The sequence below is a fragment of the Streptomyces sp. B5E4 genome (genome assembly GCF_039871555.1).
Lineage (GTDB): Bacteria > Actinomycetota > Actinomycetes > Streptomycetales > Streptomycetaceae > Streptomyces.
Genome location: NZ_JBDPMI010000041.1, coordinates 1 through 56,865 on the forward strand (window position 1 = coordinate 1; position 56,865 = coordinate 56,865).

At 73.2% G+C, this 56,865-nt stretch carries 50 protein-coding genes and 2 pseudogenes (1 of these 52 only partly in view); 39 read left to right on the forward strand and 13 right to left on the reverse strand.

From position 1 onward, the window contains the following. Positions 1-137: 137 nt before the first annotated feature. On the reverse strand, positions 138-1,082 hold the full coding sequence (locus tag ABGA99_RS33405) for a carbohydrate kinase (protein WP_347584100.1): 945 nt from the start codon (positions 1,080-1,082) through the stop codon (positions 138-140). Positions 1,083-1,235: 153 nt separating this feature from the next. On the opposite strand from ABGA99_RS33405, the gene uvrC reads away from it, so the two are divergent. The 14 genes and pseudogenes from uvrC (at position 1,236) to ABGA99_RS33475 (ending at position 16,387) form a co-directional block, all read left to right on the forward strand. Further along, complete coding sequence (gene uvrC / locus ABGA99_RS33410; RefSeq protein ID WP_347575598.1) at positions 1,236-3,245, forward strand: excinuclease ABC subunit UvrC; 2,010 nt, start codon at positions 1,236-1,238, stop codon at positions 3,243-3,245. Between the two features lie 18 nt (positions 3,246-3,263). After that, entirely contained in the window at positions 3,264-4,220 is a 957-nt protein-coding gene (gene rapZ, locus ABGA99_RS33415; RefSeq protein WP_347575599.1) for an RNase adapter RapZ, read from the forward strand. After that, positions 4,217-5,251, forward strand: a complete 1,035-nt coding sequence (gene yvcK / locus ABGA99_RS33420) for a uridine diphosphate-N-acetylglucosamine-binding protein YvcK (RefSeq protein WP_347575600.1) — start codon at positions 4,217-4,219, stop codon at positions 5,249-5,251. Before rapZ ends, yvcK begins: the two co-directional genes overlap by 4 nt. Beyond that, positions 5,242-6,219, forward strand: a complete 978-nt coding sequence (gene whiA, locus ABGA99_RS33425) for a DNA-binding protein WhiA (protein ID WP_347575601.1) — start codon at positions 5,242-5,244, stop codon at positions 6,217-6,219. The genes yvcK and whiA overlap by 10 nt, the downstream gene beginning before the upstream one ends. Before the next feature lie 200 nt (positions 6,220-6,419). Continuing rightward, a pseudogene (locus tag ABGA99_RS33430) lies at positions 6,420-6,913 on the forward strand (transposase); the annotation flags it as partial. A gap of 76 nt (positions 6,914-6,989) precedes the next feature. Next, a pseudogene (locus ABGA99_RS33435) lies at positions 6,990-7,923 on the forward strand (zinc carboxypeptidase); the annotation flags it as partial. A gap of 201 nt (positions 7,924-8,124) precedes the next feature. Beyond that, positions 8,125-9,129 (forward strand): type I glyceraldehyde-3-phosphate dehydrogenase, encoded by a 1,005-nt coding sequence (gene gap, locus ABGA99_RS33440; RefSeq protein ID WP_347575603.1) that lies wholly within the window; start codon positions 8,125-8,127, stop codon positions 9,127-9,129. A gap of 189 nt (positions 9,130-9,318) precedes the next feature. Next, complete coding sequence (locus ABGA99_RS33445) at positions 9,319-10,539, forward strand: phosphoglycerate kinase (protein WP_347584101.1); 1,221 nt, start codon at positions 9,319-9,321, stop codon at positions 10,537-10,539. A gap of 9 nt (positions 10,540-10,548) precedes the next feature. Then, entirely contained in the window at positions 10,549-11,334 is a 786-nt protein-coding gene (gene tpiA, locus ABGA99_RS33450; protein ID WP_347575605.1) for a triose-phosphate isomerase, read from the forward strand. A gap of 152 nt (positions 11,335-11,486) precedes the next feature. Further along, positions 11,487-11,717 carry a preprotein translocase subunit SecG gene (secG, locus tag ABGA99_RS33455; protein ID WP_037720488.1) on the forward strand — a complete coding sequence of 77 codons (231 nt, stop codon included), beginning with the start codon at positions 11,487-11,489 and terminating at the stop codon, positions 11,715-11,717. Positions 11,718-11,809: 92 nt separating this feature from the next. Next, a complete protein-coding gene (locus ABGA99_RS33460) occupies positions 11,810-12,145 on the forward strand; it encodes an RNA polymerase-binding protein RbpA (RefSeq protein ID WP_347575606.1) in 336 nt (111 codons plus the stop codon). Between the two features lie 201 nt (positions 12,146-12,346). Then, a complete protein-coding gene (locus tag ABGA99_RS33465) occupies positions 12,347-13,573 on the forward strand; it encodes an MFS transporter (RefSeq protein ID WP_347575607.1) in 1,227 nt (408 codons plus the stop codon). Positions 13,574-13,583: 10 nt separating this feature from the next. After that, positions 13,584-15,236, forward strand: coding sequence for a glucose-6-phosphate isomerase (pgi, locus tag ABGA99_RS33470; RefSeq protein ID WP_347575608.1), 1,653 nt, complete (start codon positions 13,584-13,586; stop codon positions 15,234-15,236). A gap of 89 nt (positions 15,237-15,325) precedes the next feature. Further along, on the forward strand, positions 15,326-16,387 hold the full coding sequence (locus tag ABGA99_RS33475) for a PP2C family protein-serine/threonine phosphatase (RefSeq protein ID WP_347575609.1): 1,062 nt from the start codon (positions 15,326-15,328) through the stop codon (positions 16,385-16,387). Here the strand turns inward: ABGA99_RS33475 and ABGA99_RS33480 are convergent. Continuing rightward, a complete protein-coding gene (locus tag ABGA99_RS33480; RefSeq protein ID WP_347575610.1) occupies positions 16,357-17,118 on the reverse strand; it encodes an SIS domain-containing protein in 762 nt (253 codons plus the stop codon). The genes ABGA99_RS33475 and ABGA99_RS33480 overlap by 31 nt on opposite strands. A 110-nt stretch (positions 17,119-17,228) precedes the next feature. Between ABGA99_RS33480 and ABGA99_RS33485 the strand changes: the two genes are divergently transcribed. Continuing rightward, positions 17,229-18,287, forward strand: a complete 1,059-nt coding sequence (locus tag ABGA99_RS33485; RefSeq protein ID WP_347584102.1) for a BadF/BadG/BcrA/BcrD ATPase family protein — start codon at positions 17,229-17,231, stop codon at positions 18,285-18,287. An 82-nt stretch (positions 18,288-18,369) separates the two neighbouring features. Here ABGA99_RS33485 and pgl read toward each other — a convergent pair whose 3' ends face one another. From pgl to tkt, 5 genes are read right to left on the reverse strand one after another with little or no spacing between them, the layout of a single operon-like run. After that, positions 18,370-19,152: a 6-phosphogluconolactonase gene (gene pgl / locus ABGA99_RS33490; protein ID WP_347575612.1), complete on the reverse strand. Its 783-nt coding sequence runs from the start codon at positions 19,150-19,152 to the stop codon at positions 18,370-18,372. Between the two features lie 10 nt (positions 19,153-19,162). After that, a complete protein-coding gene (gene opcA, locus ABGA99_RS33495; RefSeq protein ID WP_347575613.1) occupies positions 19,163-20,212 on the reverse strand; it encodes a glucose-6-phosphate dehydrogenase assembly protein OpcA in 1,050 nt (349 codons plus the stop codon). Beyond that, positions 20,209-21,738, reverse strand: coding sequence for a glucose-6-phosphate dehydrogenase (gene zwf, locus ABGA99_RS33500; RefSeq protein WP_347575614.1), 1,530 nt, complete (start codon positions 21,736-21,738; stop codon positions 20,209-20,211). Before zwf ends, opcA begins: the two co-directional genes overlap by 4 nt. 6 nt (positions 21,739-21,744) lie before the next feature. Further along, positions 21,745-22,863, reverse strand: coding sequence for a transaldolase (tal, locus tag ABGA99_RS33505; RefSeq protein ID WP_347584103.1), 1,119 nt, complete (start codon positions 22,861-22,863; stop codon positions 21,745-21,747). 38 nt (positions 22,864-22,901) lie between these two features. Beyond that, on the reverse strand, positions 22,902-25,001 hold the full coding sequence (gene tkt, locus ABGA99_RS33510) for a transketolase (protein WP_347584104.1): 2,100 nt from the start codon (positions 24,999-25,001) through the stop codon (positions 22,902-22,904). Between the two features lie 253 nt (positions 25,002-25,254). On the opposite strand from tkt, the gene ABGA99_RS33515 reads away from it, so the two are divergent. Both ABGA99_RS33515 and ABGA99_RS33520 read left to right on the forward strand, forming a co-directional pair. Further along, on the forward strand, positions 25,255-26,196 hold the full coding sequence (locus ABGA99_RS33515; protein WP_347575617.1) for a heme o synthase: 942 nt from the start codon (positions 25,255-25,257) through the stop codon (positions 26,194-26,196). Between the two features lie 42 nt (positions 26,197-26,238). Beyond that, positions 26,239-26,754: a hypothetical protein gene (locus ABGA99_RS33520; protein WP_347584105.1), complete on the forward strand. Its 516-nt coding sequence runs from the start codon at positions 26,239-26,241 to the stop codon at positions 26,752-26,754. A gap of 43 nt (positions 26,755-26,797) precedes the next feature. Here the strand turns inward: ABGA99_RS33520 and ABGA99_RS33525 are convergent, their stop codons facing one another. The 3 genes from ABGA99_RS33525 to ABGA99_RS33535 form a co-directional block, all read right to left on the reverse strand. Then, positions 26,798-27,781: a COX15/CtaA family protein gene (locus tag ABGA99_RS33525; protein WP_347584106.1), complete on the reverse strand. Its 984-nt coding sequence runs from the start codon at positions 27,779-27,781 to the stop codon at positions 26,798-26,800. A 90-nt stretch (positions 27,782-27,871) separates the two neighbouring features. Next, positions 27,872-28,663, reverse strand: coding sequence for an ABC transporter permease (locus ABGA99_RS33530; protein ID WP_347575620.1), 792 nt, complete (start codon positions 28,661-28,663; stop codon positions 27,872-27,874). Next, the gene (locus tag ABGA99_RS33535; protein WP_347575621.1) at positions 28,660-29,595 is read right to left on the reverse strand and encodes an ABC transporter ATP-binding protein; all 936 of its coding nucleotides are present in this window, start codon (positions 29,593-29,595) and stop codon (positions 28,660-28,662) included. The genes ABGA99_RS33530 and ABGA99_RS33535 overlap by 4 nt, the downstream gene beginning before the upstream one ends. A 181-nt stretch (positions 29,596-29,776) precedes the next feature. On the opposite strand from ABGA99_RS33535, the gene ABGA99_RS33540 reads away from it, so the two are divergent. The 14 genes from ABGA99_RS33540 (at position 29,777) to ABGA99_RS33605 (ending at position 42,224) form a co-directional block, all read left to right on the forward strand. Next, the gene (locus ABGA99_RS33540) at positions 29,777-30,538 is read left to right on the forward strand and encodes a metalloregulator ArsR/SmtB family transcription factor (protein ID WP_347575739.1); all 762 of its coding nucleotides are present in this window, start codon (positions 29,777-29,779) and stop codon (positions 30,536-30,538) included. Continuing rightward, entirely contained in the window at positions 30,535-31,965 is a 1,431-nt protein-coding gene (gene sufB, locus ABGA99_RS33545; RefSeq protein WP_347575622.1) for a Fe-S cluster assembly protein SufB, read from the forward strand. Before ABGA99_RS33540 ends, sufB begins: the two co-directional genes overlap by 4 nt. 73 nt (positions 31,966-32,038) lie before the next feature. After that, entirely contained in the window at positions 32,039-33,220 is a 1,182-nt protein-coding gene (gene sufD, locus ABGA99_RS33550) for a Fe-S cluster assembly protein SufD (protein ID WP_347575623.1), read from the forward strand. Then, the gene (locus tag ABGA99_RS33555) at positions 33,217-33,552 is read left to right on the forward strand and encodes a non-heme iron oxygenase ferredoxin subunit (RefSeq protein ID WP_347584107.1); all 336 of its coding nucleotides are present in this window, start codon (positions 33,217-33,219) and stop codon (positions 33,550-33,552) included. Before sufD ends, ABGA99_RS33555 begins: the two co-directional genes overlap by 4 nt. A gap of 7 nt (positions 33,553-33,559) precedes the next feature. Beyond that, positions 33,560-34,324, forward strand: a complete 765-nt coding sequence (gene sufC, locus ABGA99_RS33560) for a Fe-S cluster assembly ATPase SufC (RefSeq protein ID WP_101425178.1) — start codon at positions 33,560-33,562, stop codon at positions 34,322-34,324. Beyond that, positions 34,321-35,577 (forward strand): cysteine desulfurase, encoded by a 1,257-nt coding sequence (locus ABGA99_RS33565; RefSeq protein WP_347584108.1) that lies wholly within the window; start codon positions 34,321-34,323, stop codon positions 35,575-35,577. Before sufC ends, ABGA99_RS33565 begins: the two co-directional genes overlap by 4 nt. Positions 35,578-35,593: 16 nt before the next feature. Beyond that, the gene (gene sufU, locus ABGA99_RS33570; RefSeq protein WP_347575626.1) at positions 35,594-36,046 is read left to right on the forward strand and encodes a Fe-S cluster assembly sulfur transfer protein SufU; all 453 of its coding nucleotides are present in this window, start codon (positions 35,594-35,596) and stop codon (positions 36,044-36,046) included. Further along, positions 36,043-36,417 carry a metal-sulfur cluster assembly factor gene (locus ABGA99_RS33575; RefSeq protein WP_347575627.1) on the forward strand — a complete coding sequence of 125 codons (375 nt, stop codon included), beginning with the start codon at positions 36,043-36,045 and terminating at the stop codon, positions 36,415-36,417. The genes sufU and ABGA99_RS33575 overlap by 4 nt, the downstream gene beginning before the upstream one ends. Positions 36,418-36,638: 221 nt before the next feature. After that, positions 36,639-37,250, forward strand: a complete 612-nt coding sequence (locus ABGA99_RS33580; RefSeq protein ID WP_347575628.1) for a sigma-70 family RNA polymerase sigma factor — start codon at positions 36,639-36,641, stop codon at positions 37,248-37,250. After that, positions 37,243-38,244 (forward strand): CU044_5270 family protein, encoded by a 1,002-nt coding sequence (locus ABGA99_RS33585; protein ID WP_347584109.1) that lies wholly within the window; start codon positions 37,243-37,245, stop codon positions 38,242-38,244. The genes ABGA99_RS33580 and ABGA99_RS33585 overlap by 8 nt, the downstream gene beginning before the upstream one ends. A gap of 163 nt (positions 38,245-38,407) precedes the next feature. After that, positions 38,408-39,403, forward strand: coding sequence for a 2,3,4,5-tetrahydropyridine-2,6-dicarboxylate N-succinyltransferase (gene dapD, locus ABGA99_RS33590; RefSeq protein ID WP_347584110.1), 996 nt, complete (start codon positions 38,408-38,410; stop codon positions 39,401-39,403). A gap of 173 nt (positions 39,404-39,576) precedes the next feature. Next, positions 39,577-40,146, forward strand: coding sequence for a SigE family RNA polymerase sigma factor (locus ABGA99_RS33595; protein ID WP_347575631.1), 570 nt, complete (start codon positions 39,577-39,579; stop codon positions 40,144-40,146). Then, complete coding sequence (locus ABGA99_RS33600; RefSeq protein WP_347584111.1) at positions 40,143-41,366, forward strand: hypothetical protein; 1,224 nt, start codon at positions 40,143-40,145, stop codon at positions 41,364-41,366. Before ABGA99_RS33595 ends, ABGA99_RS33600 begins: the two co-directional genes overlap by 4 nt. Positions 41,367-41,432: 66 nt before the next feature. Then, complete coding sequence (locus ABGA99_RS33605; RefSeq protein ID WP_347575633.1) at positions 41,433-42,224, forward strand: EI24 domain-containing protein; 792 nt, start codon at positions 41,433-41,435, stop codon at positions 42,222-42,224. On the opposite strand, the gene ABGA99_RS33610 is transcribed toward ABGA99_RS33605, so the two are convergent. Then, on the reverse strand, positions 42,214-44,046 hold the full coding sequence (locus ABGA99_RS33610) for an endonuclease/exonuclease/phosphatase family protein (RefSeq protein ID WP_347584112.1): 1,833 nt from the start codon (positions 44,044-44,046) through the stop codon (positions 42,214-42,216). The two genes, ABGA99_RS33605 and ABGA99_RS33610, sit on opposite strands and share 11 nt — an antisense overlap. Before the next feature lie 205 nt (positions 44,047-44,251). Between ABGA99_RS33610 and ABGA99_RS33615 the strand changes: the two genes are divergently transcribed. The 3 genes from ABGA99_RS33615 (at position 44,252) to ABGA99_RS33625 (ending at position 49,795) form a co-directional block, all read left to right on the forward strand. Continuing rightward, positions 44,252-45,733: a hypothetical protein gene (locus ABGA99_RS33615; RefSeq protein WP_347584113.1), complete on the forward strand. Its 1,482-nt coding sequence runs from the start codon at positions 44,252-44,254 to the stop codon at positions 45,731-45,733. Positions 45,734-46,096: 363 nt separating this feature from the next. Beyond that, on the forward strand, positions 46,097-48,466 hold the full coding sequence (locus ABGA99_RS33620; protein WP_347575740.1) for a PQQ-dependent sugar dehydrogenase: 2,370 nt from the start codon (positions 46,097-46,099) through the stop codon (positions 48,464-48,466). A gap of 276 nt (positions 48,467-48,742) precedes the next feature. Next, complete coding sequence (locus tag ABGA99_RS33625; RefSeq protein ID WP_347575636.1) at positions 48,743-49,795, forward strand: DUF1080 domain-containing protein; 1,053 nt, start codon at positions 48,743-48,745, stop codon at positions 49,793-49,795. Positions 49,796-49,873: 78 nt separating this feature from the next. On the opposite strand, the gene ABGA99_RS33630 is transcribed toward ABGA99_RS33625, so the two are convergent. Both ABGA99_RS33630 and ABGA99_RS33635 read right to left on the reverse strand, forming a co-directional pair. Next, entirely contained in the window at positions 49,874-51,253 is a 1,380-nt protein-coding gene (locus tag ABGA99_RS33630; protein WP_347575637.1) for a TerD family protein, read from the reverse strand. Positions 51,254-51,269: 16 nt separating this feature from the next. Then, positions 51,270-52,226, reverse strand: coding sequence for a DMT family transporter (locus tag ABGA99_RS33635; protein ID WP_347575638.1), 957 nt, complete (start codon positions 52,224-52,226; stop codon positions 51,270-51,272). A gap of 89 nt (positions 52,227-52,315) precedes the next feature. Between ABGA99_RS33635 and ABGA99_RS33640 the strand changes: the two genes are divergently transcribed. The 5 genes from ABGA99_RS33640 to ABGA99_RS33660 all read left to right on the forward strand — a co-directional run. Beyond that, entirely contained in the window at positions 52,316-52,918 is a 603-nt protein-coding gene (locus ABGA99_RS33640) for a helix-turn-helix domain-containing protein (protein WP_347575639.1), read from the forward strand. A gap of 195 nt (positions 52,919-53,113) precedes the next feature. Next, positions 53,114-53,746 carry a GntR family transcriptional regulator gene (locus tag ABGA99_RS33645; RefSeq protein ID WP_347575640.1) on the forward strand — a complete coding sequence of 211 codons (633 nt, stop codon included), beginning with the start codon at positions 53,114-53,116 and terminating at the stop codon, positions 53,744-53,746. Between the two features lie 38 nt (positions 53,747-53,784). Then, complete coding sequence (locus tag ABGA99_RS33650) at positions 53,785-54,681, forward strand: dihydrodipicolinate synthase family protein (protein ID WP_347575641.1); 897 nt, start codon at positions 53,785-53,787, stop codon at positions 54,679-54,681. Then, complete coding sequence (gene araD, locus ABGA99_RS33655; RefSeq protein WP_347575642.1) at positions 54,678-56,417, forward strand: L-arabinonate dehydratase; 1,740 nt, start codon at positions 54,678-54,680, stop codon at positions 56,415-56,417. Before ABGA99_RS33650 ends, araD begins: the two co-directional genes overlap by 4 nt. Before the next feature lie 101 nt (positions 56,418-56,518). Then, on the forward strand, positions 56,519-56,865 hold the beginning of the coding sequence (locus ABGA99_RS33660; protein WP_347575643.1) for a sugar ABC transporter permease. The gene runs 604 nt beyond the window's last position; the window shows 347 of its 951 coding nt (coding positions 1-347); the start codon lies at positions 56,519-56,521; its stop codon lies beyond the right edge, outside the window.

A 56,865-nucleotide genomic window follows, 5' to 3' on the forward strand; every position in this document is an offset into this window, starting at 1 on the left:
ATTGCGGAGCTGAAGCGGCAGTTGGAGGCGGCGGCGGCGGACCCGTCGGTGCGCTCGGTGACCGTGGTCCAGCACGTCCCGCCGCGCGACCCGACGGCGCAGCGCGCCAGCCAGCTCAGCGACCGCATCGCCGCGGTTCAGCCGTCCGCGAACTCCGCGAGCTCCGCCGCGTACGGCGGCTCGGCGCCCGCACGCGAGCAGGTGATCGCCGCCGCGCGGGCGGCGTGGCCGAGCGCGGCGCGCCAGCCGGCCGGGTCGAGACCGGCCAGGGCATCGGGGGAGAGGGCGTCGTGGGAGTCGAACCAGTGCAGCAGCGCCGCGTTGACGGTGTCGCCCGCGCCGATCGTGTCGACCACCTCGACCGGCGGCGCGGCCACGTCGTACCGCCCGGGACCCCGCGCGACCACCGCCGTCAGCCCCTCGCCGCCGCGCGTCAGCACCGCCGCCCGCGGCCCGGCCGCCAGCCACTCCGGCAGCGCCTCGGCCCACGGCCGCCCGCCGGCGAGCCACTGCGCGTCCTCCACCGACAGCTTCAGCAGCGCCACGTGCGGCAGCCAGGCGCGGAAGCGGGCGCGGTAGGCGTCGGCTTCCGCGATCAGCCCGGCGCGGATGTTCGGGTCCAGGAAGGTGAACAACCCGTCCGCGGCGGCGCGTTTCAGCAGGGTCTCGTACGCGGTCGCGCCCGGCTCCAGCACCAGCGAGCACGTCCCCACCGCCAGCGCCCGCGCTCCCGCAGGCAGCGTGTCCGGCGCCCGGAACAGCCGGTCGGCCGTGCCCTCGGCGTAGAAGCGGAAGCCCGCGGACCCGTCCGGGCTGACGTCGGCGACGGCCAGCGTCGTGGGCTCCTCGCCCCGCTGGACGAGGCCGGTCTCCACCCCCGCCGCATCGAGCCCCGCCATCAGCGCCGCCCCGAAGGCGTCCGTGGAGACCCGCGAGGCGAACGCGACGTCCGCGCCGAGCCGCCCCAGCGCCACCGCCGTGTTGTACGGCCCGCCGCCCCGCACCGGCTGCAGCGCGGGAAGCACACCCCCGCCCCCGGCCGGCACGAGATCGATCAGAGCCTCACCACCAACCACGATCATGTGCCCAGCGTACGGTCCGACCGCCGCCCGCAGGTCCCCGGAAGGCAACACGGGCACGCCCCGGCGACCATACGGTCACCGGAGTGTCGCGGGCTCGGTACACGGGTGTGGGCGGACGGGTCGGCGTCAGTGCGCGACAGTAGGGTGGGAACCATGGCCGATCCGTCCAGTTACCGTCCCAAGCCCGGGCAGATTCCCGACTCTCCGGGGGTCTACAAGTTCCGGGACGAGCACGGCCGGGTCATCTACGTCGGCAAGGCCAAGAGCCTGCGGCAGCGGCTCTCGTCGTACTTCCAGGACCTGGCCGGGCTGCACCAGCGCACCCGCACGATGGTCACGACCGCCGCCGCCGTGGAGTGGACGGTGGTGGCCACGGAGGTCGAGGCGCTCCAGCTCGAATACACCTGGATCAAGCAGTACGACCCCCGGTTCAACGTCAAGTACCGGGACGACAAGAGCTATCCGTCCCTCGCCGTGACGCTCAACGAGGAGTATCCGCGGGTGCAGGTCATGCGCGGCCCCAAACGCAAGGGCGTGCGCTACTTCGGGCCGTACGCGCACGCGTGGGCCATCCGCGAGACCGTCGATCTGATGCTGCGCGCCTTCCCGGTGCGGACCTGTTCCGCCGGGGTCTTCAAGCGCAGCGCGCAGATCGGCCGGCCCTGTCTGCTGGGGTACATCGGCAAGTGCTCCGCGCCCTGCGTCGGGCGGGTCACGGCCGCGGAGCACCGGGAGCTGGCCGAGGAGTTCTGCGACTTCATGGCGGGCCGTACGGGCGCGTATCTGAAGCGGCTGGAGCGGCAGATGCACGAAGCCGCCGAGGAGATGGAGTACGAGAAGGCCGCGCGGCTGCGCGACGACATAGGGGCGCTGAAGAGCGCCATGGAGAAGAACGCGGTCGTCCTCGCCGACGCCACCGACGCCGACCTGATCGCCCTGGCCGAGGACGAGCTGGAGGCGGCGGTGCAGATCTTCCACGTCCGCGGCGGCCGGGTGCGCGGCCAGCGGGGCTGGGTCACCGACCGGGTGGAGGCCGTCGACAGCGCCGGCCTCGTGGAGCACGCGCTCCAGCAGCTCTACGGGGACGAGCAGGCCGAGGCCATCCCGCGCGAGGTGCTGGTCCCGGCGCTGCCGCAGCCCGCCGGGCCCGTACGGGAGTGGCTGACCGAGCGCCGCGGGGCCCGGGTGGACCTGCGGGTACCGCAGCGCGGTGACAAGAAGGACCTGCTCGCCACGGTCGCGCGGAACGCGCAGCAGGCCCTCGTCCTGCACAAGACCAAGCGCGCCTCCGACCTGACCACCCGCTCCCGGGCGCTGGAGGAGATCGCCGAGGCGCTGGAGCTGGACTCCGCGCCGCTGCGCATCGAGTGCTACGACATCTCGCATCTGCAGGGCGACGACGTCGTCGGCTCCATGGTCGTCTTCGAGGACGGCCTCGCCCGCAAGAGCGAGTACCGCCGCTTCGAGATCAAGGGCTTCACCGGCCAGGACGACGTACGGGCGATGCACGAGGTGATCACCCGCAGGTTCCGGCGGTATGTGCAGGAGAAGCAGAAGACGGGGGAGTGGGGCGACCCGGAGGCCGAGGCGGCGGCCGAGCGCAGCAACGGCGAGGACCCGGCCGTGGACGGGCCCGCCGGACGGGATCCCGACACCGGGCGGCCCAGGAAGTTCGCCTACCCGCCCCAGCTCGTGGTCGTCGACGGCGGCCGGCCGCAGGTCACCGCCGCCAAGAGGGCCCTCGGCGAGCTGGGCGTGGACGACGTGGCCGTGGTCGGCCTGGCCAAGCGCCTCGAAGAGGTCTGGCTGCCGGACAGCGACGACCCCGTCATCCTGCCGCGCAGCAGCGAGGGCCTGTACATGCTGCAGCGCGTACGGGACGAGGCCCACCGCTTCGCCCTCGCCTATCAGCGCAAGAAACGGGCCCAGAGCATGAAGGCCGGGCCGCTGGACGACGTGCCGGGCCTGGGGGAGAGCCGCCGCCGGGCGCTGCTGAAGCATTTCGGCTCGGTGAAACGGCTCAGAGCTGCGACTATTGATCAGATCTGCGAGGTTCCCGGCATCGGCCGCAAGACGGCCGAAAACATCGCCGCGACCCTTGCGCAGGCGGCACCGGCCGCGCCGGCGGTGAACACCGCCACCGGAGAGATCATGGACGAGTGAGGACCGGGGGACAGAGCGATGAACGACAACGGGACAGACGAAACCGACGAGACCACCGTGACCACGGGTGGCGCGGCCACCGGGCCGGGCGAGACGGGTGACTCCGCGCAGGCGGGCATCCCCGAGCTGGTGATCATCTCCGGGATGTCGGGCGCCGGCCGGAGCACGGCCGCGAAGTGCCTGGAGGACCTCGGCTGGTTCGTCGTGGACAACCTGCCGCCCGCTCTCATCCCCACCATGGTGGAGCTGGGCGCCCGCTCGCAGGGGAACGTGGCGCGGATCGCGGTCGTCGTGGACGTCCGCGGCCGGCGCTTCTTCGACAATCTGAAGGAGTCCCTGGCCGACCTGAAGGAGAAGGGGGTCCCCCGGCGCATCGTCTTCCTGGAGGCGTCGGACAACTCGCTGGTGGCCCGCTTCGAGTCCGTACGCCGCCCGCACCCCCTGCAGGGCGACGGCACCATCCTCGACGGCATCACCGCCGAGCGCGACCTGCTGCGCGAGCTGCGCGGCGACGCCGACCTGGTCATCGACACCTCCAGCCTGAACGTGCACGAGCTGCGCGCGAAGATGGACGCCCAGTTCGCCGGGGGCGAGGAGCCGGAGCTGCGCGCCACGGTGATGTCCTTCGGCTACAAGTACGGCCTGCCGGTGGACGCCGACCTGGTGGTGGACTGCCGCTTCCTGCCGAACCCGCACTGGGTCCCCGAGCTGCGCCAGTTCACCGGGCTCAACGAGGACGTCGCGCAGTACGTCTTCAACCAGCCCGGCGCCAAGGAGTTCCTCAACGGCTACGCGGAGCTGATGCACCTGGTCACCGAGGGTTACCGGCGCGAGGGCAAGCGGTACGTGACCGTCGCCGTCGGCTGCACCGGCGGCAAGCACCGCTCCGTCGCGATGTCCGAGCGGCTGGCCCGCCGGCTCGCCTCGGACGGCATCGAGACCGTCGTCGTCCACCGGGACATGGGGCGCGAGTGAGCCGGATCGCCGGTGGCCGGAACCTCCGGCTGCGTCGCCGGGGCGCCCGCAGACCCGGTTCGCAGCCGAAGGTGGTCGCGCTCGGCGGGGGGATGGGCCTGTCGGCCTCCCTCGCCGCGCTGCGCCGGATCACCGGCGATCTCACCGCCGTCGTCACGGTCGCCGACGACGGCGGCTCGTCCGGCCGGCTCCGCGCCGAGCTGGGCGTGCTGCCGCCGGGCGACCTGCGCAAGGCGCTGGCGGCGCTCTGCGGCGACGACGACTGGGGCCAGACCTGGTCCCGCGTCATCCAGCACCGGTTCACCAGCCAGGGCGAGCTGCACGACCACGCCGTCGGCAATCTGCTGATCGTCGCGCTCTGGGAGCAGCTCGGCGACCACGTCGCGGCCCTCGACCTGGTCGGTACGCTCCTGGGCGCGCACGGCCGGGTGCTGCCCATGTCCGCGGTGCCCCTGGAGCTGCGCGCCGACGTACGCGGCCACGCGCCGGAGCTGCCGGAGGCGGTCACCACCGTGGCCGGCCAGGCCACCGTGGCCCTCACCCCCGGTGAGGTGCAGCAGGTCTACCTGGTGCCCGCCGACCCGCCGGCCGTCCCGGCCGCCGTCGAGGCCGTCCGCGAGGCGGACTGGGTGGTGCTCGGCCCGGGCTCCTGGTTCTCCTCCGTCATTCCGCACCTGCTGGTGCCGGACCTGCGCCAGGCCCTGGTGGAGACCAAGGCCCGCAAGGTCCTGTCCCTGAACCTCGCTCCGCAGCCGGGGGAAACGGACGGATTTTCCCCGCGGCGTCATTTGGAGGTTTTGCGACGACACGCCCCTAAACTCGCCCTCGACGTGGTGCTGGCCGACAAGGATGCAGTGCCCGGTGCGGCAGAGCGCGACGGGTTGCGCGAGGCTGCGAAAGAGCTTGAGGGCTCGGTCGAGCTGGCGCCGGTGGCGCGGACCGACGGGACTCCCCGGCACGATCCGGAGCTGCTGGCCGCCGCGTACGACCGTATTTTTCGGATGCATGGAAGGATCGGGCCATGGCGATGACGGCAGCGGTGAAGGACGAGATCTCGCGGCTCCCCGTGACCCGGACGTGCTGCCGCAAGGCGGAGGTCTCGGCCACGCTGCGGTTCGCCGGCGGACTGCACCTCGTCAGCGGCCGCATCGTGATCGAGGCCGAGCTGGACACCGGCATCGCGGCGCGGCGGCTGAAGAAGGACATCCTGGAGATCTTCGGGCACGGCTCCGAGATGATCGTCATGGCTCCCGGCGGGCTGCGCCGCAGCAGCCGGTACGTGGTCCGCGTGGTCGCCGGCGGTGAGCAACTGGCCCGGCAGACGGGCCTGGTCGACGGCCGCGGGCGGCCCATCCGCGGGCTGCCCCCGCAGGTCGTCTCCGGCGCCACCTGCGACGCCGAGGCCGCCTGGCGTGGCGCCTTCCTCGCCCACGGCTCGCTGACCGAGCCCGGCCGCTCCTCCTCGCTGGAGGTCACCTGCCCGGGCCCGGAGGCGGCCCTCGCCCTGGTCGGCGCCGCCCGCCGGCTCAGCATCCCGGCCAAGGCCCGCGAGGTGCGCGGCGTGGACCGCGTCGTCGTACGGGACGGGGACGCCATCGGCGCCCTGCTCACCCGGCTCGGGGCGCACGAGTCGGTACTCGCCTGGGAGGAGCGCCGGATGCGCCGTGAGGTGCGCGCCACGGCCAACCGGCTGGCCAACTTCGACGACGCCAACCTGCGCCGCTCCGCCCGCGCGGCGGTCGCAGCCGGCGCACGCGTGCAGCGGGCGCTGGAGATCCTCGGCGACGAGGTGCCGGAGCACCTGGCGGCGGCCGGCCGGCTGCGCATGGAGCACAAGCAGGCGTCGCTGGAGGAGCTGGGCGCCCTCGCCGACCCCCCGCTGACGAAGGACGCGGTCGCGGGGCGTATCCGCCGGCTGCTCGCCATGGCCGACAAGCGGGCCGGCGACCTGGGTATCCCGGGCACGGAGGCGAACCTCACGGAGGAGATGGTGGGCTGACGCCCGCCCCGCCCGGCGGCGTCCGGCGCCGCCCCCGAACACCCCTCAACCGCGGCCGCACCGCGGCTTCTTCACCTCTCCGGCATCTTGACGCGGACATGAGCACCCCGCAGCCTGACTGCTGTTCGTCCACGAGACAGACGACCCAAAGAGGGGCACATGAGCGAAGAGCCAGTGCGATCCTCGTATCAGCCGCCTTGTCCGCCAGGCGTCGGCTGAAGGAACGCTCCCGCCGCGAACGGCGGCACGTCAGGAATATCAACCACATCACCGCCAAAGCGATCGTGACCGAGGCTGAACGCACCGGACGCGGCCTGTCCCTGGAGGACCTCAGGGCATCCGCGCCCGGGTACGGCTCCGCAAGCCCTGGGGGCACCGCCCGGCCGAAGGCTGGGGGAGGGTCGCATTTCACTCCTGGGCCTTCGCCCAACTCGCACACTTCATCGTCTACAAGGCGCGGCGGGCCGGTGTCCCACTCGTGTTCGTAGACCCAGCCCACTCCTCCCACGAGTGCGCGCGGTGCGGACGTGTCGATCGTCGCAACCGCACCTCCCAGGCCCGATTCGCTTGCCGGTCGTGCGGCGTCGTTGCGCACGCCGACCGGAACGCGTCCCACGTCCTCGCCCGCAGAGGCCAGGCCGTGTGGACTGCGGGGCGTGAGTCACGCGTCCCAGCCGTCCGGCCCATAGGCTGAACGGCTCAGACGCGGGAGGCAACCCCACAGCCAGCGGGGACCTACCCGCAACCGGCCCCGCAGGGCCGGGCAGTTGACCCAGTACTACCTGGGCGCCTACTCCCGCTCCGCCACCGTCGGCCCCGACGGCTTCACCGGCGCGGGCGCGCTCGGCGGCACGGCCGGCGGCCTCGGCGACGCCGCGGGCAACCCGCTGGACGGCGCCGGCGCGTACACCGTCACCTCCGACGCGCTGCCGCCCGCGGACTTCCCGCAGTTCGCCTCCGCCCAGGCCGGGGCGTACGAGGGCGGCGTCAACCCCTACGCGCCGTACGAGGGCGAGTGGATGGCGATCGCCGCACCGTGGACCTCACCGGTGTCACCGCCGCCGAGGCGCCCGCGCTGCGCACGGCGCTCAACCGGGACACCGAGGAGGGCTACGACTTCGTGCTGCTGGAGGCCCGTACCGCGGGCGGGGACGACTGGACGACGCTGCCGGAGGCCGGCGGTGCCACCACGGACCGGGTGCCCGAGGAGTGCGGCCAGGGCTTCTTCATCCAGGCGCACCCGTTCCTGCGCCAGTACCTCACCCAGGGCCAGGACGGCTGCACCGCGAGCGGCACCAGCGGCGCCTGGCACGGCCTGACCGACTCCTCCGGCGGCTGGCGGGAGGTCTCGTACGACCTCTCCGCCTACGCCGGCAAGCAGGTCGAGCTGTCCCTGTCGTACGTCACCGACCCGGGCACCGGCGGCAGCGGTCTCTTCGCCGACGACACCGCCGTGGTGGTCGGCGGCGCCGAGCGCGACACGGAGGGCTTCGAGACCGGACTCGGCGCCTGGACGGCGCCGGGGCCGCCGCCCGGCAGCCCCGCGGCCGACGCCGACTGGGCCGTTCCGGCAAGCTCTTCGAGAGTTACGCGGCCGTCTCCACCCGCGACACCGTCCTCGTCGGCTTCGGGGTCGAGCACGTCGCCGACAAGCCCGCGCGCGCCGCTCTTCTGAGCCGCGCACTGTCCCATCTGAGGCGCTGACACAGGCCCGCTGACCGGCGACGACGCCGGATCACGGCGGCGGCCCGTAGCCCTACCGGGGGGTACGGGCCGCGGTCCGCGTCACCGGCGGGGTCCGGGCCGCCACGCGGGTGCGGAAGCGGTAGGGTCGGCAGTGGTCGGGGATTCCCAGTCAGAGCACCGGTCGATGAAGGACCGGCGTACCAACGAGGAGATCGGTTCGTGACGATCCGCGTAGGCATCAACGGCTTCGGCCGCATCGGCCGCAACTACTTCCGCGCCATCCTGGAGCAGGGTGCGGACATCGAGGTCGTGGCGTTCAACGACCTGGGTGACGCCGCGACCATCGCACACCTGCTGAAGTACGACACCCTGCTCGGCAAGCTCAAGGCCGAGGTGAGCCACACCGCCGACGCCATCACCGTCGACGGCCGCCCCATCAGGATGCTCGCCGAGCGCGACCCGGCGAACCTGCCCTGGGGTGACCTGGGCGTGGACGTGGTCATCGAGTCCACCGGCATCTTCACCAAGGCCGCGGACGCGCAGAAGCACCTGGACGCGGGGGCCAAGAAGGTCATCATCTCCGCGCCCGCCAAGGGCGAGGACATCACCATCGTGATGGGGGTCAACGAGGACTCCTACGACCCGGCCACCCACCACATCATCTCCAACGCCTCGTGTACGACGAACTGCGTCGCGCCGATGGCGAAGGTGCTGGACGAGAACTTCGGCATCGTGCAGGGCATGATGACCACCGTCCACGCCTACACCAACGACCAGCGGATCCTGGACTTCCCGCACAAGGATCTGCGCCGCGCCCGCGCCGCCGCCGAGAACATCATCCCGACCACCACCGGCGCCGCGAAGGCCACCGCGCTCGTCCTGCCGCAGCTCAAGGGCAAGCTGGACGGCATCGCGATGCGCGTGCCGGTGCCCACCGGCTCGGTCACCGACCTGGTGGTCGAACTGAGCCGCGAGGTCACCAGGGACGAGGTCAACGCCGCGTACCAGAAGGCCGCCGAGGGCCAGCTCAAGGGCATCCTGGAGTACACCGAGGACCCGATCGTCTCCTCGGACATCGTCAACACCGCGCCGTCCTGCACCTTCGACTCCCTGCTGACGATGGCGCAGGGCAAGCAGGTCAAGATCGTCGGCTGGTACGACAACGAGTGGGGCTACTCCAACCGTCTGGTCGACATCACCACCTTCGTCGGCGAGCGCCTCTGAGCGCGACGCCCGCGCCGCGCCGGCCAGGCCGGGCGGCAGCCGGGGAGCCGCGGCTTCCCGGCAGCGCAGGTGGGCCGGGGCCCGGCCGTCGCACGGCGGCGGGCCCTCGCTCGTTCCGACGACCAGGCCGCCGCGCGCGCCGCTCCCCGGCGGCGCGCGGGCGGTGTCAGCAGTGATGCAGGAGTCCTGATGAAGACGCTCGACGACCTCCTCGGCGAAGGCATCGCCGGCAAGCGGGTCTTCGTCCGCGCGGACCTCAACGTGCCGCTGGACGGCACCACCATCACCGACGACGGCCGCATCCGCGCCGTCGTCCCGACGATCGCCAAGCTGGCCGAGGCCGGTGCCCGGGTGGTCGTCGCCTCCCACCTCGGCCGCCCCAAGGGTGCGCCGGACCCGGCGTTCTCGCTCGCGCCGGTGGCGCGCCGGCTGGGCGAACTGCTCGGGGACTCCGCGAAGAAGACGGAGTTCGCCACGGACACCGTGGGCGAGAGCGCGAAGGCCACCGTCGCCGGGCTCGGCGACGGCGAGGTCACGCTGCTCGAAAACCTGCGGTTCAACCCCGGCGAGACCGCGAAGGACGACGCCGGGCGCGGCGCGTTCGCGGACGAGCTGGCCCAACTGGCCGACGTGTACGTGGGCGACGGCTTCGGCGCCGTCCACCGCAAGCACGCCTCGGTGTACGACCTGCCCGCCCGGCTGCCGCACTATGTCGGCTACCTCATCGCCGCCGAGGTGGGCGTCCTGCGCAAGCTCACCGAGGACGTCGCGCGGCCGTACGCGGTCGTGCTCGGCGGCGCCAAGGTCTCCGACAAGCTCGGGGTCATCGACCACCTGCTGGAGAAGGCCGACCGCATCCTCATCGGCGGCGGCATGGCGTACACCTTCCTCAAGGCCAAGGGGTACGAGGTCGGCTCCAGCCTGCTGCAGGAGGAGCAGGTGCCCGCGGTCCGCGAGTACCTGGCGCGGGCCGAGCAACTCGGCGTGGAGTTCGTGCTCCCCGTCGACGTGGTCGCCGCCCGGGAGTTCCCGGACGTCAAGGCGCAGGCGCCGACCGAGCCCGTGACCGTACCGGCCGACGCCATCCCCGCCGACGTGATGGGGCTGGACATCGGCCCGGCGTCCGGCCGCCTCTTCGCCTCGAAGATCGCCGACGCCGCCACGGTCTTCTGGAACGGGCCGATGGGCGTGTTCGAGCACCCCGACTACGCCGACGGCACCCGCGCGGTCGCGCGGGCACTGGTGGACAGCTCCGCGTTCACCGTCGTCGGCGGCGGTGACAGCGCCGCCGCCGTGCGCATCCTGGGCTTCGACGAGAATGCGTTCGGCCACATCTCGACCGGTGGCGGCGCCAGCCTCGAATACCTCGAGGGCAAGACGCTCCCCGGCCTCGCCGCACTGGAGGACTGACCCGTAACGATGAACGACAAGCCGACCCGTATCCCGTTCATGGCGGGCAACTGGAAGATGAACCTCAACCACCTTGAGGGCATCGCGCACGTCCAGAAGCTCGCCTTCGCGCTCCACGACAAGGACTACGAGGCCGTCGAGGTCGCGGTCCTGCCGCCGTACACCGATCTGCGCTCGGTGCAGACGCTCGTGGACGGCGACAAGCTCAAGATCAAGTACGGCGCCCAGGACATCTCGCCGCACGACGCCGGCGCGTACACGGGCGACATCGCGGGCCCGATGCTGGCCAAGCTCCACTGCACGTACGTCGTCGTCGGCCACTCCGAGCGGCGGCAGTACCACGGCGAGGACGACGCGCTCGTCAACGCCAAGGTCAAGGCCGCGTTCAAGTACGGCATCACGCCGATCCTGTGCATCGGCGAGGGCCTGGAGGTGCGCAAGGCCGGCGACCAGGTCGCGCACACCCTCGCGCAGCTCGACGGGGCGCTGAAGGGCGTCTCCGCGGAGGACGCGGAGAACATCGTCGTCGCCTACGAGCCGGTGTGGGCCATCGGCACCGGCGAGGTCGCCACCCCGGACGACGCGCAGGAGGTCTGCGGCGCGATCCGGCAGCGGCTGGCCGAGCTGTACGGCGAGGAGGTGGCGGCCGCGGTGCGCATCCAGTACGGCGGCTCCGTCAAGAGCGGCAACGTCGCGGCGATCATGGCGCAGCCCGACGTGGACGGCGCGCTGATCGGCGGCGCTTCGCTGGACGCCGACGAGTTCGTCAAGATCGTCCGCTTCCGCGACCAGTGAGGTCCGCGGCTCCGGGCCGCTTCCCCCGATCCGGGGAGTAGGCCCGGGCCGCCTGTTCGTCGTAGGCTGTCGGGGGCCGGTCACGCAGAATGACTGCACCGGCCCCCTTACGTATCCGTCCGTCACCGAGAGAGTTGGAAAAAGCCGTGACCGTGGCGTTCTCCATCGCCCTGATCATCTTCAGCGGGCTGCTGATGATGCTCGTCCTCATGCACAAGGGCAAGGGCGGCGGCCTGTCCGACATGTTCGGCGGCGGCATGCAGTCCTCCGTCGGCGGCTCCTCCGTCGCCGAGCGCAACCTGGACCGGATCACCGTGGTCGTCGGCCTGATCTGGTTCGCCATCATCGTGGTGCTGGGCCTGCTGATGAAGTTCGACAGCTGAGCCACCACGGCGACTGGCGGTACGTAGACTAGGGCGCCCGCGGCGGGGTCGCCGACGATGCCTCGCCGCATTTCACGCAGGGAGTTACGACCGTGGCAAGTGGCAACGCGATCCGTGGAAGCCGGGTCGGCGCCGGGCCGATGGGGGAGGCGGAGCGAGGCGAGTCAGCGCCACGCCTGCGCGTCTCCTTCTGGTGCTCCAACGGGCACGAGACCCGACCCAGCTTCGCCACCGACGCACAGATCCCGGACAGTTGGGACTGCCCGCGCTGTGGTTTCCCGGCGGGCCAGGACCCGGACAACCCGCCGGACCCGCCCCGCACCGAGCCCTACAAGACGCACCTCGCGTACGTGCGCGAGCGGCGCAGCGACGCCGACGGCGAGGCCATCCTCGCCGAGGCCCTCGCCAAGCTCCGCGGCGAGATCTGACCCCGGCCGAGCTCACGGGCGGCCCCCGGCACAGCGCCGAGCCGCCCGAGCCGCGCCGGCGGCCTCCACCCCTTTCCCGGCACCGGCAGTGCGCCGTAGTGCGCCGAGCCGTTCCGCCGCAGGACCGGCCGCCCGATCTGAGGCGGCGGATAGGGCAACCGCCCGAGGTGCCCTGAGGACGCGCGTACCTACGGTCCCGGCATGCGACCCGAGACCGTCCACCCGCGGCACACCGCGGCACCGACCTGGCGCGGGGGGTTCGGACGGTTGTGGTCCGCCGCCGTCGTCTCCCGCTTCGGCGACGCCCTGCGGGGCGCCGCGCTGCCGCTGCTCGCCGTCGAGCTGACCGACTCCACGCTGCTCGTCGCGCTCGTCACCGCCTGCGGCTTCCTGCCCTGGCTGCTCTTCGGGCTGATCGGCGGCGCGATCGCCGACCGGGTGGACCAGCGGCGCGCGATGTGGATCACGGACGTGCTGCGCGGGTTCCTGATGGCCGCGTTCGCGCTCGCGGTGTGGCTGGACCGGGCCGGCATCGCCCTGCTCCTCGTCCTCGCCTTCGCGCTCACCGCGCTGCAGACCGTCTTCGACAACGCCGCCACCGCCCTGCTGCCCGCCGTCGTGCCCACCGCGGCGCTCGGCACCGCGAACGGGCGGCTGCTGGCCGGCCAGGAGGCCGTGCACCGCTTCGCCGGTACGCCGCTGGTGCCCGTGCTCGTCGGCGCCGGGGCGGCCGTGCCGTACGCCGTGGACGCCGCCTCGTACCTGCTGGCCGCCGTCCTGGTCGCCGGTCTGCCGCACCGGCCCCGGCCGCCCGCCGAGCGCTCCGGGACGCCGCTGCGCCGGGACGTCGCCGACGGGCTGCGCGCCCTGTGGGCCGATCCGGTGCTCCGGGGCGTCTGCGCGGCCACCGTCGTCGCCAACACCGGCTTCGGCGCCCTCGTCGCCACCCTCGTGCTGCACCTGACGGGCTGGCTCGGCGCGGGCACCACCGGGTACGCCCTCGCGCTCACCGCGTACGGCATCGGGAGCGTCACCGGCGGTATGGCCGCCGGCCGGGTCGCCGCCGCCCTCGGCGCCCCGCGCACCCTGGTCTGGGCGGGCCTCGCCCAGGCGGCGTGCCTGACGGCCTTCGGCACCGTACGCAGTCTCCCCGCGGCCGGCGCCGCGCTCGCCGTCCTCGGCTTCGCCGGGATGCTCTGGACCGCCACCGAGATCACCGTCCTGCAGCGGCGCAGCCCGGCCGGGGCCATCGGCCGGACCGGCGCGGCCTTCCGGACCGTGTCGATCTCCGTGGTGCCGCTGGGGGCCGTGCTCGGCGGGGTGCTCGCCGGCGCGCTCGGGCAGAACACGCCGGCGCTGGCCGCGGCCCTGCTGACCGGCCTCGGGGTGCTCGCGCTCGGACCGGCGGCGCGCTCCGGGATCAATTAGGTTGGACGGCATGGCCGACACCACGTCACGCACCAGGCTCGACCAGACCCCCGAGTGGCACGCACTCGCCAAGCACCGCGAGGAGTTCGGCGCCACGCACCTGCGCGAGCTGTTCGCCGCCGACCCCGAGCGCGGCCGCCGGTACACGCTCCGTGTCGGCGATCTCTACCTGGACTACTCCAAGCACCTCGTCACCGAGGAGACGCTGCGCCTGCTGCGCGAACTCGCCGCCGCGACCGGAGTCGCCGGGCTGCGCGACGCCATGTTCCGCGGCGAGAAGATCAACATCACCGAGGACCGCGCCGTGCTGCACACCGCGCTGCGCGCGCCCAGCGCCGAGTCCGTCGAGGTGGACGGCGTGGACGTGGTGCCCGGCGTGCACCACGTGCTGACCCGGATGACCATCTTCGCCGACCGGGTCCGCTCGGGCGACTGGCGCGGCCACACCGGCAAGCCGGTCCGCGCCGTCGTCAACGTCGGCATCGGCGGCTCCGACCTGGGCCCGGCCATGGCGTACGAGGCGCTGCGCGCGTACACCCAGCGGGATCTGACCGTGCGCTTCGTCTCCAACGTCGACGGCGCCGACCTGCACGAGGCCGTGCGCGACCTCGACCCCGAGACCACGCTGTTCGTCATCGCCTCCAAGACCTTCACCACGATCGAGACGATCACCAACGCCACCGCCGCGAAGCGCTGGCTGCTGGCGGGCCTGGACGCCGGCGACGAGGCGGTCGCCAAGCACTTCGTCGCCTTGTCGACCAACGCGGCGAAGGTCGCCGAGTTCGGCATCGACACGGACAACATGTTCGAGTTCTGGGACTGGGTCGGCGGGCGCTACTCGTTCGACTCGGCCATCGGCCTGTCCCTGATGGTGGCCATCGGCCCGACCGCCTTCCGCGAGATGCTGGCCGGCTTCCGGCTCGTCGACGAGCACTTCCGCACCGCGCCGCCGGAGGAGAACGCGCCGCTGCTGCTGGGGCTCCTCGGCATCTGGTACGGCAACTTCTTCGACGCGCAGTCGCACGCCGTGCTCCCGTACAGCCACTACCTGTCGAAGTTCACCGCCTACCTCCAGCAGCTCGACATGGAGTCCAACGGCAAGGCCACCGACCGCGACGGCGAGCGCGTCGGCTGGCAGACGGGACCCGTGGTCTGGGGCACCCCCGGCACCAACGGCCAGCACGCGTACTACCAACTGCTCCACCAGGGCACCAAGATGATCCCCGCCGATCTGATCGGCTTCGCCCGGCCGGTCCCCGAGCTGGGCGAGCTGACCGGGCAGCACGACCTGCTGATGGCCAACCTCTTCGCCCAGGGACAGGCGCTCGCCTTCGGCAAGACGGCGGCGGAGGTGGCGGCCGAGGGCGTGCCCGAGGCGCAGGTGCCGCACCGGACGTTCCCGGGCAACCACCCGACGACGACGATCCTGGCCGACGGCCTCACGCCCTCGGTGCTGGGGCAGCTCGTCGCGCTCTACGAGCACAAGGTCTTCGTGCAGGGCGCGGTGTGGGACATCGACTCCTTCGACCAGTGGGGCGTCGAGCTGGGCAAGGTGCTGGCCAAGCGGCTGGAGCCGGCGCTCACGGACGGCACGGAGGTCGACGGGCTGGACGGCTCGACCCTCGCGCTGGTCGACGCCTACCGGGCGCTGAGGGGGCGCTGACCGTACCGAGACCCGCCGAGGGGCGCTGACCTGCGGCGTTCGGCGGCGTTCGGCTCGCGGGGCGGGGTCCCGCGCGGCAGCCTGGAGAGATGCGGTGGCTGCGCGGGACCTCCTACTGGGTCGCGGGGGTCTTCCTCGCGGGCGCCACCGCCGTGGACATCGCGGCGGCCCAGGGCCACACGATGGAGGCGATGTTCGCCGTGGTGCCCGTGTTCGTCGCGGTCAACGGCACCCGGCGGGCGATCCTCGTCGCCGGCGCCGGGGCGCTGCTCCTCGGCACCGCGCTGAGCTGGTGGAACTTCAGGCAGCTCGACCTCGGCTTCTGGTCGGGCATCGTCGCCATCGGCTGCGCCACCGTGGTCGGGCTCGTCGTGTACCGCGAGCGCCTCGTCCGCGAGCGGCGGCTCACCAGCGTCACCCGGGTCGCCAACGTCGCCCAGCAGGCCCTGCTGCCCGTGCCGCCCGCCCGCGCCGGGCCGCTGGACGTGGCGCACTCCTACCGCTCCGCCGCGGACGAGGCGATGATCGGCGGCGACTTCTACAAGGTGATCCACACCCGCTGGGGCGTCCGCGTCCTCATCGGCGACGTACGCGGCCACGGCCTCGGCGTCGTCCGCACCACCGGCATGGCCATCGGCGTCTTCCGCGAGGCCGCGCACGAGGAGCCGGAGCTGGACCGGATCGCCGCCCGCATCGACCGTAGCCTGGCGCGCGACGGCGGCCCCGAGGACTTCGCCACCGTGCTGCTGCTGACGATCTCCGCGGAGGGCCTGTGCCGGGCCCTCAACCACGGCCACCCCCCGCCGCTGCTCCGCAGCGCCGCGGGCCGCGTACGCGAGACCGACCTGCACGGCGGCCCGCCGCTGGGCCTCGGCCTGTCGCGGTCCCTGCAGGACGCGGAGGAGACCGTCATCGCGCTCGCCGAGGGCGACGAGCTGTTGCTGGCCACCGACGGCGTGCTGGAGGCGCGCAGCGCGGCGGGCGAGTTCTTCCCGCTGGCGGAGCGCTACGCCCGCGCCCCGCGCGAGCGCCCGCCCGCGGAGGTGCTGGCGGCGCTGCGGCGCGACCTCGCGGACTGGGCGCCCGAGCTGCACGACGACTCGGCGCTGGTGCTGCTGCGCTACGCCCCGCGGCGGATCCGGCCCGCGTAGCGGGCCTCCAGGGCGGCGTTGTGCGCGTCGCCCTCGGGGATGTTCGCCGACAGGTAGACCGGCGGCGTCGCGCCGCGCTCCACCAGCAGCCGGATCGCCTCGGCGACGACCTGCTGCACGAGCAGGGCGCCGGTGATCGACGACACCGCGCAGGCCGTGCCGCCGCCGGGCAGCGTGAGCACGGAGTCGCCGAAGGGCGCGCCGTTGTCGAGCACCACGTCGGCGTGGTCGGTCAGCCGCTTGCCGGAGGGGTGCCGGGACTCGGCGCGGCTGCCGTGGGACAGCGAGGTGATCGCGACGAGCGGGTGGCCGTGTTCCCTGACGACGGCGGCCATCTCCACGACGCAGCCGTTGATGCCGGAGTTCGAGGCGATGACGAAGGCGTCCGCGGGGTGCGGCGCGGCCAGTTCGTACAGCCGGCGGGCGGTGGCGGGGTCGCGCTCCAGCTTGGCGTCGGAGAGCAGCGCGGGGGGCTCGCCGCCGTGGATCACGAGATCCCGCAGGGCGATCTTGTTCGTCGGCACGAAGCCCCCGGCGCGGCCGGCGATCTCGGTCGCCAGCGACTCGGAATGGCCGGTGCCGAACGCCTGGATCACGCCGTCGCCGCCCAGCGCGTCCGCGAACACCGTCGCGGCGGCGCCGACCTCGGCGCGCTGCCCCTCCGCGACCTTCCGGAGTGAGGTCAGGGCCGCGGCCGTGAAGGCGGCTGCGCTGATCGGCTTGAGGCTCATCGGTGCTCCCGGGAGTGGTCTGGACAACATGCCGTACGCGGGGTCAATCTCAGGCAGTCGCGCACGGCACGTCAAGGGCGCGGCGCGGGGCCGACCACCGGGAGCGGGCAGTGGAGAAACTGGTCATCGGCATCGACGTGGGCGGGACGAGGATCCGCGCGGCACTCGCGCGCTCGGCGGGAGGCGGGATGCTGCGTACGGCGTCCGCGGGCGCGGGCAACCCGCGCGCGGTGCCGCCGGAGGTGCTGGCGTCCCGGCTGACGGCGTGCCTGGCGCCGCTGGCGGAGGCGGCGGGTCCGGGGCGGGTCGCGTCGGTGGTCGCGGGGGTCGCCGGGGCGGAGCCCCGCAACCCGGACGACACGGGCACGCGGGCGGCGTACGCGGCCTTGCGCACGGCGCTGCGCCGGGGCGGGATGGGGCCGGTGCCGGTGCAGGTGCGCGGCGACACGGAGATCGCCTTCGCGGCCGGCCCGGGCGCGCCGTCGTCGGGGGTGGTGGCGATCGCCGGCACGGGTGCGGCGGCGGCCCGGATCACGGCCCGGCGGCAGACGAGGACGATCGACGGCCACGGCTGGCTCCTGGGCGACGAGGGCAGCGGCTTCTGGATCGCCCGGCAGGCGCTGCGGGCCGCGCTGCGGTCCCTGGACGGCCGGGGCCCGGCGACGGCGCTGGTGGGGCTGCTCACGGAGGCGACGGGCGGGGGAGGACCGGGGACGCGAGGGGAGAGCGCGGAGGCTTCCACACCGGCGGGTGGTGCGGACGAGGCCGCGGCGGATCCGGGAGTGGGGCGCCTGCGGGAGCGGGACCCGGCCGCGGGGCCGCGCGGTTCCGCAGGGGACCCGGTGGCGCGGATCGCGCTGGTGGACGCCGGGTTCGCGGGGGCGCCGGTGGAGATCGCGCGGCTGTGCCCCGTGGTCGTACGGGCCGCGGAGGCCGGTGACGCGGTGGCCGCGGCGATCCTGGACGAGGCGGCCGACCACCTCGCGGAGACGGTCTCGGTGCTCACCCCGGCGCCGGGCGAGCCCCTGGTCACCACCGGCGCCCTCCTCGCCCCCGCGGGCCCCCTCCTGTCCCGCTTCACGGCCCGCATGCGCGCGTACGACGTGACCCCGGCCCCGGTCCCCGACGGCCTGGCCGGCGCGGTGGCGCTGGCCCGCGCCCTGCCCTGACGCGAGACCGGTCCGGGCCTGTGCGCCCTGCCGACCGCACCGCTGCCCGGGGCCGGAGTCCGGTCGGGGGCTTTCCCTCCCGCTACGGTGACGCCGGGGGGTACAGCGTCGGCGGGAGCAGGGCCGCGGCGGGGCGGTCCAGGAGCCAGAGGGTGCGGGCCCGGCCGCGGGCGCCCGCCGCCGGGGTCTGGATCTCGCCCGCGCCCGACAGGGCCATCGCCGCCGCGCGGGCCTTGTCCTCGCCCGCCGCCAGCAGCCACACCTCCCGTGCCGCCCTGATCGCCGGCAGCGTCAGCGAGATCCGCGTCGGCGGCGGCTTCGGCGCCCCGTGGACGCCGACGACCGTGCGCTCCGTCTCCCGTACCCCCGGCAGCTCCGGGAAGAGCGACGCGACGTGCGTGTCCGGGCCCACGCCCAGCAGCAGCACGTCGAACGCCGGGACCGGCCCGTGGTCCTCCGGCCGGGCCGCGGCGGCCAGTTCACGCGCGTACGCCGCCGCCGCGGCGTCCGCGTCGGCGCCGAACTCCGCCTGCGCCGCCGGCATCTCGTGCACCCGCGCGGGATCGAGCGGCACCGCGTCCAGTAGCGCCGCGCGCGCCTGGGTCGCGTTGCGGTCGGGGTCGCCCGGGGGCAGGAAGCGCTCGTCGCCCCACCACAGGTCCAGCCGCGACCAGTCGACCGCGTCCCGGGCCGGCGCCGCGGCGAGCGCACCCAGCAGCCCGTTGCCGTTGCGGCCGCCCGTGAGCACGACCGACGCCGCGCCCCGGGCGGCCTGCGCGTCCACGACCTTCGTGATCAGCCGGGCGGCGGCCGCCTCGGCCATCAGCTCCTTGTCCCGGTGGACGACGATCTGCGGCGTGCTCACGGCGCCCCGCTCACGACGACTTGGCCGAGGACGACTTCGCGGCCGCCTTCTTCGCCGGCTGCTTCTTCTGCGCGGTCTTCTTCGCGGTCCCGGCCCCGGCTTCCGCCTCCGCCACATCCGCCTCCACCGCACCCGCCGGCGCCAGCCGCTCCACGCCGAACGCCACCGCGTGCGCGTACGCCTCGTCCGGGTCCAGCCGCCGCAGCTCCTCCGCGATCAGCTCCGCCGTCGTGCGCCGCTTGAGCGCCACGTGCCGCTCCGGCTGCCCCGGCACCGCCAGCTCCGCCAGCGCGCCGTTCGGCCGGTCGAGGCAGATCACGCCGTCCGTCGTCAGCAGCCGCACCGCGGTCAGCCCCGGCCCCGGCGAGCCCGTGCGCTCCACCGGCACCCGCAGCCGCTCCGCCAGCCACAGCGCCAGCAGCTCCGTGGAGGGGTTGTACTCCTCGCCCTCCACCACCGCCGACTCGATGGCCGCGTGCCGCTGGTCCAGCGCCGCCGCCAGCACGCTGCGCCACGGCGTGATCCGCGTCCACGCCAGGTCGGTGTCCCCGGGCGCGTACGCCGTGGCCCGCCGGCGCAGCGCGTCGACCGGGTCCTCGCAGGCCGCCGCGTCCGTGATGCGGCGGGTGGCGAGCTTGCCGAGCAGGTCCTCCGCCGGGTTGTCCGGCGCGTCCTCCGGCCACCACACCACCACCGGCGCGTCCGGCAGCAGCAGCGGCAGCACGACGCTCTCCGGGTGCCCCGCCAGCTCGCCGTGCAGCCGCAGCAGCACCGTCTCGCCGGTGTCCGTCTCGTTGCCGACGCGGACCTCCGCGTCCAGCCGTGCCAGCGCGCGCTCGCGCGGCGAGCGGCCGGGCCGCTTGATGACGACCAGGATCCGCGACGGGTGCTCCTTGGACGCCTGGCTGGCGGCCTTGAGCGCGTCGTAGTGGTTGCCCTCGTCGGTGACTATCACCAGCGTCAGCACCATGCCGACCGCCGGCGTGCCGGTGGCCCGCCGGGCGCCCACGAGCGCGGAGTTGATCTGGGCCGAGGTGGTCTCGGTGAGGTCGATGTTCATGGCCGCCGCCAGCTCCGTCCGTCTCGTGCCAGCATCTCGTCCGCCGCCTTCGGCCCCCAGGTGCCCGAGGTGTACGACTCGGGCTTGCCGTGCCTGGCCCAGTGCTCCTCGATCGGGTCGAGGATCTGCCAGGACAGCTCGACCTCCCGGGGCCGCGGGAAGAGGTTCGCGTCGCCGAGGAGTACGTCCAGCAGCAGCCGCTCGTACGCCTCGGGGCTGGACTCGGTGAAGGACTCGCCGTAGGCGAAGTCCATCGTCACGTCCCGCACCTCCATCGACGTGCCCGGCACCTTGGAGCCGAACCGCACGGTGATGCCCTCGTCCGGCTGGACGCGGATCACCAGCGCGTTCTGGCCCAGCTCCCTGGTGTCGGTGGTGTCGAACGGCAGGTGCGGCGCCCGCTGGAAGACGACGGCGATCTCCGTGACCCGGCGGCCGAGCCGCTTGCCGGCGCGCAGGTAGAACGGCACGCCCGCCCAGCGGCGGTTGTCGATCTCCAGCTTGATCGCGGCGTAGGTGTCGGTCCCGGAGTGCGGGTCGATGCCGTCCTCCTCCAGGTAGCCGCGCACCTTCACGCCGCCCTGCCAGCCGGCCGTGTACTGCGCGCGGACCGTGTGCCGGCCCAGGTCCTCGGGCAGGCGCACCGACTCCAGCACCTTGGTCTTCTCCGCCACCAGCGCCTGCGCGTCGAAGGCCGTCGGCTCCTCCATCGCGGTCAGCGCCAGCAGTTGCAGCAGGTGGTTCTGGATGACGTCGCGGGCGGCGCCGATGCCGTCGTAGTAGCCGGCGCGGCCCCCGATGCCGATGTCCTCGGCCATCGTGATCTGCACGTGGTCCACGTACGACCGGTTCCAGAGCGGCTCGAACATCGTGTTGGCGAAGCGCAGCGCCAGGATGTTCTGGACGGTCTCCTTGCCGAGGTAGTGGTCGATGCGGAAGACCTGGTCGGGCTCGAAGACCTCGTGGACGATCCGGTTGAGCTCCTCGGCGCTCTTCAGGTCGTGCCCGAAGGGCTTCTCGATGACCGCGCGCCGCCAGGAGTCGCCGGCCGGGTCGGCCAGCCGGTGCTCCTTGAGCTGCTTGACGACCAGCGGGAAGAACTTCGGCGGCACGGAGAGGTAGAACGCGAAGTTCCCGCCCGTGCCGCGGGCCTTGTCCAGATCCTCGATGGTGGTGCGCAGCCGCTCGAACGCCCCGTCGTCGTCGAAGTCGCCCTGGACGAACCGGAAGCCCTCGGAGAGCTGCTGCCACACCTCCTCGCGGAACGGCGTGCGCGCGTGCTCCTTGACCGAGTCGTGGACGACCTGCGCGAAGTCCTCGTCCTCCCACTCGCGGCGGGCGAAGCCGACGAGGGAGAAGCCCGGCGGCAGCAGCCCCCGGTTCGCCAGGTCGTACACGGCGGGCATCAGCTTCTTGCGCGACAGGTCGCCGGTGACCCCGAAGATCACCAGGCCCGAGGGGCCCGCGATCCTCGGCAGCCGCCGGTCCTGCGGGTCCCGCAGCGGGTTGGTGTCAGAGCCGGTCACCGTCGACTACGCCTCCTTCGGTGCACGGCGCTCAAGCTCTACCCGGGTGGAGTCGAGCAGGTCGGTCCAGGACTTCGCGAACTTCTCCACGCCCTCGTCCTCCAGCAGACCGACCACCTCGTCGTACGAGATGCCCAGCTTCTCCAGGGCGTCGAGGTCGGCGCGGGCCTCGGTGTAGGTGCCGCGCACCGCGTCGCCCTCGATCCCGCCGTGGTCGGCGACGGCGTGCAGCGTGGACTCCGGCATCGTGTTGACCGTCCCCGGGGCGACCAGGTCGTCCACGTAGAGCGTGTCCTTGTACGCCTTGTCCTTCACGCCCGTCGACGCCCACAGGGGGCGCTGCTTGTGGCCGCCGGCCTTCTCCAGCGCGAGCCAGCGGTCCGAGGAGAAGACCTCCTCGTACGCCTCGTAGGCGAGCCGGGCGTTGGCGACGGCTGCCCTGCCGCGCAGCGCCTTCGCCTCGGCGGTGCCCAGGGCGTCGAGCCGCTTGTCGACCTCGGTGTCCACGCGGGAGACGAAGAACGAGGCGACCGAGCGGATCTCCGCCAGGTCCAGGCCCGCGGCCTTCGCCTGCTCCAGGCCGGCGAGGAAGGCGTCCATCACCTCGCGGTAGCGCTCCAGGGAGAAGATCAGCGTGACGTTGACGCTGATGCCCCTGGCGAGCACCTCGGTGATCGCGGGCAGCCCCGCGCGGGTGGCGGGGATCTTCACGAACAGGTTGGGCCGGTCGACCAGCCAGGCGAGCTGCTTGGCCTCGGCGACGGTGGCGGCCGTCTCGTGCGCCAGCCGCGGGTCGACCTCGATGGAGACCCGGCCGTCCAGGCCCTCCGTGGCGTCGAACACCGGGCGGAGCACGTCGGCGGCGTCGCGTACGTCGGCCGTCGTGATCATGCGGACGGCCTCCTCGACGGTGACGCGGCGGGTGGCGAGGTCGGTGAGCTGGCCGTCGTAGCCGTCGCCCGCCGAGATGGCCTTCTGGAAGATCGTGGGGTTGGTGGTCACGCCCACGACGTGGCTCTCGTCGATCAGTTCGGCGAGGTTGCCGGACGTGATGCGCTTGCGGGACAGGTCGTCGAGCCAGATCGCGACGCCTTCACCGGAGAGGCGCTCGAGTGCGTCGGTCATCGGTATTGCATCTCCTGACATCGTTTCGTCTGTATGCGTCAGCGACTTCCGGCCCGCAGGGATTCCCGCGCGGCGTCGGCGACGGCGTCGGCGGTGAGCCCGTACTCGCGGAACAGGACCTTGTAATCGGCGGAGGCGCCGAAGTGTTCCAGGGAGACCACGTGTCCGGCGTCACCGACGAAGCGCTGCCACGTCATCCCGACGCCCGCCTCGACCGCCACCCGGGCCTTGACCGCGGGCGGCAGCACCGCGTCGCGGTAGTCCTGCGGCTGCTCGTCGAACCACTCCACGCACGGCATCGAGACCACCCGCGTCGGCACGCCCTCGGCCTGCAACTGCTCGCGGGCGGCGACCGCGAGCTGCACCTCGGAGCCGGTGCCGATGAGGATGACCTGCGGCTCGGCGTCCTCGCCGCCGGCGCCCCCGGCCTCGAACATCACGTAGCCGCCGCGGGCGGTGTCGTCGTTCGCCTCGTACGTCGGCACGCCCTGCCGGGTCAGCGCCAGGCCGTGCGGGGCGCCGACGCCGTACTCCTTGGTGTAGCGGCGCAGGATCTCGCGCCAGGCGATCACCGTCTCGTTGGCGTCCGCGGGGCGGACCACGTTCAGCCCGGGGATCGCGCGCAGGCTCGTCAGGTGCTCGACCGGCTGGTGGGTCGGGCCGTCCTCGCCGAGGCCGATGGAGTCGTGCGTCCACACGTACGTCACCGGCAGGTGCATCAGCGCCGACAGCCGCACCGCGTTGCGCATGTAGTCGGAGAAGACCAGGAACGTCCCGCCGTAGACACGGGTGTTGCCGTGCAGCGTGATGCCGTTCATGGCGGCGGCCATGGCGTGCTCGCGGATGCCGTTGTGGACGGTCCGGCCGTACGGGTCGGCGTCGGTCAGCGGGTTGTCCGAGGGCAGGAAGGAGGTCGAGCCGGGAATGGTGGTGTTGTTGGACCCGGCGAGGTCGGCCGAGCCGCCCCACAGCTCGGGCACCACCGGGCCGAGCGCCTTCAGCACCTCGCCCGACGCCTTGCGGGTGGCGACGGCCTTGCCGGCCGGGAACGACGGCAGCTTGTCCGCCCAGCCCGTGGGCAGTTCGCCCGCGCGGATCCGGTCGAACTCGGCGGCGCGCTCGGGGTTGGCCTGCCGCCAGTCGGCGAACCGCTTGTCCCACGCGGCGCGCGCCTCCGCGCCGCGCGCGCCCAGCGCGCGGGCGTGCGCGAGCACGTCGCCGTCGACCTCGAAGTCCCGCTCGGGGTCGAAGCCGAGGACCCGCTTGGTCGCGGCGACCTCCTCCGCACCCAGCGCCGAGCCGTGCGCGGCCTCGGTGTTCTGCGCGTTCGGGGCCGGCCAGGCGATGATCGAGCGGGCGGCGATGAAGGACGGCCGGTCGGTGACGGCCTTGGCCTCCTGGAACGCCCGGTACAGCGCCTCGGGGTCGAGGTCGCCGTTCGGCTTCTGCTCGACGCGCTGGACGTGCCAGCCGTACGCCTCGTAGCGCGCGACGGTGTCCTCGGAGACGGCGGCGACGGTGTCGCCCTCGATGGAGATGTGGTTGTCGTCCCAGAGCAGTATGAGATTGCCCAGCTTCTGGTGGCCGGCCAGCGAGGACGCCTCGTGCGAGATGCCCTCCTGGAGGCAGCCGTCACCCGCGATCACCCAGATGTGGTGGTCGAACGGGGAGGAGCCGGGGGCGGCGTCGGGGTCGAAGAGGCCGCGCTCGTAGCGCGCGGACATCGCCATGCCGACGGCGTTCGCGACGCCCTGGCCGAGCGGCCCGGTCGTCGTCTCGACGCCGGCGGTGTGCCCGTACTCCGGGTGCCCGGGGGTCTTCGAGCCCCAGGTGCGAAACGCCTCCAGATCGGCCAGCTCCAGGCCGAACCCGCCCAGGTAGAGCTGGGTGTAGAGGGTCAGGCTTGAGTGGCCCGCGGAGAGGACGAAGCGGTCCCGGCCGGTCCACTGCGGGTCGGCGGGGTCGTGCCGCATCACCTTCTGGAAGAGGGTGTACGCGGCGGGGGCCAGGCTCATCGCCGTGCCGGGGTGGCCGTTACCGACCTTCTGTACGGCGTCCATGGCCAGAACGCGTGCGGTGTCCACCGCGCGGTCGTCCAGTTCGTTCCACTCGAAGTCGGTGGTCGGCTTCGTGCTCACCCTTGTTCAGGGCTCCTCTCTCCACGGTCGGGAACTCCGGCGACCGGAAAGCACCGGGCGCCTTCGAGCCTATCCCGCTGGTATCCAGACTGCCGTTGCCGGGCCGGTTGCGCCTGCCGGACGGCGTCCCGCGCGCCCGCCCGGGGGCCGCTGCGTACCGCCCCAACACGGGGCACCCCCCGCGCGGGGGGCCGATACGCAGCGTCTACAGTGACGACGTACAGAAATCCCTTGACCGCGAGCAGAGGTGTCCGTGACGGCCGTCGAATCCCGACCCGCAGGGGTACTCGGGCAGGGCACTGCGCACCGGCCGACCGGTGCCCGGGTCAAGGCGTTCGTGGCGCTGACCAAGCCGCGCATCATCGAGCTGCTGCTCATCACCACCGTTCCGGTGATGTTCCTGGCCGCAGAGGGCGTGCCCGACCTGTGGCTGGTGCTCGCCACCTGTATCGGCGGCTACCTCTCCGCCGGCGGTGCCAACGCGCTGAACATGTACCTGGACCGGGACATCGACGCGCTGATGCACCGCACGGAACAGCGGCCGCTGGTGACCGGCATGGTCCGGCCGGCCGAGGCGCTGGTCTTCGGCCTGGCGCTGACGGTGGTCTCCACGGTGTGGTTCGCCACACTCGTCAACCCGCTGTCGGCGGCGCTCGCCCTGGGCGCGAACCTCTTCTACGTCCTCGTCTACACGATGCTGCTGAAGCGGCGCACCTCGCAGAACATCGTCTGGGGCGGCATCGCCGGCTGTATGCCGGTCGCCATCGGCTGGTCCGCGGTGACGAACTCCGTCTCCTGGGCCTCGCTGATCCTCTTCCTGGTGATGTTCTTCTGGACGCCGCCGCACTACTGGCCGCTGTCGATGAAGGTCAAGGACGACTACGCACGGGTCAAGGTGCCGATGCTGCCGGTGGTGGCATCGAACAAGGTCGTGGCGCGGCAGATCGTCGCCTACAGCTGGGTGATGGTCGCCGTCTCCCTGCTGCTGTGGCCGCTGGGCTACACCGGCTGGTTCTACCCGGTGGTGGCCGCGGTGCTCGGCGCGGTGTGGCTGCGCGAGGCGCACGGACTGCTGCGGCGGGCGAAGAGCGGGGTCGTGGGCGCGAAGCTCAAGGAGATGCGCCTCTTCCACTGGTCCATCACCTATGTGTCGCTGCTGTTCATCGCGGTGGCCGTGGACCCCTTCCTGCGCTGAGTCCCTTCCTGCGCCGACTTACCGGCGGGTAGCATCTGCGGCATGAGCGACGACGACCGCAGGACCCGCAAGCTCACCCGGCAGATCGAGTCCTTCGCCGGCCGCCACGGCGGCGCGCGGGGGCAGGTCGCCTACCTCGGCGAACCGGGCGCCCGGCTGGTGCTGGTCGGCGCGGACGGTACGTGGGGCGACCTGGTGGCGCCGAGCATGGGGAGCGCGACGGCGGCCGCCGAGGCCGCGGGGGTGGCGCTCCAGGAGAACTTCGACGGCGACCTGGCGGCGGGGGTACGGACCGGCCCGTACGAGTGGACGCGGATGGCCGGAATGCAGGTGGGCGGCGGGCCGAACCCGGGCGTTGCGCGGCCGGAGCCGGAGCCGGAGCCGGGGGCCGAGAGCGAGCCGGAGGCGGGGGACGCCGCCGCGGAGTCCGGCGGTGCGGACACCGCCGCCGAGGCCGCCGAGGCCGATTCAGCCGCGGACGGCGGCGACGGGAAGGATCCGCAGACCGCCAAGGACACGACGACCGAGAAGCCGGGGGCGGACGAGAAGCCCGGCTGACCGCGGAGCGCCCGCCGGCGCCGCGGGCCCTCGCCGGCGGTGCCTACGGGGCCGAGGACCCCACCGGCCGTGCCCCCGCCGGCACCGCCGGCGGCGGGGCCTCCGCGGGCACGGTCTCCGGCCGGTGCCGCAGCGAGACCACCACCCGCAGCACCGCGATCCACACCAGCGTCGAACCCAACAGGTGGATCATGACCAGGAATTCGGGCACGTCCGTCAGGTACTGCGCGTAGCCGACGACGGCCTGCGACATCAGCACCCAGAAGAGGTCCCGGGTGCGGGACAGCGGCCCGGGCGGGCCGTCGACGAGCTTCAGCGTCACCCAGATCGCGATCGTCAGGGCGACCACCGCCCACGCCGTGAACGAGTGCAGCTTCGCCGCGTGGTCCCAGCTGATCCACCCCATCCGGGGCACGTCGCTGGAGTCGCCCGCGTGCGGCCCGGTGCCGGTTACGACGGTGCCTGCGGCCAGCAGCAGGACGGACATCGCCACCAGCGCCCGGGTCAGCCGGCGCACCACGGCGCCGACGAGCAGGTCGGGCCCGCCGTCGCCCTCGCGGGCGCGGTGCCAGGTGAGGTACGTGATGGTGATCAGCCCGGTGGCGAGCAGGAAGTGCGCGGCGACGGTGTACGGGTTCAGCTCGGTGAGCACCGCGGCGCCGCCGAGGACGGCGTTGCCCATGACCACCCAGAACTGCACCCAGCCCAGCCGCGTCAGCTCGCGGCGCCACGGCTTGGTGGCGCGGGCGGCGACGATGGCCCAGCCGACGGCGGCGCACAGCACGTACGTGAGCAGCCGGTTGCCGAACTCGATGGCGCCGTGCATGCCCATCTCGGACGTCGCCAGCAGGCTGTCGTTCGAGCACTTGGGCCATGTGTCGCAGCCGAGCCCGGAGCCCGTCAGCCGGACGGCGCCCCCGGTGACGACGATGAGGATGCTCATCAGCAGTGCGGCGAGCGTCGCGCGCTCGACCGTCTTCTGCGTCGGGGTCCAGCGTTCGGCGATGTGGGCGAGGGGGTTCTGCACGGCGCCTATCGTATGCCGCCCCTTGTGCGCGGTTTCACGAGGGGTGAGGCGGACCTTCCCGTACGCCCGTCGCCGCCGCTCGGCGCCGGGTCACTCCCAGCGGAAGAACCGTGCGGCGGCCGCGAGTCCCAGCACCGCCCAGCCGGCCAGCAGCCCCAGGTCGCCCCACGGCATGCCGGCGCCGTCCTGGAGGACGTCCCGCAGTCCGTCCGACAGGGCCGCGACCGGCAGCACGTCGAGCACCGCGCGGGCGCCGTCGGGGAACTTCTCCAGCGGCACGATCACGCCGCCGGCCACCAGCAGCAGGACGAAGACGAGGTTCGCCGCGGCGAGCGTCGCCTCGGCGCGCAGCGTGCCCGCCATCAGCAGACCCAGGCCGGAGAACGCGGCCGTGCCCAGTGCGACGAGCAGCACCACGGCGAGCGCACCGCCGGCCCCGCCCCGCGGCGACCAGCCGAGGGCCAGCGCGATGGCGGTCAGGAGGACGAGCTGCAGCGCGATCGTGGCCAGCACCGCCGCCGCCTTCGCCGTCATCAGCCCGGCGCGCGGCAGCGGCGAGGCGCCGAGCCGCTTCAGCACGCCGTAGCGGCGGTCGAAGCCGGTGCCGATGGCCTGGCCGGTGAAGGCGGTGGCCAGGACGGCGAGCGCCATGGCGCCGGGCGCGAGGAAGTCGACGCGCTGGCCGGGTCCGGTGTCGACGACGTCGACCGTGCTGAAGAGCAGCAGCAGCACCGCCGGGATGATCATGGTGAGGAGCAGCTGCTCGCCGTTGCGCAGGAGCATCCGGGTCTCCAGCCCTGCCTGCGCGGCGACCATGCGGGGCAGCGGCGCCGCCCCGGGACGCGGCGCGTAGACGCCGGTACCCGCCTGCCGAGCACTCATCCGCGCAGGTCCTTTCCCGTCAGCTCCAAGAAGACGTCCTCCAGCGTGCGCCGCTCCACCGTCATCTGCTCCGGCAGCACCCCGTTCTGCGCGCACCAGGTCGTGACCGTGGCCAGCAGCTCCGGGTTGATCTCGCCGCTTATCCGGTACGAGCCCGGGGCCAGCTCCAGCGCGGCGGTCTCCGTGGGCAGCGCTTTGAGCAGCGAGCCGAGGTCGAGCCCCGGGCGGCCGGTGAAGCGCATGGTGTTCTCCGCGCCGCCGCGGCACAGCTCCTCCGGGGTGTCCTCGACCAGCAGCCGGCCGTCGTCGATGATCGCGACCTTGTCGGCGAGCTGTTCCGCCTCGTCCATGTGGTGGGTGGTGAGGATCACGGACACCCCGTCGGCGCGCAGCTCGCGGATCAGCTCCCAGGTGGCGCGGCGGGCCTGGGGGTCGAGTCCCGCGGTCGGCTCGTCGAGGAAGACCAGCTCGGGGCGGCCGACGACGGCCATGGCCAGCGCGAGCCGCTGCTGCTGGCCGCCGGAGAGCCGGCGGTAGGGGGTGCGCCCGCACGAGCCGAGGCCCAGCCGTTCGATCAGCGCGACGACGTCGAGGGGGTGGGCGTGCAGCCGGGCGATGTGCCGCAGCATCTCCTCGGCGCGGGCGGCGGGGTAGACGCCGCCGGACTGCAGCATCACCCCGACGCGGGGCCGCAGCTCGGCGGCGTCGGCGAGCGGGTCGCGGCCGAGGACGCGGACGGTGCCGGCGTCCGGGCGGCGGTAGCCCTCGCAGATCTCGACGGTGGTCGTCTTGCCCGCGCCGTTGGGGCCGAGGACGGCGGTGACGTCGCCGCGGGCGGCGGTCAGGTCGAGCCCGGCCACGGCGGTCTTCTCGCCGTACCGCTTGACGAGGCCGGACACCGCGACGGCCGCGTCGGTGGAGGGCTGTTGCATGAGTGCGAGTCTAAAGAGCCCGCGGGCCCGGCCGGCGCCACCCCGGGAGGGTTCACGCCAGGGGGTGGGCGGAGCCCGTACGGAACTTAGGTAACCCTAAGTGATGCATTCCACCGCACGGTGATCGAGACCCGGCTTGTCGCATCCCGGCGAATTAAGCAACAATGGCGTTGTGAAAAACGTGGACCCGGGTGGGAGCGCGGCGAAGGACCAGGCGGCCGGGCCGGCCGCCGGTGCAGCCGTGCCCGGTGACGGGACGCGCAACCGCGTGGCCCGCTCCATCCTGGACCACGGCCCGTCGACCGCCGCCGACCTGGCCCACCGGCTCGAACTCACCCCCGCCGCCGTCCGGCGGCACCTCGACGCGCTCGTCGCCGAGGGCATCGTGGAGCCCCGCGATCAGCGGGTCTACGGGACCCGCGGACGCGGTCGGCCGGCCAAGGTCTTCGCCCTGACCGACTGCGGCCGCGACGCCTTCGACCAGGCGTACGATCAGCTCGCCGCCGACGCACTGCGCTGGATCGCCCAGAGCGCGGGCGGCGGCGTGCGGGGCGAGGCGGCCGTCGCCGCCTTCGCCCGCGACCGGGTCGCCGAGCAGGCCGAGCGGTACGCCGCGGAGCTGGCCGGCATGCCCCCCGAGAGCCGGGTCGAGGCCCTCGCCCGGCTGCTCTCCGAGGACGGGTACGCTGCCACCGCGCGCAGCGCGCCCGGAGCCCCCGGCGAGCAGCTCTGTCAGCACCACTGCCCGGTGGCGCACACCGCCGAGCAATACCCGCAGCTCTGCGAGGCGGAGACCGAGGTCTTCTCCCGCTTGCTCGGCACCCATGTGCAGCGTCTGGCCACCATCGCCCACGGCGACGGGGTGTGTACGACGTTCGTCCCCGAAATCCGCGGGCACCACGCTCGCAGGCAGCCACCGACATCCGGGAGGAACCCCGCATGACTGCGCCCATCGAGACCGCTTCCTCGGAGCATCCCGAGCTCGAAGGACTGGGACGCTACGAGTACGGCTGGGCCGACTCCGACGCGGCCGGCGCCGCGGCGAAGCGCGGCCTGTCCGAGGACGTCGTCCGGGACATCTCCGGCAAGAAGTCCGAGCCCGACTGGATGCTGAAGACCCGGCTGAAGGGCCTGCGGCTGTTCGGCAAGAAGCCCATGCCCACCTGGGGCTCCGACCTCTCCGGCATCGACTTCGACAACATCAAGTACTTCGTCCGGTCCACCGAGAAGCAGGCCCAGTCCTGGGAGGACCTGCCGGAGGACATCAAGAACACCTACGACAAGCTCGGCATCCCCGAGGCGGAGAAGCAGCGCCTGGTCGCCGGCGTCGCCGCGCAGTACGAGTCGGAGGTCGTCTACCACCAGATCCGTGAGGACCTGGAGGAGCAGGGCGTCGTCTTCCTGGACACCGACACGGCGCTCAAGGAGCACCCGGAGCTGTTCAAGGAGTACTACGGCACGGTCATCCCGCCCGGTGACAACAAGTTCGCCTCCCTCAACACCGCGGTGTGGTCCGGCGGCTCGTTCATCTACGTCCCCAAGGGCGTGCACGTCGAGATCCCGCTCCAGGCCTACTTCCGGATCAACACCGAGAACATGGGCCAGTTCGAGCGGACGCTGATCATCGTCGACGAGGGCGCGTACGTGCACTACGTCGAGGGCTGCACCGCGCCGATCTACCAGTCGGACTCGCTGCACTCCGCGGTCGTCGAGATCATCGTGAAGAAGAACGCCCGCTGCCGGTACACCACGATCCAGAACTGGTCGAACAACGTGTACAACCTGGTCACCAAGCGCGCGGTGGCCTACGAGGGCGCGACCATGGAGTGGGTCGACGGCAACATCGGCTCCAAGGTCACCATGAAGTACCCGGCGATCTACCTGATGGGCGAGCACGCCAAGGGTGAGACGCTCTCCGTCGCCTTCGCCGGCGAGGGCCAGCACCAGGACGCCGGCGCCAAGATGGTGCACATGGCGCCGAACACGTCGTCCAACATCGTCTCCAAGTCGGTGGCGCGGGGCGGCGGGCGGACCTCGTACCGCGGCCTGATCGAGATCGGCGAGGGCGCGGAGAACTCGAAGTCCAACGTGCTCTGCGACGCCCTGCTCGTCGACACGATCTCCCGCTCGGACACCTACCCGTACGTCGACGTCCGCGAGGACGACGTGACGATGGGCCACGAGGCGACCGTCTCCAAGGTCAGCGACGACCAGCTCTTCTACCTGATGCAGCGCGGCCTGTCCGAGGACGAGGCCATGGCGATGATCGTCCGCGGCTTCGTCGAGCCGATCGCCAAGGAGCTGCCGATGGAGTACGCGCTGGAGCTCAACCGGCTGATCGAGCTGCAGATGGAAGGCGCGGTCGGCTAGCCGACCGCCGTACGCCCCACAGGCCGGAACAGCCTTCGAGACGATTCCCGAGAAAGCGAGTACGAGAACAGTCATGGCCGACGCCCAGAAGATCCCGGCCGGCTCCACCGCCGCCGGAAGCATCGCGGTGGCCGCCGAGTCCACCGTCGCCACCAGGATGAGCGCCCCGCCGTCCTTCGACGTGGCCGACTTCCCGGTCCCGCACGGCCGGGAGGAGGAGTGGCGCTTCACCCCGCTGGAGCGGACCCGCGGCCTGCACGACGGCAGCGCCACCGCCACCGGCGAGCCCAAGACGGCCATCACCGCGCCCGACGGCGTCACCGTCGAGACCGTCGGCCGCGACGACGCGCGGCTGGGCCGGGCCGGCACCCCGGTGGACCGGATCGCCGCCCAGGCGTACTCCTCGTTCGAGAAGGCCACGGTCGTGACCGTGCCCAAGGACACGCAGCTCACCGAGCCCATCCGGGTCTCGGTGCACGGCGAGGGCGGCGTCTCGTACGGGCACCAGCTCATCGAGCTGGGCGCCTTCGCCGAGGCCGTCGTCGTCATCGACCACACCGGCGACGCGGTGCTCGCCGAGAACACCGAGTACGTGCTCGGCGACGGCGCCAAGCTCACCGTCGTCTCCGTGCAGGACTGGGCCGACGAGGCCGTGCACGTCGCGCAGCAGTCCGCGCTCATCGGCCGGGACGCCAGCTTCAAGTCCGTGATCGTCACCTTCGGCGGCGACCTGGTCCGGCTGCACCCCCGGGCGCACTACGCGGGCCCGGGCGCCGAGGCCGAGCTGTACGGGCTGTACTTCACCGACGCGGGCCAGCACCAGGAGCACCGCCTGTTCGTCGACCACGACGCCCCGCACTGCCGGAGCAACGTGGCGTACAAGGGCGCGCTCCAGGGCGCCGACGCGCACGCCGTGTGGATCGGCGACGTGCTGATCCGCAAGCGGGCCGAGGGCACCGACACGTACGAGCTGAACCGCAACCTGGTGCTCACCGACGGCGCCCGCGTCGACTCGGTGCCCAACCTGGAGATCGAGACCGGCGAGATCGTCGGCGCGGGCCACGCGTCGGCCACCGGCCGGTTCGAGGACGAGCAGCTCTTCTATCTGATGGCCCGCGGCATCCCGGCCGACGAGGCCCGCCGGCTGGTCGTCCGCGGCTTCTTCGCCGAGCTGGTCCAGCAGATCGGCATCGAGGACGTCGAGCAGCGCCTGATCGAGAAGATCGAGGCCGAGCTGGAGGCGTCCGTGGCATGACCGACACGACCAACGCGACGTACGTCCGCGCCTGTGCGCTGAGCGAGCTGGAGGAGGACATCCCCAAGCGGGTGGACCTCGGCGGCACGCCGGTGTCGGTCGTGCTCACCGGGGACGAGGTGTTCGCGATCTACGACATCTGCTCGCACGCGAACGTCTCGCTCTCCGAAGGCGAGGTGGAGGACTGCCAGATCGAATGCTGGCTGCACGGCTCCACCTTCGACCTGCGTACCGGCAAGCCCTCCGGGCTGCCCGCGACGCGCCCCGTCCCCGTGTACCCCGTCAAGATCGAAGGGGACGACGTGCTCGTCTCCGTCACCCAGGAGTCCTGAAGGCACCATGGCAACGCTTGAAATCCGCGACCTGCACGTCTCCGTCGAGGCCGACAACGCCACGAAGGAGATCCTCAAGGGCGTCGACCTGACCGTGAAGCAGGGCGAGACTCACGCCATCATGGGCCCCAACGGCTCCGGCAAGTCCACCCTGGCGTACTCCGTCGCCGGCCACCCCAAGTACCAGATCACCTCCGGGACCGTCACCATCGACGGCGAGGACGTGCTGGAGATGAGCGTCGACGAGCGCGCCCGCGCCGGCCTCTTCCTCGCCATGCAGTACCCGGTCGAGGTCCCCGGGGTCACCGTCTCCAACTTCCTGCGCACCTCCGCCACCGCCATCCGCGGCGAGGCCCCCAAGCTCCGCACGTGGGTCAAGGAGGTCAAGGAGGCGATGGAGCGGCTGAACATCGACCCCGCCTTCGCCGAGCGCAACGTCAACGAGGGCTTCTCCGGCGGTGAGAAGAAGCGCCACGAGATCCTGCAGCTCGAACTCCTCAAGCCGAAGATCGCGATCCTCGACGAGACCGACTCCGGCCTGGACGTCGACGCGCTGCGCATCGTCTCCGAGGGCGTCAACCGGATCCGCGAGAGCGGCGAGGTCGGCACCCTGCTGATCACCCACTACACCCGCATCCTGCGCTACATCAAGCCCGACCACGTGCACGTCTTCGCGGGCGGCCGGATCGCCGAGTCCGGCGGCCCGGAGCTGGCGGACAAGCTGGAGGAAGAGGGCTACGCAGCCTATGTGAAGGGCGGCGCATCCGCGTGACCCCACTGCCGGGCCTCCTCGACACCGAGGCGATCCGCAAGGACTTCCCCCTCCTGGACCGCACGGTCCACGACGGGCAGAAGGTCGTGTACCTGGACAACGCGGCGACCTCGCAGAAGCCGCGCCAGGTGCTCGACGCGTTGAACGCGTACTACGAGCGGCACAACGCCAACGTCCACCGCGGCGTGCACGTCCTCGCCGAGGAGGCCACGGCGCTGTACGAGGGTGCCCGTGACAAGGTCGCCGCCTTCGTCAACGCGCCCAGCCGGGACGAGGTGGTCTTCACCAAGAACGCCTCGGAGTCGCTGAACCTCGTGGCCAACATGCTCGGCTTCGCCGACGAGCCGTACCGCGTGGACCGCGACACCGAGATCGTCATCACGGAGATGGAGCACCACTCCAACATCGTCCCGTGGCAGCTGCTCGCGCAGCGCACGGGCGCGAAGCTGAAGTGGTTCGGCCTCACCGACGACGGCCGCCTCGACCTGAGCGACCTGGACGAGGTCATCACGGAGAAGACGAAGGTCGTCTCCTTCGTACTGGTCTCCAACATCCTCGGCACGCACAACCCCGTCGAGGCCATCGTCCGGCGCGCCCAGGAGGTCGGCGCGCTGGTCGTCGTCGACGCCTCCCAGGCCGCCCCGCACATGCCGCTGGACGTGCAGGCGCTGCAGGCCGACTTCGTCGCCTTCACCGGGCACAAGATGGCCGGACCCACCGGCATCGGGGTGCTCTGGGGGCGCAAGGGGCTGCTGGACGACCTGCCGCCGTTCCTCGGCGGCGGCGAGATGATCGAGACCGTCTCGATGCACTCCTCGACCTACGCCCCGGCGCCGCACAAGTTCGAGGCCGGTACGCCGCCGATCGCCCAGGCCGTCGGCCTCGGCGCCGCGGTGGACTACCTCAGCGGCATCGGCATGGAGCAGATCGAGGCGCACGAGCGCGCCCTCACCGAATACGCGCTCGGGCGGCTCCAGGAGGTCCCCGGCCTGCGGATCATCGGCCCGACGTCGGCCGAGGACCGCGGCGCCGCGATCTCCTTCACGCTCGGCGACATCCACCCCCACGACGTCGGCCAGGTGCTCGACGAGCAGGGCATCGCGGTCCGGGTCGGCCACCACTGCGCGCGGCCGGTCTGCCTGCGGTACGGAATTCCTGCGACCACGCGGGCGTCGTTCTATCTGTACTCCACCCCGGGCGAGGTCGACGCGCTGATCGACGGCCTGGAGTACGTCCGGAACTTCTTCGGCTGAAGGGCGTGGGAACAGCGTGAAGCTCGATTCGATGTACCAGGACGTCATCCTGGACCACTACAAGCACCCGCACGGGCGGGGCTTGCGGGACGGCGACGCCGAGGTGCACCACGTCAACCCGACCTGCGGCGACGAGATCACGCTGCGGGTGAAGCTCGACGGACGGACCGTCGAGGACGTCTCGTACGAGGGCCAGGGCTGCTCCATCAGCCAGGCCAGCGCCTCCGTGCTCAACGAGCTGCTGGTGGGCAAGGAGCTGGCCGAGGCGCAGCGGATCCAGGAGCGGTTCCTGGAGCTGATGCAGTCGCGTGGGAGGATCGAGCCGGACGACGCCATGGAGGAGGTGCTGGAGGACGCGGTCGCGTTCGCCGGCGTCTCGAAGTACCCGGCGCGCGTGAAGTGCGCCCTGCTGTCCTGGATGGCGTGGAAAGACGCCACGGCCCAGGCGCTGAAGGAGGCCGCAGCATGACGGATACCAGCACGACGGACACCGGCACGACGGACGCCGACACCACCGCCGCCGGCACCGGGCCGGCCGGGGAGGACGAGATCCGCGAGGCGCTGTACGACGTGGTCGACCCCGAACTGGGCATCGACGTCGTCAACCTCGGCCTCATCTACGGCATCCACGTGGACGAGGGCAACATCGCCACCCTGGACATGACGCTGACCTCGGCGGCCTGTCCGCTGACCGACGTGATCGAGGACCAGGCGAAGGCCGCCACCGAGGGCATCGTCAACGACCTGAAGATCAACTGGGTCTGGATGCCCCCGTGGGGCCCCGACAAGATCACCGACGAAGGCCGCGAGCAACTGCGCGCGCTCGGCTTCAACGTGTGACATCCGTGCAAGAGCCCGCCCCGGACCACCCGGGGCGGGCTTTTCGCGTCTCCGGGACTCCGCGACTCCGGCGGAGCCCGGCCGGTGAACGGCCGCAAAAAGTGGTGAGAACGCGTTCGGGGCGATCGGGCAACAAGAAGGTGACAGCACTCCGCTCACACCTTTTCGATCGGGGACCGCCCATAGTGATCGACCCACCGCACGACATCACGGAGAGATTTGTGGAACCACCGCAGGACGTCTCGCCGCTCGTCGACGGAGACGCCGCCGTGATCGAGGAGTCGCTGGACCGGCCCGAGGCGTTCGCCGAGCTGTACGACCGGTATGCGCCCGCCATACACCGCTACGCGGCCCGCCGGCTCGGGACCGGCGCGGCGGACGACATCACCGCCGACACCTTCCTGGCCGCGTTCCGCGCCCGGGCGCGCTACGACACCGGCCGCTCCAGCGCCCGGCCGTGGCTCTACGGCATCGCCGCCAACCTCATCGGCCGGCACCGCCGTGCCGAGGTACGGGGGCTGCGCGCCCTGGCCCGTACCGGCGTCGACCCGGTGGCGCACTCCTGGGTGGACGAGGCCGACGACCGGCTCGTCGCCGAGGCCGCGCACGCGCCGCTCGCGGGCGCGCTCGCCGCGCTGGCGGCCGGCGACCGGCACGTGCTGCTGCTGGTGGCCTGGGCCGACCTCAGCTACGCGGAGGTCGCCGAGGCGCTGGACATACCCGTCGGCACCGTGCGCTCCCGGCTGAGCCGGGCCCGGCGCAAGGTCCGCGCGGCCGTCGGGCCCGATCCCCACTCCACCCACGACGCACCGGAGGCGGCAACCCATGGATGAGATGTCGAAGTTGCGCGAATGGCGCGCCGACGCGCCGGCCCCCGGCCGCGAGCGGCTCGCTCCCGGCCGCCGCCGGCTGCTCGACGCCGCCGGCGCGCGCAGGCGCCGGCGAATGCCGGCGCCGGGCGACTGGCGCGTGGTGTCGGGCGCGGTGGCCGCGGGCGTCACGGCGGTGGCACTGCTGGCGACGAGCCTCGGCGGCACGGGCGGCGGCGAGGGCGCCCCGGCGGCGGCAGGTGATGCGCAGATGAGGACGGCGACGCCGACGGCGCCGGGCAAGGCGTCGGAGTTGCTGCAGAAGGCCGCGGTCGTGGTGGCGGCGGATCCGGTGCCGCAACCGGAGGAGGGGGACTGGGTGTACGTACGGGAGGTCAGCATCGGGTTCACCGACCCGGCCGGCGAATCCCCGGCCACGACGGAGGACTGGCACGCATACGCCGACCCGGAGTTCGAGAACTGGAACGAGGGCGACGACCACTCGCCGAGGGAGGGCTTCGAGTACCTCGCCGCGCTGCCCGAGGACACCGACGCGGTGCTGCAGAAGGCCCGCTGGTTCTACCCCGAGAGCGGCGAGCGCCCCGACAGCGAGAACCCCGGCGCCGGGCGCAGCGACGCCGATCTGGCCGACTGGAACTTCGGGTCGCTCAGTCTGCTGGCCGGGACCGTGCCGACGCATCCCGTCGGCCAGTCCCGCGTCTACGAGGCGATGGCCACGATTCCGGGGCTGCGGGTCGCGGACACCACCGTGAAGGACGCGGCGGGCCGGCCGGCCCTCGCGTTCTCCGTAGACCCCGATCCGGACGACATGCCGGTCCGCGACGAGATGCTGATCGACCCCGAGAAGTACACCTACCTGGGCACCCGGTCCGTCGCCACCGACGATCTGGGGCTGTCGGGGGCGGGGGACGGGCAGGAGTGGAAGAAGGGCGACGTGGTGACGAGCACGGCGGTCGTCAGCACCGCGCTGGTGGACGACGACGGCGTACGGCCCTGAGGGCCCGGTGACCTACGGGGGCGAAGGCCGCGCGGGACAGGGGGCCCGTACGGACCTGGGGGCGGCCCGGTGCGCCGGGCCGCCTCTCCCGCCCGCTCCGGCCGGCCGTGTCGCCATGCGGACCGGTTCGCCTCCCGTACCGGGCGGCGGTTAGCGTTCGGGTATGACCGACGCAGCGACCTCCACCACCCTCCCCAGCGGCGCCGCGGCCACCGGCCTGGCCACCGTCACCCCCGACGGCACCGTCCTCGACACCTGGTTCCCCGCCCCCGCGCTCGCCGACGACCCCGGCCCCGCGGGCACCGAGCGGCTGACCGCCGAGCGCGCGGCCGGGCTGCTCGGGGAGTCCGCGCGGGCGGCGCTGGGCCCCGACCCGCGGCGCGGGGTGGAGGTCGTCGCGGTGCGCACGGTGATCTCCTCGCTGCAGGAGAAGCCGGCCGACGCCCACGACGTGTACCTGCGGCTGCACCTGCTCAGCCACCGGCTGGTCCGTCCGCACGGGCAGAACCTCGACGGCGTCTTCGGCCTGCTGGCCAACGTCGCCTGGACCTCCCACGGCCCCGTGCCCGCCGACCGGATCGAGGAGGTGCGCCTCGCGGTCCGCGCCGCCGGGCAGCATCTCCAGGTCAGCCACCTCGACAAGTTCCCGCGCATGGTCGACTACGTGCTGCCCTCCGGCGTCCGCATCGGCGACGCCGACCGCGTCCGTCTCGGCGCGCACCTCGCCTCCGGCACCACCGTCATGCACGAGGGCTTCGTCAACTTCAACGCCGGCACCCTGGGCACGTCCATGGTCGAGGGCCGGATCTCCGCGGGCGTCGTCGTCGGCGACGGCTCGGACGTCGGCGGCGGCGCCTCGATCATGGGCACGCTCTCCGGCGGTGGCAAGGACGTCATCTCCCTGGGCGAGCGCTGCCTGCTGGGCGCCCAGGCGGGCATCGGCATCTCGCTCGGTGACGACTGCATCGTCGAGGCCGGTCTGTACGTCACCGCCGGTACGAAGGTCGCGCTGCCGGACGGCGCCGTGGTCAAGGCCCGCGAGCTGTCCGGCGCGAGCAACCTGCTGTTCCTGCGCAACTCCACCACCGGCGCGGTCGAGGCCCGCCAGCGCTCCGGCTCGTGGGGCGGGCTGAACGCCGCGCTGCACGCCAACGACTGACGCGGGGCGGCCGGTTCGTACCGCCGGATCCGCCTCCGGGGACCCGCAGGAGTCCGCCGCGCACGGCAAGTCGCCGTGCGCGGCGGACTTTTCGTATCCCGACGCATAGCGGCGGTACGCGGGAGGCGTCTACAGGGGCAGGGTGACCCGGGACGAGGGAGGGGCAAGGGGAGATGGACGCCGCGAGCGAGGCCGGTTTCCACGAATTCGTGGAGTCCAGGTCCAGTGTGCTGTTCAGGACCGCGCTGCTGCTGAGCGGCGGCGACCGCGGTGCCGCCGAGGATCTGCTGCAGAATGCGTTGATCAAGGCGGCGGGGCGCTGGCAGCGCATCGACGAGCCGGAGGCGTACGTCCGCCAGGTGCTCTACCGCCAGCAGATCAGCCGCTGGCGGCTGCGCTGGCGGTCCCGTGAGCAGGTCGTCGCCGAGCCGCCGGAGCCTGGCAGGGCGGCGGCCGGCGGCGACCCCGTGCACGACGCGGAGCTGCGCATCGTCATGGCGCGGGCGCTGCGCCGGCTGACCACGAGACAGCGCACGATGCTCGTGCTGCGCTACTACGAGGATCTGCCGGAGGCCGACGTCGCCGCGCTCCTCGGCTGCTCGGTCGGCACCGTGCGCAGCACCACCCGGCGGTCGCTGGACAAGCTGCGCGCGATGTCCCCGGAGCTGGCTTCCCTCGCCCTCGGCCCGCCCGGCACCCCGGAACCCGTACGCGAAGAGCAGTTGACGGAGGTCACGTCGTGAAGGTCGAGGAACTGGTGCGCCGTTCGCTGCACCACATGGCGGAGTCCGACGCGCGTCCCGCCCCCGGGCTCGCGGGGCGGGTGCTCAGGACGCGGCGGCGGCGCCGGGTGAAGGGCCTCACCGGCGCCGTGGCGTCCGTGGCCGCCGTCGTCGCGGTGGCCGTCGCCGTGCCGCTGGCCGTGCCCGGCTCGGGCGGGGGGGAGTCGGCCACGGTCCCGCAGGAGGACGTGATCGGGCGGCCGGGGGAGTCGCCGCCGCGAGGGCTGATCGCGGCGGGCGACCTGGCCGTGTCCTCGTGGTACACCTTCGAGACGGAGAAGCTGCCCGGCGGCGACGCCGTCGCGAGCCGCAAGTGGCGCCTGTACGACGCGGAGACCGGGCGGTACGAGGAGACCGACTGGGCCTGGATCGACGTCGCCCCGGGGATGCGCACCGCGGCCGTGCTCGAAAGGGACCTGCCCGCCGACCGCATCGGGCTGCTGGACCTGGCCACCGGCGAGGTGGACCGGTGGATCCCGCTCGACGGCGAGGGCGTCGGCGCGGTGGAGTTCTCGCCGGACGGCGAACGGCTGCTGGCCACCGCGTACTCCCACGACCCCGACCACCGCTTCAAGGACGCCTCGTACTGGATGAACGAGGACAAGGTGCCCGGCGCCAAGCGCGCCCGTACCGGCTTCTACGTCGTCGACGTCGCCTCCGGCGACGCCGCCTACCGCGCGCTGCCGTTCGTCGAGGACCCCGAGCACGGGATGCCCGGCATGACCGGCCGTGAGGACCTGCGCTGGAACAGCGACGGCGAACTCCTGTGGGAGCACTGGCCGTACGAGCCCGGGCGCCTCTACTACGACCTGTCGGGCACGAAGGCCGAGCGGCCGGCGCCGGAGAAGCACGTGTCGTTCCCGGAGGCGGGGCTGTCGCCGAACGGCCGGCTGGTCGGCGGCGACTTCGCCGGCGAGGGCGATGAGATCGCCTCCGAGGTGCTCGACTCCCGCACGGGCAAGCGCGTCGCGAAGGTGCCGGGCCAGCAGCTCCTCGCCTGGGCCGACGACGAGCGGCTGATCGCCTGGGGCTGCGACCCCGGGGTCTGCCAGAAGAACGAGTACAAGAACCGGCTCGTGCTCATCGGCCTCGACGGCGGCAAGGTGATCCCGCTGTCCGGCAACCGCGTCGGCGACGGCGCCGACGCCGGCCGCTGGAACCCCGAGTTCACCGAGCGCTGAGCGCGCCGACGAGCCCGCAGGCGGCCGAGCCGCCACGCATGCCCGTGACCCCCTAGGGTTGCGGGCATGCGTGACTTCACCACCGGATTCGGCTACGTCGGCAAGGGGCTGCGCTGGGCCGCGGGGCACGGGCGGTCGTGGGCCCTCGGCCTCGTGCCCGCGCTCATCGCGCTCGTGCTCTACGCCGCCGCGCTCGCCGCCCTCGCGTACTGGGCCGACGACATCGCGGTGTGGGCCACGCCCTTCGCCGACGACTGGGGCTCACCCTGGCCGGGACTGCTGCGCGGGCTGTTCACGGCGCTGCTGCTGCTCGGCGGCATCGGCCTGGCGCTGCTCACCTTCACAGCCGTCGCGCTGCTGATCGGGGACCCGTTCTACGAGGCGCTGTCCGGGCGCGTCGAGGAGGACGCGGGCTCCTGCCCGCCCGGCCCGGACGAGCCGCTGCTGCCGGGGCTGTGGCGGTCGCTGAAGGAGAGCGTCCATGTGCTGTCGCGGGCGCTGATGTTCACCGTGCCGCTCTTCTTCCTCGGCTTCGTCCCGTTCCTCGGCCAGACGATCGTGCCCGCGCTCGGCTTCGCCGTCGCCGGTTTCTTCCTCACCGTCGAGCTGACCTCGTTCGCCCTGCAGCGCCGCGGGATAGACGTGCGCGGGCGGCTGGCGCTGCTGCGCCGGCGCAAGATGCTCGCGCTCGGCTTCGGCGTGCCGATCGTGCTGCTGTTCCTGGTGCCGCTGGCCGCGGTGGTCGTGATGCCGGGGGCGGTGGCGGGCGCGACGCTGCTCGCCCGCCACCTCGTCGGCGACGACGTGCCGGTGCCGGGCCCGGCACCGGCTCCCGGCCCGCCGCCCGTCAGGGCCTGAGCCGGACCACCGAGGGGTCGTGGTCGCTGGCCTGGTCGGCGTACTCGGCGTTGAGGTGCACGATGTCGTAGTCCGCGCGGGCGGCCAGCGCGGGACTCGTCAGGATGTGGTCCAGCACCTGCGAGTTGCCGTTGAAGACGTAGCCGTAGCGCTGGTCGCGCGGCAGCCCGTCGACCAGGTCGACGAGCGCGCGGTCTGCGGTCAGCCGGGCCACGGCGGGTGAGAAGGGGAAGTCGTTGATGTCGCCGGCGACGACGACGCCCGCCTTCCGGTCCACGGCGAGCACGTCCCGTACGAACCCGTTGACCGCCGCGGCCTGCGCGATCCGCTGTTCCTCCGAGCCGCGCGCGGGCGGCTGGAAGCGGCTGTCGAGCCCCTGGTCGCCGCCCTTGGAGTTGAAGTGGTTGGCGACGACGAAGACCGTCCGCCCGCGGAAGGTGAACTCGCCGGCGAGCGGCTTACGGCTGTCGTTCCAGGCCGCGTCGCCGGGGGCGATACGGCCCGGGGAGGCGGACAGCGCCGGGGCGCCGCCGTCGGAGGTGACCCGCACGGGCGTCGTGGCGTCGCCGCCGGGGCGGTCGGTGAAGGACACCCGCGCGGGGTCGTAGAGGAACGCGACGCGGATGTTGCCGCCCGGCTGGCCGCCGTCGGCGTCGTCCGCGGGGTCGATCTGGCGCCACTCGTACGCGGGCCCGCCCGCGGCGGCGATCGCGTCCGTCAGCTTGCGCAGGGTGGCGTCGGCGCTCGTCACGGCGTCGTCGGTGGCGCCGTTGTCGTCCTGCACCTCCTGGAGGGCGACGATGTCGGGGGAGGCGAGGCCGTCGACGAGAGCGCGGGCCAGCCGGTCGAACTTCGCGGCGCCGTCGCGGGCGGAGAGGTTCTCCACGTTGTACGTGGCCACCGCCAGTTCGGCGTCGCGTTGCGGGCGGGTGGACTCGGGGCCGGGACCGGTCCGCTGCTCGGCGCCGAGGGCGGTGGCCTGCAGCTCGTAGCCGCCGAACTGGTCGTAGTCCAGCGGGCCTTCGGTGGTGCCGCCGAGGCGGTCGCCGACGTCCAGGACGGGGAAGGGGCGCTCGGCGAACGGGATGAGGGAGGCGACCTTGAGCCGGCCGCCGTTGGGGTCGCGGTAGCCGGCGTAGAGCACGCCGCCGCGGGCGGTGCGGTGGTGCGCGGGCTCGGCGGTCACCCACAGCTCGTTGAAGTCGGTGCTGGGCCCGACGACCCGGGCGTCGCGCACCGCGACCCGCATGCCCTCCAGCGACTCGTAGCGGTCGAGCGCGTACGAGCCGGGGCGCAGCCGCAGGTCCTCGATGCTGCCGCCGCCCGCGTCGGGCGCGAACCGGGCGGGGACGGTGGCGTCGCGCAGCACGAAGGCGTCGGGCAGCGGGTTGCCGGAGGACACGACGGTCCACGTGGCGCCGGTCAGCTCGGTGACGGACTGCAGCCCGGCGTTCTTGCCGCCGGGGTAGTACTCGGTGACCGAGCCGGAGACCTCGACCGCGTCGCCGGGCGCCACGCCGGGGGTCGTGGGGCCGGTGAAGACGAAGACGGCCTCGCCGGTGGCGGCGTCCGTGTCGGGCTTCGGGTCCTGGACCCAGAAGCCGCGGGCGGAGCCGAAGGCGCGGACGGCGGTGACGATGCCGGGCACGCCGGTCACCTGCTCGCCGGCGAGCGGGGATATCCGGGTGTCGCCCTGGATGTCGCGGATACGTATCTGCCCGTCGCCGGCCCCGGCGGCCGCGGCCCCGGCGGCGGGGGCGGTGAGCAGGGCGGCGGCGAGCGCGGCGGCGACGGCGTACGGGACGGGGCGGGCGCGTGGCATGGTGTCCTCCGGGACAGCGACAGGACGGGAAGAACGAGACGTGCGTCTACGCGCGTCAATCTCGTGCGCGTGTACGGGCGTTGTCAAGGAACGCGAAGTGAACAGAGCACGCACGGCCCCGCCGGAACGGCGTCGGCGGCCCCACGGCCCGCCGGGGGCTACCCTTGGGCAGCGTCCGATTGATCCCCAGTCTTCGGAGTTGTCGATGACCGCAGACCGCACCGTCCTCCCGCCCGTCCGGCTGCCCGCCGAGGCGGAGCTGGCCCGGGAGGCGCTGGCTTCGCCGCTCTTCGCGCGGGCCGTCCGGCTGGCCCGCTGGGCCGGTCCCGGGCTGCGGGTGGGCGCCGGCGGCGAGCTGCCCGACGCCGAGGTGCGCGAGGCCGCGGCGGAGCTGGGCCTGGAGGACAGCGCGGACGAGGAGGGCGAGGCGCGGGCGGTCGCCGGCGAGGCGTGGCGGATCGCCGTGGACGTCGGCCTGGTCGACGTCACGGCGCCGGAGGAGGACGACGAGGAGCTGGGCACCGCGGCTCCCAGCGCCGACCTGCGGCTGGTCACCGGCGGCGCCCCCGCCGACGTCCTGGAACTGTGGGCCGCCGCCTGCGAGTGCGTGCTGTCCGACGCCGCGCTGCCGGACATGAGCGCGCTGGTCGAGCAGATCACCGCGGGCGAGGAGCTGGACCTCGACCGGCTGGACTGGGACCCGGAGGCCGACGCGGACTTCCTCGACGGCGCCCTCGGCAACCTCTATCTGCTCACCGCCCTGGAGGGCCCCGGTACCGACGGCGCCGTGCCGCTGCCGGCGCTGGCCGCCTCGCTGGTCGTACCGGACGACATGGACGAGCCGACCGAAGAGGTGCTCGCGGAGGTCTCCGAGGCGGTGCTGCGGCTCGACGAACAGTTCCGGATGCTGGAGCCCGTCGGCGTCGTGGCGTACCGCCCGGTGGCCGAGGAGATCCTCCTCGAAGCCGCCGGCGCCGCACCGGCCGCGGACGAGCCCGACGACGGCGCCGACGACGCGGACGTCTCCCGCTACGGCGTCGTGCGCCTCACCCCCCTCGGCCTGTACGCGCTGCGCCGGCGGATGCTCGCCGAGGGCGTGGTCGCCCCGCTCGTCGGCGAGCTGGCGAGCGAGGACGCCTACGTCCTCCTCGACGCCCTGCCCCGGCTGCCCGACCCGGTCGCCCAGACGGAGGCCGAGGCGTGGCTGGAGGACCGCAAGCCCGCCGAGGCGGCCGCCGAGCTCCTCGACGCCGCCCGCGGCACCGACGACCGCGCCCCGGCCCGCCGGCTGGCCTGCCAGCAGGCGCTGGCCGTCGCGGGCGGCGAGGCGGAGCCGGCGGTACGGGACGTACTCCACGACCGCGAACTGGGCGGTCTGGCGCGCGTCTGGCTCACCGAACGCGGCGTGACCGGGGTGCCGCAGCCCACCGAGGACATGGTCTTCTGGCTCGCAGTCGACACCGTCGCCGCCCAGTTGGGCGGGCTGCGGGACGACACCCCGGAGCTGCGCGAGCTGGTGGAGCACCTGGTGGGCATGCACCGCGGCTTCTTCGCCGCCGCCTGGCGCGTGGACCACCCGGCGACGCCGGAGGTGCTGGAGGCGATGGGCCGTCTGCACCCGGACCGCCAGGTCGCCAAGGACGCCCGCAAGGCGGCCTTCAAGGCCCGCTCCCGTCCCACGGCGTAACACCGCCCCGCCGCCGCCCCGCGCGGCACGTGTCCGCGAGCGCCCGGCCCGTATGCGGCCGGGCGCTCGCGTGCGCTCCCAACTGGGCTTTGTCCTAGCCCGGGATGAAGTTGACTCCGGTTCCTGCCGAAGCTCTTTTCGGCAGGGACGAAAGCGGTTACGGTCCTGACGGCGGCGCGCGCCTGTCAGCACACGAGTCACCTGTCCGCACACCAGTCACGCATGTCAGGTATGTCGCAAAACGATGCCCCGTACCCGTCACCCACGGGAGGACGCAACGTGCACAAGACCCGACCGAGACTCCGCACCGCCCTGGCGGCCTTCGCGGGGGCCCTGCTCCTCGGCAGCGGCCTCGCCCCCGGCATGGCCGCCACCGGCGCCGCGCACGAGCCCCCGGCGGCGGCCCAGGACGGCCCCGCCGCCCCCGACCTGCAACAGGTCACCCTCGCCAAGGGCGTGGACCAGGTCGGCGAGCCGATGGCGCTCGCCGTGCTCCCCGACGGCGCCGTGCTGCACACCTCGCGCGACGGCACCCTCTATCACACCGGCGCCGCGGGCGGCACCCGCGTCGCCGCCCAACTGCCCGTCTACCCGCACGACGAGGACGGCCTCCAAGGCGTCGGCGTGGACCCGGACTTCGAGAACAACCGCGCCGTCTACCTCTACTACGCGCCCGTCATGGACACCCCCCACGGCATCGCGCCCAGCGATGGCACGCCCGCCGAGTTCGAGGCGTACGAGGGCGTCAACCGCCTCTCGCGCTTCACCCTGAACGAGGACGGCACCCTCGACCCGGGCAGCGAGCAGACCGTGCTGGAAGTCGGCACCGACCGCGGCCGGTGCTGCCACAACGGCGGCGACATCGCCTTCGACAGCGAGGGCAACCTGCTGCTGTCCACCGGCGACGACACCGACCCCTTCTCCTCCGACGGCTACACGCCGATCGACGAGCGCGAGACCCGCAACCCGTCCTTCGACGGGCAGCGCTCCGCGGGCAACACCGACGACCTGCGCGGCAAGATCCTGCGTATCAAGGTCGACCCCGCCGACGGCTCGTACACCGTCCCGGACGGCAACCTCTTCGCGCCCGGCACCGAGAAGACCAGGCCCGAGATCTACGCCATGGGCTTCCGCAACCCGTTCCGGATGAGCGTCGACAAGGCGACCGACACCGTCTACGTCGGCGACTACGGCCCCGACTCCGGCGCCGCCGACCCCGAGCGCGGGCCCGGCGGCCAGGTCGAGTTCAACCGGATCACCGAGGCCGGCAACTTCGGCTGGCCGTACTGCCACGGCGCCAACGACGCCTACATCGACTACGACTTCGCCACGGGCGCGTCCGGCGAGGCGTTCGACTGCGCCGCGCCCCGCAACGAGTCGCCGCGCAACACCGGCCTCACCGAGCTGCCGCCGGCCCAGTCCGCCTGGATCGCCTACGACGGCAACTCCATCCCGGAGTTCGGCAGCGGCTCGGAGTCCCCGATGGCCGGCCCGGTCTTCCGCCACGACCCGGACCTCGGCTCCCGGCTCCAGCTCCCCGAGCGCTACGACGAGCTGTTCTTCGCCGGCGAGCAGGGCCGTGAGTGGATCAAGACCATCGGTGTGGGCGAGGACGGCGGTGTCGGCGCCATCGAGGACTTCTCGTCCGGCAGCAAGATCATGGACATGGAGTTCGGGCCCGACGGGGCGCTGTACTTCCTCGACTACGGCACCGGCTTCTTCAACGGCGACCAGAACTCCGCCCTGTACCGGATCCAGAACGCCTCCCAGGGCTTCGCTCCCGAGCCCGTCGCCTCCTCCGACGCGACCACCGGGCACGCGCCGCTGAAGGTCGCGTTCTCCTCGGCCGGCACCGCCGACCGGGACAGCGAACAGCTCCGCTACCGCTGGGACTTCGGTGACGGCAAGTCCTCCGACAAGAAGAACCCGCAGCACAACTACGGCAAGGACGGCCAGTACTCCGCCGTCCTCACCGTCACCGACCCGGACGGCAACACCGGCACCTCCGCCGTCCGCGTCGTCGTCGGCAACACCCCGCCCGAGGTGGAGCTGAAGCTGCCCGCGGACGGCACGGTCTTCGAGTACGGCGACGCCATCCCGTTCGAGGTGGCGGTCTCCGACGCCGAGGACGGCGAGATCGACTGCTCCCGGGTGCGCGTCGACTACGCGCTCGGCCACGACGCCCACGGTCATCCGATGACCTTCGAGGAGGGCTGCACCGGCACCATCGAGACCTTCGAGGAGGACCGGCACGACGACAACGCCAACCTCTTCGGCCTCATCCGCGCCCGCTACACCGACGGCGGCGGCGCCACGGCCGCCGTGCCCGCGCTGAACACCAGCGCCGAGCACAAGCTCCAGCCCGCGCACCGCCAGGCCGAGCACTTCGACACCGCCGAGGGCGCCACGGCCGGCTCCGCGAGCGGCGCCGAGGGCGGCCGGGCCGTCACCGGCGGGGGCGGCGAGTGGATCGCCTTCGAGCCGTACGTGCTCAGCGGCCTCGCCCGCCTGTCCGCCCGGGTCGACGCCGCCGGCAGCACCGACGGCGCCGTGGAACTGCGCGCGGGCGCGCCCGACGGTCCGCTGCTCGCCACCGCCCCCGTGGGGGGTGCGAGCGGGTGGCACGAGGTGAGCGCCGACGTGACGGACGCGCCCGCCGGGACGACGTCGCTGTATCTGGTGTTCACCGGAGGTGAGTTCAGGCTGGACAGCTTCCATCTCGGCGGCGGCTGACGCCGCACGCCGCCACGCACCACCGCCGGCGCCCCGAGGGGAGCGCCGGCGGGCAGCGGCGGCGGGGAAGGCCGCACGCACACGCCCGGCGGGCGCGGGTCACCCCGCGCGCCGGCGGGCCGCGACCGGCAGCCGCGCACGGGGTAGACCGGTGCGCGGCGCGCCCGGAGCCGGGTCCGCACCGGCCGGCTCCGGGCACCTTCCGCGCCGTAGCACCGCATCCCCCCACGGCCCCTTGACCCGTACGCCTGTCGACACCATCCGAGGAGCCACACCATGCGTCGTACGAGCCTCCCGCTCGCCGGCACCGCCCTGGCCGCCGCGACCCTCGCCGCCGGACTGCTCGCCCCGACCGCGACCGCGGCCGGGGAGTCCCCGACCGGCGCCGCCGGTCCAGCCGGCGACACCACCTGCGCGGCCCCCGACGCCCGCCCGACCGTCCGCTTCCTGGACGACGACAGCGGCGTGCGCAACCGCGCCGCCGGGGGCGGCTGCACGATCAACGACCTCATCGACGACGAGCGTGCCTGGGACAACCGGGGCGCGTTCGTGGCGCACACCCGGAAGGTGTCGGGCTCCCTGCTGCGCGCCGACGTGATCGGCCCGGGGGAGTACGCGCGCCTGATCGTGACCGCGGCGCAGTCCGGCATCGGCGGCAAGAACGGGCCGGCGCCGTACGACGTGATCTTCGACGGCAGCCAGGAGTCGTTCGACGACTGGGGCTATGTCGGCGGGCGCGGCTTCGAGCTGAACGACGACGGCTCGATGGCCACGGGCCCGACCCCGCCCACCGGCGGGCTCGGGCTGCTCTGGTACGAGAAGGAGAAGTTCGGCGACTTCTCGCTGCGGCTGCAGTTCCGCGACGAGCGGGCGGACAGCGGCCGCTCCAACAGCGGCGTCTTCGTCCGCTTCCCGGGCGTCGACCCGGCGGCGAACCCGGAGTGCCGCACGAACGACCCGGCGTGGGTGTCCGTCAACTGCGGGCACGAGATCCAGATCAACGACTCGGCCGAGACCGGCGGCAACGACCCGCGCAAGACGGGCTCCGTCTACGGCTTCGCCGACCTCGACCTCGCCGCGGCGAAGCCCACGGAGAAGGGCGTGTGGAACGACCTGGAGATCCGGGTGGTCGGGCAGCAGTACACGGTGATCCGCAACGGCGAGGTCATCAACGAGTTCGAGAACAAGCCCGGCCTGCCCTTCCCGGGCCGCCCGGACGACCCGGGCACCAGCGGCCGGCAGTTCGCCGAAGGCTACGTCGGCCTGCAGAACCACGACACCCAGTCGGTCGTGGAGTTCCGCAACGTCCGGGTCCGCGACCTGGCGTAGCGGCGACGGACACGACGACGGCGGGGCCCGGTCCGCGACCGGGCCCCGCCGCATGTGCGCGCGGGGGGACTACGGGGGTTACAGCGCCGCCGCGGCCGGCTTGACCATGCCCTTCACGGTGCGCGAGTCGACGTACTCGCCGAGGGCGGTCATCTCCCACTCGCCGCTGAACTGCTTGATGAACTTCGCCATGAGCACGCCCGTGCGGGGCTCGGACGAGGTGAGGTCGAAGCGGACCAGCTCCTCGCCGGTCTGGCCGTCCAGCAGGCGGCAGTACGCCTTGGCGACGTCGGTGAACTTCTGGCCGGAGAAGGAGTTGACCGTGAAGACCAGGCCCGTGACCTCCGGCGGCAGGCCGCCGAGGTGGACGGTGATGACCTCGTCGTCGCCGGCGCCCTCGCCGGTGAGGTTGTCGCCGGAGTGCTGGATGGCGCCGCCCAGGATCTGGAGCTTGCCGAAGAAGCAGTTGTCGATCTTGTTGCGCTGGGGGCCGTACGCGATGACGGAGGCGTCCAGGTCGATGGACTTGGCGCGGCGGCGGCCGCCGCCGTAGGCGGGCTCCCAGCCCAGGCCCATCTTCACCGTGGTCATCAGCGGCTGGCCGCCCTTGACCAGCGAGACCGTCTGGTTCTTCTGGAGGTTGACCCGGCCCTTGTCGAGGTTGATCTTCCCGGGCTGCCCGGCCGCCGGCGGCGGTCCCGGCTGCTGCGGGGCGGCGGGCGGGGGCGGACCGAAGCCGCCGGGCGCGGGCGGGGCGCCGGGCGCCGGGGGAGCGGGCGGCGGGGCGGCCGGGGCGCCCCACTGGCCCGGGGGCGGCGGGGGCATGGAGCCCGGCATCGGCGCGGCCGGCGGCATGGGCGCGGCGGGCGGCTGCGGTGCGGCGGGGGCCTGCGGGGCCGCCGGGGCCTGCGGTGCGGCCGGGGCGGGCGGCGGCGGGGGTGCGGCGGCGGGCGCGGCCTGGGCGGGCGCGGGCGCCGGCTCGTCGACGCTGACGCCGAAGTCGGTGGCGATGCCGGCGAGCCCGTTCGAGTACCCCTGGCCCACGGCGCGCACCTTCCACGCGCCGTTGCGCCGGTAGACCTCCACGACGACGAGGGCCGTCTCGCTCGACAACTGCGGCGGCGTGAACGTGGCGATGACGGCGCCGCTGGCCGCGTCCCGCACCGTCGCCGTCGGCTCGGTGCCCGAGAACGTCCCGTTGTCCAGGCTGGCGGTGACCACGACCTTCTCGATGTCCGCGGGCACGCCCGCGGTGTCCACCGTGATGGAGTCGGCGGCGCCGGCGGACTGGTGCGTCACCCCGGGGGCAGAGGGCTGGTTGTAGAAGACGAAGTCGTCGTCGGAGCGCACCTTGCCGGCGGTGGTGAGCAGGAGGCCCGAGACGTCGAGCCGCACCGGCGCGGTGACGTCCACGGCCACCCGGGCGGCGCTGAGCGGTAGGTTCGAGCCAGGGGTCATCGCAGTCATGCACCGGCTAACGAACGGCCCCGGTCCGCGGTTCCTCCCGTGTCCGCCGGACGGGGACCTCCTGCGAACCGGTACGTCCCCGGTCACCGGCCGGGCGCGCCGCGGCCCCCGTGCCGAGGGTCGCCGCCGCCACTCCCGCCGCCGCGACGGCCATTCCCGCCACCGCCACGGGACCGGGCGCCTCGCCGAACATCGCGTACGCCCACAGCGCCGTGACCGGCGGCGTCAGGTACATCAGCGCGCTGGTCACGGTGACCCCGCTGCGGCGCAGGCTCAGCCAGTAGAAGCCGTACCCGCCGGCCGTGGACAGCACCACCACCCACGCCACCGCCAGCCAGAAGCCGCCGCCCGCGGGCGGTGTGCCCCGGCCGCCGGCCAGGGCGACCGCGGCGAAGAGCACGGCGCTCACCAGCACGTGCACGGGCACCGCGTCGGCGGGCGGCAGCGGCGAGCGGGCCCGGCGCTCCAGGAAGCTGGCGCCGAGCAGGGCGGCCATGCCGGCGAAGGGCAGCGCGTACGCCCACGGCGGTGCCGCGCCGGCGCCGCCGAGGTCGTCCCGTACGACGAGCGCCACCCCCGCGAGGCCCACCGCCAGCCCGGCCCACTGCCGCCGGGTCACCTTCTCGCCGAGCAGCGGCCCGGCCAGCGCGCCGGCGGCCAGCGGCTGCAGCGCGGCGATCAGCGCCGCGCTGCCGGCGGGGACGCCCAGGCCCACGGCCCAGACGATGGCGCCCAGATAGCCGCCCTGCGACAGGGCGCCGATCACGGCCTGCTCGCCCAGCGCCCGGCGCGGGAGCCTGCGGCGGCGCAGCAGCAGCCAGCCGCCGCAGAAGAGCGCCGCGGCGGCGAGGAAGCGCCACATCAGCAGGGTGTCCGCCGCGGCCTCGCGGGTGCCCAGTTCGGCGCCGATGAAGCCGGAGCTCCAGAACGCGACGAGACCGCCGGATACGGCCGTGACACCCATGCTGACCTCCTGGATTAAACCGATCGGTTTACTCGATCTGGCCAGTGTACTAAACAGGTCGGTATACTCGCGGGCGGAGGTGGTCGCAGATGGCGGCACAGACGGCGGTGCAGCCGCGGCTCACACCCGCGGCTCGGAAGATCCTGGACGCGGCGGAGACGCTCTTCTACAACCGCGGCATCACGGCCGTGGGCGTGGACCTGATCGCCCGCCGGGCGGGTGTGACGAAGAAGACGATCTACGACCGCTACGGTTCCAAGGACGCCCTCGTCGCCGCCTACCTGCGCCGGCGCGACGAGCGCTGGCGCACCTGGCTGCCCGCCGAGGTCGAGCGCACCGCCGCCGGCGGCACCGCCTGCGACCGGATCCTGGCCACCTTCGACGCGCTCGGCACCTGGATGGGCGGGCAGTCCCCGCGCGGCTGCAGCTTCGTCAACGCCGCCGCCGAGCTGACCGACCCCGGGCACGCGGGCCGCCAGGTCATCGCCGATCAGAAGCACTGGCTCCGCGGCTATCTGCGCGAGCTGTGCGAGCGGGCCGGCGCGGCGGACCCCGGGCTGCTCGCCGACGAGCTGCTGCTGATCCACGAGGGCGCGACCGTGCTGTACGGGCTGTCCGCCGTGCCCGAGCCCGTCACCGTCTCCCGGCGGCTCGCCGAGGCCGCGCTGCTGCGCGCCGGCTGCACCGCCTGAGCCGGACGCCCCTTACCGGGGCGACGCCCGTACGCCCCACGCCTCCACCGCCCTGCACCGCCCGACTCCCCCCGGCGGCACGGAAGTTCGTGCCGCCGCACCCATTGACGAACCTCCGGCCCCGTCCTACTTTCAGCGCGTCGTACTTCGTACGTCATATATGAGACGCGATACCTGAGATATCCAAGGGCGGCCATGACCTTCGCTCCAGGCCCGATCCCCTCCCGCACGCAGTACGTGCAGGACGCGATCAAGCACGCCATCCTCACCGGCAAGCTCACCCCCGGGCAGCCGCTCGTCGAGGCCGACCTCGCCGCACAGTTCGGGGTCTCCAAGACGCCGGTGCGCGAGGCGCTCAAGACGCTGGCCGGCTCCGGGCTCGTGGTGATGAGCCAGTACAAGGGGGTCACCGTGCGCACCGTGGACGCCACCATGGCCCGCGAGGTCTACGACGTCCGGCTGCTGCTCGAACCCGAGGCGCTGCGCCGCACCGTCGCGCTGGAGGCGTCGCTGCAGGCCGCGGAAGAGGCCCTGGTACGCGCCGAGTCCGCGCCCGACGCCGCCGACCGCAGCCTCGCCAACCGCGACTTCCACCGCGCCCTGTACCTGCCCTGCGGAAACCCCCTGCTCAGCCGCATGCTCGACGATCTGCGCGACCAGGCGGCGCTGGTCTCCACCGTCGCCTGGTCCGCCAACCCCTCCTGGGAGCGCGAGGCCGGCGAGCACCGGGAGATCCTCCGGCTCGCCGCCGCCGGCGACGCGCAGGCGGCGGGCGCCGCGCTGCACGACCACATCGCGTCGTTCCTCGCCCGGGCGTTCCCCGTATGACCGCCGCCCCCGGCGGCCCCGACAGGAAGGCCGGCCCCATGGACCACCTCAGGCCCGCGCTCGCCGAGGCCGTCGCCATCCCCGTCACGCCCTTCGACGCGGCCGGCGCCATCGACGAGGACACGTACCGCGCGCTGCTGCGCCGCCTCCTCGACGGCGGCGTACGGACCGTGACCCCCAACGGCAACACCGGCGAGTACTACTCCCTCGGCCCCGGCGAGCGCCGCCGCGTCACCGAGCTGACCGTCGCCGAGGTCGGCGGCGAGGCCGCCGTGATCGTCGGCGTCGGCCACGACCTGCCCACCGCCGTCGAGGCCGCCCGGCACGCCGGGGAGGCGGGCGCCGAGATGGTGATGGTGCACCAGCCCGTGCACCCGTACGTCTCGCAGAGCGGCTGGGTCGACTACCACCGGGCCGTCGCCGAGGCCGTCCCCGGGCTCGGCGTGGTGCCGTACATCCGCAGCGACCGGCTCGACGGCGCCCGGCTGGCGCGGCTCGGCGAGCTGTGCCCCAACGTCGTCGGCGTCAAGTACTCCGTCCCCGACGCCGCCCGCTTCGCGGCGTTCGCGCGCGACGCCGGCCGGGAGCGGTTCGCCTGGGTCGCCGGGCTCGCCGAGCTGTACGCGCCCGCCTACTGGGCCTGCGGCGCCACCGGCTTCACCTCGGGCCTGGTCAACGTCGCGCCGAAGGTCTCGCTCGCGATGCTGGAGGCGCTGCGCGCCGCCGACTACCCCGCGGCCATGCGCGTCTGGGAGCAGATCCGTCCCTTCGAGGAACTGCGCGCCGCCGACGCCTCCGCCGACAACGTCTCCGTCGTCAAGGAAGCGCTGGCCGCCCTCGGCCTGGCCCGGCGCGGCGTGCGCCCGCCGGGCCGGCTGCTGCCGGAGCCGGTGCGGGAGCGGGTGGCGGAGATCGTTAGGGGGTGGGGGATATGACCGGCGAAGATCGCGGGCAGGCGCGCGAGCTGCGCAGCCACCGCTGGTACGGGGACGGGGTCGCCGCCGGACTGCGCTCCTTCAGCCACCGCGCCCGTACCCGGCAACTCGGCTACCTGCCCGAGGAACACCTCGGCAAGCCGGTCGTCGCCATCCTCAACACCTGGTCCGACATCAACCCCTGCCATGCCCACCTCCGCGAACGCGCCCAGGCCGTCAAGCGCGGCGTGTGGCAGGCCGGCGGCTTCCCGCTGGAGTTCCCCGTCGCCACGCTCTCGGAGACCTTCCAGAAGCCCACGCCCATGCTCTACCGCAACCTCCTCGCCATGGAGACCGAGGAGCTGCTGCGCTCGTACCCGGTCGACGGCGCGGTGCTCATGGGCGGCTGCGACAAGACCACCCCCGCGCTGCTCATGGGCGCCGCCAGCGCCGGGCTGCCCGCCGTCTTCGTCCCGTCCGGGCCGATGCTGCCCGGCCGCTGGCGCCGCGAAGTCCTGGGCTCCGGCACGGACATGTGGAAGTACTGGGACGACCACCGCGCCGGGCTCATCGGCGACTGCGAGCTGGCCGAGCTGGAGTGCGGGCTCGCCCGCTCACCCGGCCACTGCATGACCATGGGCACCGCCTCCACCATGACCGCCGCCGCCGAGGCGCTCGGCATGACCCTGCCGGGCGCCTCCTCGATCCCGGCCGTCGACTCCGGGCACGAGCGGATGGCCGCGGCGGCGGGCGCGCGGATCGTCGGGATGGTGGAGGAGGACCTGACCCCCGCGCGGATCCTCAACGGCGAGGCGTACGAGGACGCCGCCGCCACCGTCCTCGCCCTCGGCGGCTCCACCAACGCCGTCATCCACCTGGTCGCCATGGCCGGCCGCTCCCGTGTCGCCCTGACCCCCGCCGACTTCGACCGGATCGCGCGCACCGTGCCGGTGCTCGCCGACGTCCGGCCCGGCGGCCGGTTCCTGATGGAGGACTTCCACTTCGCCGGCGGGCTCCCCGGGCTGCTCTCCCGCCTGACCGACGTGCTGCACCTCGACCGCCCGACCGTCGCCGGCACGCTGCGGCGGCAGCTCACCGGCGCCCGGGTGGACGACGCGGAGGTGATCCGCCCCCGCGACAACCCCGTCGCCGCCGAGGGCGGTGTGGCCGTGCTGCGCGGCAACCTCTGCCCGGACGGCGCCGTCATCAAGCACGTCGCGGCCGAGCCCCGGCTGCTCGCGCACACCGGCCCCGCCGCCGTCTTCGACGACTACCGCGAGCTGCAGGCCACCATCGACGACCCCGCGCTCGCGCTCACCGCGGACCACGTGCTGGTGCTGCGCAACGCGGGCCCGCTGGGCGGCCCCGGCATGCCGGAGTACGGGATGCTGCCGATCCCCGCGTACCTGCTCAAGCAGGGCGTACGCGACATGGTGCGGATCTCCGACGCCCGGATGAGCGGCACGAGTTACGGCGCCTGCGTGCTGCACGTCGCCCCCGAGGCGTACGTCGGCGGGCCGCTGGCGCTCGTCGAGAACGGCGACCTCGTCACCCTCGACGTGGCCTCCCGCACCCTGCGGCTGGAGGTCGGCGACGCCGAACTGGCCCGCCGCCGCGCCGCCTGGACGCCGCCGCCCCCGCGCTACGAGCGCGGCTACGGCGCCCTGTACGCCGACCAGATCACGCAGGCCGACACCGGCTGCGACTTCGCCTTCCTGGCCCGTACGGGCCGGGTGCCCGAGCCCTACGCGGGCTGACCGCCCCGGGCGCGCACCACTCCCGTACCACCTCGTACCCGCCTGTCCGACTCATCGAACGACGTTCGCGAAGCGCTTCGACGGCACCGATAGGAGCAGACATGGCCCAAGCCGCGGCGCGGCCGCCGGGAACGGCCCGGCGGCGCGCGCAGAGCCGACGCGGGGGCAGCCGGCGCGGGGGATCCCGGCGCCTTCCGTATCTGCTGATCGCCCCGGCGGGGCTGCTGATGCTGGGCTTCATCGCCTACCCGATGCTCAGCGTCTTCTTCTACAGCCTGCGCCACTACAACGTCACCAAGCCCTGGCGCGACGGCTTCGCGGGCCTGGAGAACTTCACCACGCTGCTCACCGACGACCCGCTGTTCTGGGACTCCCTGGCCTTCAGCGCCAAGTGGGTCGTCGTCGAGGTCGGGCTGCAGCTCGCCTTCGGCCTCGCCCTCGCGCTGAT

Coding starts and splice junctions, on each gene's coding strand:
- tpiA (WP_347575605.1), top strand. CDS start 10,549: ATGAACGACAAGCCGACCCGTATCCCGTTCATGGCGGGCAACTGGAAG.
- ABGA99_RS33555 (WP_347584107.1), top strand. CDS start 33,217: ATGACCGACACGACCAACGCGACGTACGTCCGCGCCTGTGCGCTGAGC.
- sufD (WP_347575623.1), top strand. CDS start 32,039: ATGGCCGACGCCCAGAAGATCCCGGCCGGCTCCACCGCCGCCGGAAGC.
- pgi (WP_347575608.1), top strand. CDS start 13,584: ATGGCCGACACCACGTCACGCACCAGGCTCGACCAGACCCCCGAGTGG.
- ABGA99_RS33405 (WP_347584100.1), bottom strand. CDS start 1,082: ATGATCGTGGTTGGTGGTGAGGCTCTGATCGATCTCGTGCCGGCCGGG.
- ABGA99_RS33620 (WP_347575740.1), top strand. CDS start 46,097: ATGGCCGCCACCGGCGCCGCGCACGAGCCCCCGGCGGCGGCCCAGGAC.
- tal (WP_347584103.1), bottom strand. CDS start 22,863: ATGACCGACGCACTCGAGCGCCTCTCCGGTGAAGGCGTCGCGATCTGG.
- ABGA99_RS33535 (WP_347575621.1), bottom strand. CDS start 29,595: ATGCAACAGCCCTCCACCGACGCGGCCGTCGCGGTGTCCGGCCTCGTC.
- ABGA99_RS33635 (WP_347575638.1), bottom strand. CDS start 52,226: ATGGGTGTCACGGCCGTATCCGGCGGTCTCGTCGCGTTCTGGAGCTCC.
- ABGA99_RS33475 (WP_347575609.1), top strand. CDS start 15,326: ATGCGGTGGCTGCGCGGGACCTCCTACTGGGTCGCGGGGGTCTTCCTC.
- ABGA99_RS33520 (WP_347584105.1), top strand. CDS start 26,239: ATGAGCGACGACGACCGCAGGACCCGCAAGCTCACCCGGCAGATCGAG.
- ABGA99_RS33645 (WP_347575640.1), top strand. CDS start 53,114: ATGACCTTCGCTCCAGGCCCGATCCCCTCCCGCACGCAGTACGTGCAG.
- ABGA99_RS33575 (WP_347575627.1), top strand. CDS start 36,043: ATGACGGATACCAGCACGACGGACACCGGCACGACGGACGCCGACACC.
- ABGA99_RS33630 (WP_347575637.1), bottom strand. CDS start 51,253: ATGACCCCTGGCTCGAACCTACCGCTCAGCGCCGCCCGGGTGGCCGTG.
- ABGA99_RS33585 (WP_347584109.1), top strand. CDS start 37,243: ATGGATGAGATGTCGAAGTTGCGCGAATGGCGCGCCGACGCGCCGGCC.
- ABGA99_RS33465 (WP_347575607.1), top strand. CDS start 12,347: ATGCGACCCGAGACCGTCCACCCGCGGCACACCGCGGCACCGACCTGG.
- ABGA99_RS33625 (WP_347575636.1), top strand. CDS start 48,743: ATGCGTCGTACGAGCCTCCCGCTCGCCGGCACCGCCCTGGCCGCCGCG.
- sufC (WP_101425178.1), top strand. CDS start 33,560: ATGGCAACGCTTGAAATCCGCGACCTGCACGTCTCCGTCGAGGCCGAC.
- whiA (WP_347575601.1), top strand. CDS start 5,242: ATGGCGATGACGGCAGCGGTGAAGGACGAGATCTCGCGGCTCCCCGTG.
- ABGA99_RS33610 (WP_347584112.1), bottom strand. CDS start 44,046: ATGCCACGCGCCCGCCCCGTCCCGTACGCCGTCGCCGCCGCGCTCGCC.
- ABGA99_RS33480 (WP_347575610.1), bottom strand. CDS start 17,118: ATGAGCCTCAAGCCGATCAGCGCAGCCGCCTTCACGGCCGCGGCCCTG.
- ABGA99_RS33615 (WP_347584113.1), top strand. CDS start 44,252: ATGACCGCAGACCGCACCGTCCTCCCGCCCGTCCGGCTGCCCGCCGAG.
- ABGA99_RS33595 (WP_347575631.1), top strand. CDS start 39,577: ATGGACGCCGCGAGCGAGGCCGGTTTCCACGAATTCGTGGAGTCCAGG.
- araD (WP_347575642.1), top strand. CDS start 54,678: ATGACCGGCGAAGATCGCGGGCAGGCGCGCGAGCTGCGCAGCCACCGC.
- rapZ (WP_347575599.1), top strand. CDS start 3,264: ATGAACGACAACGGGACAGACGAAACCGACGAGACCACCGTGACCACG.
- ABGA99_RS33650 (WP_347575641.1), top strand. CDS start 53,785: ATGGACCACCTCAGGCCCGCGCTCGCCGAGGCCGTCGCCATCCCCGTC.
- dapD (WP_347584110.1), top strand. CDS start 38,408: ATGACCGACGCAGCGACCTCCACCACCCTCCCCAGCGGCGCCGCGGCC.
- ABGA99_RS33445 (WP_347584101.1), top strand. CDS start 9,319: ATGAAGACGCTCGACGACCTCCTCGGCGAAGGCATCGCCGGCAAGCGG.
- ABGA99_RS33640 (WP_347575639.1), top strand. CDS start 52,316: ATGGCGGCACAGACGGCGGTGCAGCCGCGGCTCACACCCGCGGCTCGG.
- opcA (WP_347575613.1), bottom strand. CDS start 20,212: ATGAACATCGACCTCACCGAGACCACCTCGGCCCAGATCAACTCCGCG.
- uvrC (WP_347575598.1), top strand. CDS start 1,236: ATGGCCGATCCGTCCAGTTACCGTCCCAAGCCCGGGCAGATTCCCGAC.
- ABGA99_RS33605 (WP_347575633.1), top strand. CDS start 41,433: ATGCGTGACTTCACCACCGGATTCGGCTACGTCGGCAAGGGGCTGCGC.
- sufB (WP_347575622.1), top strand. CDS start 30,535: ATGACTGCGCCCATCGAGACCGCTTCCTCGGAGCATCCCGAGCTCGAA.
- ABGA99_RS33530 (WP_347575620.1), bottom strand. CDS start 28,663: ATGAGTGCTCGGCAGGCGGGTACCGGCGTCTACGCGCCGCGTCCCGGG.